This window comes from Vibrio sp. 10N.222.55.C7, assembly GCF_041473335.1.
GTDB lineage: Bacteria > Pseudomonadota > Gammaproteobacteria > Enterobacterales > Vibrionaceae > Vibrio > Vibrio crassostreae_C.
This window is the reverse complement of record NZ_JBFRSC010000019.1, coordinates 57,672-115,342: the sequence shown is the minus strand read 5'-3', so window position 1 is coordinate 115,342 and position 57,671 is coordinate 57,672. Positions and strand designations below refer to the sequence as shown.

The following is a 57,671-nucleotide window of genomic DNA, read 5'->3' as shown; positions in this document are numbered from 1 at the left end:
GGCGACAAATGGGTCACCGATGTTCATCATCGCGATTGTGTTTAGTGGTTCGCTGGCTTGGGTCTCTATGGGGTTAGGTTCAGTGGTTGAGGGGCGCCAGTTGTCCATAGCTTTTTGGCCGAGTTTGTTCTCACTGCTTGGTGGCTTTCTGTTTGGTATTGGCGCGGCAATCAACAGTGGTTGTGGGGTTTCTACAGTGAGTAGGTTAGCTCGCGGCGAAGTGGTTATGTTGGCGACTATATTCGGTTGGTTTGTTGCTTGGTTGGTGTTTGCTCCAGTTTTGCCTTCGGAGTTGAAAGGAGCTAGGTTGGTACTGTCCGACTTTTCTAGATACGTATTCCTTGGAAGTATCTCGTTCACAATTGTGGTGAGTTGTTATTTCATGAATGCGGTAAATCGTAAGTTATGGTTATCAATGCTGGGGATTGGGTTAACGGCAGGCTTTGTATTCCTTTATGAGCCACACTGGACGCCAAGTGGGTTGTTGAAATCTATGGGGACTTCTCTTTGGCACGGTAAAGCTGAAGATTGGCCAAGCAGCGAGCGTTTTATCTTGATGATCTCGCTGTTAGCTGGAATGGTTAGCGCCGCGTTATTTACTGGGTCGTTTTCACTGAGGTTAAGCCCTATACGTCGATTGGGTAAACATTTGGTTGCGGGTGTGCTTATGGGGCTTGGTGCTGTGATGGCTGGTGGAGGAAACGATACTCAACTGTTAGTGGCGATGCCTGTACTTTCTCTGGCTGGCGTTTGTTCTGTGTTGAGTATCATTGTTGGCATATATACCGGAGTTAAGTTGATTCAAAGCCGATAGTTAGCGACAGTACAAGCTAGTGTAAGTTTGCAATTTGAGAACATAATGAAATACATCGGAATTGATGGCTGCAAGTCGGGTTGGATCGCTTGGATTGTCTCTGACAATGAGATACCTGCGTTTAAAGTGGTAAACACCCTCGATGAGCTAGCGAGTGATCTTATCGGTTCAACGGCGCTTATCGATATGCCTATTGGTTTTAGTGATGCACAAACTCCAGATCGCTTGTGTGACAAAGCAGCAAGGCGTTTTCTAACCAGCAAACGTGGTTCTTCGGTGTTTCCGGTTCCGTGTCGTGAGGCGGTTTACCAAACCGATTACATTGCGGCGTGCAGTGCCAATGTGGAGCAGCTTGATAAGAAGTTTTCTAAACAGACTTGGGGAATTGTGCCCAAGATTCGCGAGCTTGATGAGCTCATTGAAACTCATCCCAATCTTTCTATCAGGGAATCACATCCTGAAGTGGTGTTTGCAGCATTGAAAGACGAACCGCTGACGTTTTCAAAACGAACGCAAGAAGGCAAAGAGGAACGGCTTTCTATTATTCAGCAGCTATCCCCTCAATGGTGTGACCGCTTGTCGTTGGCCATTTCAAATACCAAACGTAAAGACGCCGCGATAGACGATATTTACGATGCGTTCGTACTTATGTTAGTTGCCTATTACGCACCGCAATTATCGACCTTACCTGAACTTTCTGATGTTGGTGGAGAAGCTGACAAGGATCAGAACGGACGAGTTAGAGAGATTGTTTACTGGAACAAAACACGCTAACAAAGCGTGCGCTCAACTTGGCTTAATATGCTATTTTCCAACTTCTGCTACTTTTCACTCTTACTATTTTGAGTTTTTGATATGAAACGTTTTATTGTCGGCTGTCTGGCCACTGTGCTCAGTGCAGTGAGTTATGCCCAAGTCGCTCCTATATCTCAATGGCAATGCGACATGATGAAAAAGAACAATGTCTTGAGTAGTGGTGCGCCCGTTGGTTGTGAGCGACTATCCAAAGTGGATTTCGATTTCATTAGTTTCAAAGGGGAAACGCAACAGGGCAATATGATCGTGCTTGATGTTATTGCGCCTGCTGTTGAACAAATCTTTTCAGAGCTCAAACAGCGCAATTTTCCTCTTCATTCCGCTCGCCTAATGCGTGAATTCAGAGGTGATGATAGCGCCTCAATGGATGCGAACAACAGCAGCGCCTTTAACGCTCGTCCTATTACAGGCGGAGGAGGTTGGTCGAAACATGCCTATGGTGTGGCAATCGACATCAACCCAGTTCAAAACCCTTTCTTAGAGTTTGATAGCAACGGAAGAATCACGGTAAAGCCTTCACAATCTGCGACTCGTTATGTGAACCGTACTCGTTTTCGTGCTCGTGATGAAATTGAACGCCGCGGCATGGCTGAAGATGTGGTGGAGCTGTTTGCCCATCACGGATTTATGATCTGGGGAGGGGATTGGAATAGCCCAATCGATACTCAGCATTTTGAGGTTGGATCAAGAAAGTTCGTTAACCAACTGCTCTCTAAACCACAACCTGAAGCCGAGGTGTTATTTGAGCGCTACGTCAAATCTTATCGACAGTGCTATCTCAAAAATAAAGGTGAGGACGCAGAAAAAGCTCGCGCTATCTGTGCAAAGAAAACAGTCGGGACTTTTTAGTGCTATGTTTATCTAGAACCGTTTGTGTTTTAGCAAGTTAAACTCGCTTCAGGTGTGTTTTGAATAGCTAAGGTCAGCGCTCGTCGTTGGCCTTTTTTGTATTCATTTCTTCAATAGAACACCGAGCATTGAAAAGGTTATTGGGTATCCATTAGTCAATAATCGATAAGCGAATGCAGCGCAAAGTCATCGGTTTGTCATTTAAAAACTCATAGCGTTAACGTTATGTGAGAACCATTGCTGGTGGGGGAATTCTTCGCGCAAACGCCAGTATTATTAGTGAACTGATCACAACGGACCAACTAATGAAAAAGATACCTTTGGCTCTAACTCTTTTAAGCACTCTACTTTTTTCACAATACACTTTGGCTACTGACACTTCACCTACCACTCAAAATCCCACTTACGAACTCGATGGTAAGTCGGTATTAGGTCGCACTGAGAACGTGTACCTATCTAGCGTTCAAGGGCTAAAAGACGTTCCTTTCATTGGTAAAATTGATACCGGTGCGGAAACCACTTCTATGCATGCTGAAGACATTCATGTGAAGAGCTCTAATCCCGATTACCAAAATCTCAAAGACCAAGAGTTGATGGCGGCGTTAACCGAAGACCTGTTGAACAATTCCGATGTTGATTACGATGATTGGGATGGCAGTACCTTTGCGAAATATGAAGCTGTGGTGTCCTTCAAGGTTCAAAACCCACGCACCGGAGACATGGTATTAATCGAAGCGCCTTTAGAGCGTGTCAGCATGATACGCAGCCGCACTAGCAGCACGCCTTTACTTCGTCCTACCGTAAAAATGTCGCTCACCATTGCGGAGCAAGAATTAAAAACCGATGTTAACCTGACCGACAGAAGTCACTTCTCTGCGCCAGTATTGATCGGCAAAACCTTCCTTGCGGATAACGCGCTGGTGTTTGCAGGTTACGACTATTTACAAGAGCAAGAGAACGCAACGGTGGTTGGCCGTAAAGAGGTGGTGTCTATCTCGGGAATGGCGATGAATGCGACCTTCTCTTTAAAGAATCGCTACAGCATTTTGCATGCAAAAGACATCGACATAGACAAAAAGAACAAACAAGTGACGTTTGATATGTTCGACAACGACGGCAAGCAAAAAGAGATGACATTGCCGTTGGTTCGTATGTTAAGCGTGAGCGGTAAGAAGAGACCTTTGGTGTATGTGCCTGTTCAACTCGATGAAAACACAACTAAAGACGTTCTGGTGTACCTACGTGAGCGCTCGAGTAGTGAGTCGCAATTGAGATTTGGAACCAGCACCGCCAGCGAACTCTTCATGATCGACACCAGTGCTGAGAATATTTTATCAGAAGGTTCAGAGAACTTTAGTGATGTAGCTGAGTCTGGTGAGCCTATGATTATCTCGCCGGAAGAGGACATCACCCTAGATGACTTCCCGCTTAAGGCTGTGGCTTCTTTCACTGTCAATACACCTTTGCTGAAGGTCGACAGTTTTGAAATGACAGGTAAAGGCAAAGATGCTTCCGTTGAATTTTATCTTACGGATGTAAATGGTGAGAAGCAGAAGGTGACCAAGCCAATTATTAAGAAGCTTAAAGTCGGGGATGATACTCGCCCTGTTGTAAGTGGTGAGTTTGCGGTGTCTGGAAAAGTGCGTACGCAAGAGTTCGCCATCGACGTGCTCAATACAAATGAGAAAGAAGCGTACTTTATTTTAGGCAAGAAGATGGCAAAAGAGGGCGTTTACGTTAATACGCGTTCTGATTACCTTCTGAAAGCCGAACCACTGTTTAAAGTTGGGCATATTGAAGTAGTAGAAGTGAACGGCATGAAGTTCCCGGCCAAGCTCGACACTGGTGCGGATGTAAGCTCAATGAACGCAGTCAACATCAAACGATTTAAGAAAGATGGCCAAGACATGGTGAGCTTTACCTATCAAAACAACCAAGGCGATAAGCAAGATTTCACCAAGCCAGTGATTGATGTAATGCGTATCAAAGCCAAGAAAGGCGAGAAGGTGAACATTCGCCCTGTGGTAGAAATGAAGGTTAAGCTCGGAGACCTAGAGAAAGAGGTGAGGGTAAACCTTCAAGACCGTTCTCGCTTCGAATACAGCATGATCCTAGGTAAGAACTTCTTGAAGCACGGCGCAGTAGTGAGCAGCGATGAAGATTACTTGTTAGGTGATATGGAGTAACCCCTAAACTTATCTAAGTTCGTATCAGAACAGCTCTAAACAGCCACACATTTCAGTAATGGGATGTGTGGCTTTTTGTTGATTGTTAATTGATGATTGTTGCCGTGACAATATTTCAAGTAATCGTTTGTTTTTACTCAAGAGACAGATCGACTAGACTACAATGAAGTGGAATTCACTTTAATTTTTAAAACATCGTATTCGGCAGGCGAGTAAATCGTGCTGTCGGATCGAGAGAGAGAGCATGTCAAAAGCAGAAAAATCTTCGCGTAAGCTTAGTTTAATTATTATTTCGGTTATTTTAGTAGTGTGGCTTTACAGTTTGTGGGCCGACCGCGTCACACCAATGACGGGGATCGCCCGTGTTCACTCTTATATTGTGCGTATTGCTCCTGAAGTTTCTGGCAATATCACGTCTGTGCAAACTGAAAATAATCAGGTCGTTGAAACGAACCAAGTGTTGTTTGAAATTGATGCTCGAAACTATCAGATCAGTTTGCGTTCCGCTGAAGCGAATCTTGCTCAAGTAGGCCAAAATATTGGCGCAAGCACAGCGGCGGTTAACGTTGCACAAGCGAAAGTGACCGAGGCGGTTGCGGCTCGGGATAATTCTCGAGAGCAAGCGAGTCGAGTGAGTGAACTCGCCAGTAAAGGGCTGGTTAGCCGCTCTGAATTAGACAACGCCATAGAGAATCGTGATCGTGCTGAAGCGTCATTGAAAGCCGCAGAAGCCTCTTTGGTTCAGGCAAAACAAGCGTTAGGGCCAGAAGGGAGTGATAATCCACAAGTGTTGGCGGCGATTGCAGCCCTTGAGCAGGCTCAGCTCAACTTACAGAAAACCCAAGTGATGGCTCCTTCTCATGGCGTGGTGAGTAACCTACAACTGACGGTAGGCCAGCGAGCAACCGCAGGCTCACCTGTTTTGACCTTTGTTGATCCGCGAGAGGTGTGGATATCTGCGTTATACAGAGAAAACTCGCTAGAGCATATACAAGTCGGGCAAAGAGTTGAGATCGTATTGGATGCGTTACCGGGGCGAGTGCTATACGGCACGGTTGATAGCATTGGTTGGGGAACGGGTGGCAGCAATAGCACTGACCAAGAGACTGGCTTTTTAAATTCAGACACCAATTCTATTGCCGCGCAGCGCTACCCAGTCAATATTGTGTTTGATCATGGTGAGGTTCCAAGCAACATTCGTTTTGGTTCACAAGCCACAGTGGCTGTCATGACAGAGCAAAGTACCCCAGGTGAGTGGCTTGCTCAGCTTTGGATGAGAATTCTAAGCGTGTGGACTTATGTTTCATAGCTCAGCTAACTCCATTATTCGATTGGTGTTACTGCCGCTTTCGCTATTGTTCTACCATCAACAAAGTGGGCAGATGCTCGCTGTTTTGTCGCCCATATTTGTTGTGATGTTCATGACATTGATGCCATCCAAATCACCGATTAATTTAATATTAAAGGTGATTGTTGCATTAATCTTAATCAGCTTTGGTGTGGTGTTTTTTGGTAGTGTATTGGTCGACTCGCCAACCGGTTTTGTCCTCTATTGCTGGCTATTGCTGTTCTGGAGTTATCAGCGTAGCCATCAGAATACAAAAGATATCATCGCGACACTGACCATTATCGTGGTCATCGTGATGGTGGTGGTCAACAAGCAGATGCATCTCCCAATGGCGGGATTGCCCCTATTGTTCTTTGAAAAGCTGGTGATAGCTTTGATCGTCACTTACTTGGGGTTCTGGTTGTTCCCGGGGGATGAAGTGAATGTCCTTCCGACTGCGGCCGTTTCCGATGCGCCCACTACTGGTGACTATATCATGGTTGCATTTAAAGCGACCGCGGTTGTGGTTGTGCTGGCGATTTTGGTAGGAAATTCGGTGTCACAAACGATGTTGATTGCGATTACGCTTGGCAGTATGTTGAAAAGCCCATCGAATCACGACCACCGTACATTCAGCCGAAACAAGCTTGTCACCACTGGCGTTGGCATTCTGTTTACGTTACCTGTGATGATCATGATGGTGTCAGGCGCTCCAATCTTGGTTATTTATGGCGTGAGTTTGGTGTGTGGTTTGCAACTTGCGTGTTTTGCTATCAGGCGGCAGGCGAATCTGACGATTTATCAGCTCTTGTTTACTAATTTTACGACCTTGGCTTATCAGATCATCAGCCACCCAGGATCTGCGTCCCTCTCGGCACAAATGACACGTCTATTTGCCATTGTTTGTGCAGTCATGGTTGGCGCAGTGGTACTGGGCTTTCTCAGCAGTAATACTAATCATAGTCATACCGATCACAGTAAGTGATTAATATTTATAAGTAATAATAAGGGGATAGCTCTGCCGAGTTATCCCCTTTTCACAATATGGGTTAACGACTCAAATGCCATCAGTAAAGAGCCATTTGATGAAGTGACGTGTTACTTCAATAGTCTGACTAACAAAGCGCCCGGTTCACGCATCGGATCTTGATTGACACTGAGTACATAGCCATCAGCAGGGGCGTAATAACGTTGTTTCTCAGAACCAAAACTATCATATTGAATTGAAATCAATTGTTTTGATTGTACTGATTCACTGACCTTAACTTGAGGGAGAGCGAAACCACCGACATTGGCTCTAATGGTCACCGTTTCTTTGCCTTCAAAGCAGGCATAGTGAGGCTGATCTATCTTTGTAGAGATGATATTTTCCGAGTGCAGGATATTCATCACGCCATTCACTGAACGCTCAATGAGGTCGGGTTGTAAAACCTTTCCAGAACCAACCTCGACGGTGATAGCGGGCGTACCACTTTTATTGAGCTGCGTTTCTAAAACGCCATCATCACCTGGATCATCAAAAATACAGTCAGGATTGATCAATCGAGCCATTTTGATTGCTGCGGGGATTCGATAATCGGCAAAGACATACAAAGGATACTCTGCTCCGCGAGTTTGGGTATGCAGATCGATAGCAAGATCCGCATTATGGCTGAGTAGGTTCTGCCAAATTGAATGTGTAAAACGTTGTGAGGCATCACCGTTCGGGTTTCCAGGGAATATACGGTTAAGGTTTGCTGGGGATGCATCCGGATCCGATGAAATAAAATCTCGGCTGTGCATCAACATACCTGACACATTAATCATCGGAATAATGATGACTGTGCCGTGTATCTCCTCGTTTACGAGCTTTTGAATGACCTTCTGTGCGGTAATAACTCCATTTAATTCATCACCATGAACGCCTGCCGTTACCATTATTTTGCGAGCATTTTGACTTTGCTCACCGCGATAGACGACCACAGGTAAATGATGATTTTGACCAACACCGTTAGTTTGTGCCTCAAACCAGAAACGATGGCATCCCATCGGTAAGTCATCAACATTGAGTTGAGATATTACAGGGTGTCCATTTAGAACATCATTGGTATAAGTAGTTTTTCTCACACTAGTTTCCTTTGTCTCTGGTTCACAATCTATTCTGAGTCTGTGTTGGATGATTGTTATTGAAAGCTGTGATTAAAAATGGGCAGTAAACTGCCCATTGAGATACACGTAAATATTGAAAGGCGCTGTTATGCAAAACCCAGCAGGTGAGCCGCAACAATAATAACGCTCGACAAGCAGAATAGCAGCACGATAAAGCGCCAGCAGAATTTTGCCCAATCACCCCAGTCAATGCGGCATACACCTAGTGTTGCCATCAAAGAAGCTGATGTTGGGACGATGATATTGGTAAAGCCATCACCTAGTTGGAATGCTAAAACCGCGACTTGACGAGTCACACCTGCTAAATCGGCGAGTGGCGCCATTAATGGCATCGTTAGAGCTGCCTGCCCTGATCCTGACGTTACAAAGAAGTTGAAAATAGCTTGGAAGGCGAACATCAGCCAAGCAGCCATCGCTTCTGGCAATGCACTAATCACACCGCCCGCACTGCTTAAGATTGAATTCAGTACGCTTGGCTCGGTTGCATCGCTGCCGCCGCCTAAAATCAGCAAGATACCTTTAGCACTACCCACAAGAATAGCGGGCGCTAGCATCACACTTGCGCCTTCCTTAAATGAATCGGCCATGTCGTTGATGGTCATATCATTTAATCGGAAAATAACACCGATTAAGCCAGCAACAAATCCCATAGTGAAAAACTGAGAGGCAATTTCAGGAATGTACCATGCGTGAACCACTACACCCCAAATAACCCAGGTCATGCTCGCTATCACGGTGAGAATCACCAACGTATCGCCGATATTCCAACGTGATTGAGTCAAGTCTCCTTGTTGCTTCTTGAAGTAAACATCACCAGCTTTACTGTAAGATTTCGAAGGGTCTTTCTTTACCGAATTCGCATACCACATCGTAAAAGCGATGCCGAGCGCGGTGAAGAAAACCCATAGAGCGATACGCACCGATGCCCCAGATAAGACAGGTACACCAGCAATGCCTTGGGCAACAGCAACAGAAAATGGGTTCATCCAAGAAGCAGCAAAACCAATCTGAGTCGCTACGTACGTCACCATTACCGTAGTAATACCATCATAGCCAATACGTACCATTAGCGGCGCGATAATAATGGCAAAGGCGACGGCTTCTTCACCCATACCAAATACAGCCCCACCGAGCGAGAACAGTGCAAATAATACTGGAATGAAAAGCGATTGACTGCCCTTGGTTTTGTCTATGAGACGCAAGATACCGTTATCAATAGTACCTGTGCGCATCACAATGCCGAAAGCACCGCCAATCACAAGCATAAACATGATAACGCCGATTGCTGAACCCCACTTAGATCCAGACACTAAACCTTCAAATACGAAGTTCATTAAGCCGATATCACCACCGCTGGCGAATAGTCCGACAGTATTGTAAATCGGGTTGCCTTGGGGGTCGGTGTGATAGGCAAATGAAGCTGGATCTAGAACGGTACGAGTTTTCTCTGCACCATCAGAAACATAGCTGATGTCTTGTGTTTCAAACATGCCTGCAGGTATGACATATGTCATTGCTGTCGCAAGCAACGCGATAAAGAAAATTAGCACCAGAGTATCTGGCATTTTCCATGTCTTATTTTGGATGGTATTCGATGTTGTGGTTGTCGTGCTCATTGTCAGTTTTTAGCTATAATTAAGATTGGCATAAAATATCACTAATTAAGCATATAATGTCAATTTTAAGTTGGTTTTTGGCTTGTTTGGTGGTGTTATGTTCTTGTTTTTGCGTGGCATGATGGTTTTTATTTTTAACTTGTTATTGCCTGGTTTTATTTAGAGGTAAAAAGTCCTAGCTCAGGTGCTTTTTAAGCAGTGCGGTAAGTTTCATAGAGCGACTCTGGATATAAAAAACTATACCTTATGAGACTGTATCTAAGGTTGTCTCAAAAGTTTTCGCTTCTTCCTTTTTTCTTTCTTGGAGTTTGTGAGCTTTGGGATCTATACGTTGTGCTACAAGCTCTCTGAGTTCCTGTACTAGAATCCTTTCGGTTGCGAGCGTCGTAGTTGGATAGGTTCCTAAGGAAATACTAGCGCGCTTTCTTGAAGCTGGATTGGTATAAACGTACCGCCATGATTTAGTTCCATTTGGCAATACTCTGATCTGTAACCCATTCCCATCAGAAAGAACTTGCTCTTTGTCTGTTGCTCGAGTGTTTTTAACTTTAGCGTCAGTTAGAGGCGGAACTCGTCTTGGCATTTAGTTTCCCTTAGTACCCAATTTAAGTGGTGATTTGAGTATAAGGTAAATAGTTGGGTACTAAAAACGTGGGATAGTATGAAGCATCATGAGGCAGAATAGGTGGTGTTTTATAAGTAAGTACATGTAATTAAATACAAAAAAGGCCACCCGAAGGTGGCCTTTTCCAAACGTTTGGTGGAGCTGGCGGGAGTTGAACCCGCGTCCAAAAATCATTCATCATTGGTACTACATGCTTAGTCGATCTTTAATTTCACCAGCAACCTGCGAACCGACACGCTAGTTAAAGGCTAACCTGAATTATAATTCGCGCTTTTCCTCTCAGGTGGGAGAAGCCACGCTAGCTAGTTTGGGTTTGATCTCTTATTGGTCCCCGTCTTACGAGCGGAAGCTAGGGTAAGAGAGCTCTGAGCAGGTTATTAAGCTGCTAGTGCGTAGTTTTCGTCGTTTGCGACTATTTTTTTGCGGCTTTTAACGTGGCCAACCGCCCCACGGCATGCACCTCAGACTTCAAAATTCCTGTCGAATCCTAAATCAGCCCCAAGTGTTATTTGCATAGTACCAGAAAAGCTTACCCTGTCTAGCACTGTGCGTTTAAGTGCTTAAAATTAACGCAAATTACTCTTCATAATTCGTGCTTTATCTCTCGCCCAATCTTTTTCTTTCATATCAGTACGTTTATCGTGCAGCTTTTTACCTTTCGCTACGCCAACTTTAATCTTCGCCCAAGAGCGAGACCAGTAAAGTGCGGTTGCGACAAGCGTCATGCCTTCACGGTTAATACGACCGATAAGGTTGTCGAGTTCTTTTCTCGACATTAATAGTTTACGGATACGTGTTGGGTTCGCCACGATATGAGTACTCGCTTGAGTTAGCGGAGTAATCGTCATACCACTGATGAATGCTTCGCCATCTCGGATGTATACGTAGCTTTCTGCGATATTGGTTTTGCCTTCACGTAGGGATTTTACTTCCCAGCCTTGTAGCTCAAGCCCCGCTTCTATCTCATCATCGATGAAATATTCGTGGCGAGCTTTCTTATTAAGCGCAATGGTATTACTACCGGCTTTTGATTTTGATTTATTCTTTGCCATAATGGCCTCATTATACGGAATGCGCCCTAGATGGGGAATCCTTTTTATTTGCGCTCTGGCCCAATACAATTAAAATTGCAGTTTGTGTTAATGTAACGCTGTCTTTAACAGGAGTCTATATGCCAAAGGTTACTCGTTCAGCATTAGTGTCTTTTAGTGCCGACCAGATGTTCAGCTTGGTCAATGATGTTGCTCGTTATCCTGAGTTTTTGCCAGGATGTTCTGGTTCTCGTGTGATCGAATCTTCAGATTCCGCGATGGTGGCTTCGGTTGATGTCTCTAAAGCTGGTATCAGTAAAACATTCACTACGTCGAATCGAATGGCGGATGGTGCTGAAATTTTAATGGAGCTGGTAGATGGCCCGTTTAAGAAGCTGGAGGGGGGCTGGTATTTCACTCCTCTAGACGACCAAGCATGTAAGGTTGAACTTAAACTAGAGTTTGAATTTTCTAGTCGAATGATTGAAATGGCATTTGGCAAGATTTTCAATGAACTGACAAGCAATATGGTCAGTGCTTTTACTCAACGAGCGAAACAGGTTTACTAAGCCATGACTATTGAATCAGATATGATCCACGTAGAAGTTGTGTTTGCGCTTCCGCACGAACAGCGTGTGTTTACCTTGGTGGTGAACAAAAACGCGACCGTTGAAGAGATTATTGCGCAGTCTGGTGTTTTAGAGTTGTATCCAGAAATCGACTTGGCGAAAAATAAAGTTGGCGTATACAGCCGCAACGTTAAGTTAGATGCAACCGTTCGAGATAAAGATCGTATCGAAATTTATCGAGCACTGTTAGCCGATCCAAAAGAAATTCGCCGTAAGCGTGCTGAACAAGCAAAAGCGGCCGCAGCTAAATCGTAATGCTAAACAAGTTTGACTAAGAAGAGAGCTCGCTATATTGGCGAGCTTTTTTGTGCCTGTTGGTTAGACAACGCAGCTAATTTGTTAGCAGATATTAAAAAGCCTGCTCATGTGAGCAGGCTTTTGCGATTCTTGCTTTGTCGACGGATAGTTTTGTCGACTGATAGCTTTATCGGCCGAGAGCTTTGTTGACTGGAAAGCTAGCGAAGGCTTTCGAAGAATTCATCACTGGCTTCAAAATCACCATTGATCGTCACTAAGGTGCCCGTTGCATCAAAGTTAACAACAAGATTTTTTTGAATCGAGTCTTCATGGCCTTTTGTGTGGTGGTAAATGTAGTACCACGTATCTGGGTAGCCATTTTCGATAAGCATAGGTGAGCCCATAACGTAACGAACTTGTGTTTTTGTCATGCCAAACTTGAGCTGATCGACAGCTTCCTGTTCAACATAGTTACCCTGATTGATGTCAATTCGATAAACCAACTTCTCTAATAGAGAGCAACCGGTCAACATTGTTAGTGCAAGTGGAACTGCAACTAACCACTTTTTAATTCGCATAGTTTGAGATCTTTCTTCGCTAAAATACTGCCTGATAATAAACAAGCTCCAGCAAGAAGTAAAAAGCTCCTTGCGCTTTGAGCTTGTTATGACTGGCAATTTTGAATTAAGTTGCAAAATTGCCAAGAATTTTCGGTAAATTATCAGAAAGTTGCTGAATATGTAACCTATGCTGCGATTAATAACTCTTTTGCATTGGCAAGCGTCGATTCGGTAATCTGGCTGCCACCAAGCAGTCGAGCAAGCTCTGAAACGCGTTGTTGCTCATCAAGCGTGTGCATTTGAGTCTCGGTTTTACCTGATTTCGTGTTCTTCGCTACAAAAAGTTGTTGGTGACCGCAACCGGCAACTTGAGGTAAGTGAGTCACGCACATAACTTGTGTCGATTCGCCCAGCTTACGTAGCATTTTTCCGACAACCGCAGCGGTTGGTCCACTGATACCCACATCGACTTCATCGAAAATCAGGCTTGGTGTATCCACTTTTTGCGCTGTGATCACCTGAATCGCCAGTGAGATTCGTGATAACTCACCACCAGAGGCCACTTTCGCAATCGGCTGCATCGGTTGGCCTGGGTTGGTCGAAACAATGAAGGTCACGTTATCCATACCCAATGGAGAAGGGTGTGTGTTGGTGTTGTTCACTTCAATGGCAAACTGCGCTTTTTCCATGCTCAGTTCGTGCATGCTTTGCGTGATCAGCTTGTTGAGCTCTTTTGCGTAACGAGTTCGAGATTTATGAAGCTTCTCTGATTTAGCAACGAACGATTGGTATTGGTTTTCCACCTCGTTTGCCAGTTCTTCTAATTTTTCATCAGAGCAATCAAGCGCTTCAACTTGTTGTAGTAAGTCTTGATGGTGCTTATACAGCTCTTCAGGTAACACGTGGTGTTTACGAGACATCGACATCACTTTAGAGAAACGCTCCTCAACGTAAGCCATACGACCGGGATCAACATCAATGCTGTCTAGGTAGGTTCTTAACTCGTTGTTGGTCTCTTCGATCTGAATAATGGCTTCAGAAAGCAAGTTCGGTAACTCGGCCAATCTTTCATCTAGCTCAGCTAGCTGAATTAAGGAGTTATTGGCCGATTGCAGAATACCAAGCGCATTAACTTCTTCGCCTTCATAAATAAGCTCGATAGCTTGCTGACAGGTTGTGGCCAGTTCTCCGCTATTGGAGAGGCGCTTATGCTCTTGTTCGAGGTCTTCATATTCTTCCTCCCCAATAGACAGCTCATTTAACTCTTTGATTTGGTATTCAAGAAGTTGTTTTTGAGCTTGGTTTTGCTGGCTATTTTCACGTAACTCTTTTAAGTGGTTATCCGCTTGTCGCCAGGCTTGATAAGCATTACGTGTCGATTTCAATAGGTTCAAGTGGCCTGCGTATTGATCAAGCATGGCCATTTGGTAATCGCTTTTCATCAACTGGTGATGCGCGTGTTGACCATGGATGTTGATCAGCAGTTGTCCTAGCGATTTCAATTGCGAAAGAGGGACAGGGCTACCGTTGATGAATGCACGAGAACGACCTTCTTTTGAGATGGTTCTGCGCAGGATGCACTCACTGCCATCAAGCAATTCGTTGTCTTCTAACCAGCGGGTAGCATGCAGATTGTTCTCAAGTAAAAAAGCGGCACTGACTTCGGTTTTTTCTTCACCTTGTCGAACCATTCCTGCATCTGATCGTCCTCCAAGACATAAGCCTAAAGCGTCGATAGCGATAGATTTACCCGCACCAGTTTCCCCGGTGATTGTTGTCATGCCTTTAGATAGTTCTAGCTGTAAAGACTTAACAATAGCGAAATTATTAACACTTAAATGAGCCAGCATTTTTATTTACCTGTATAACTGAACAATACTGTATATAAGTTCAGTATATACTGTTTCTTTATACAGTAAAGTCGACAGGTGAAAATTTTTTGCGACCGTTATCAGAATTGAGGTTGTTCGTAGATCACTGAAACCGCTATAGATTCCCAACTCAGTCGTTCCTCCCTCTTGGGAGTGGAGGTATAAGGAACTGCAGAGAAGCTAGAGCCGACGGGCTTTTACTGGCAATAAAAAGGCTGACGAATGTCGTCAGCCTTTCAAATTTTCGGTTACCACTGGAGCGTTTATTCTTTTAGAACAGCTTACTCGACCAACCTAGTTTGTTACGTAGAACATGGTAGTAGTTGTAGTCTTTAGGATGGATCAACTTAAGTACATTCGGGCTTTGGTAAATGTGGATCTCATCGCCAGGAGAAACAGGCAGTGAGATTTGACCATCGCAGCTCACCTCCTGAGTTCCACGGTTATCAGGCGATACGATAAGCTTAATACGACGCTTGCCATCCACCACTAATGGGCGGCTTGAAAGGGTATGCGGGAACATTGGCACGAGTGAGATAGCATTTAGGCTTGATGACAGGATAGGGCCGCCGCCGGAAAGCGAGTAGGCGGTAGAACCTGTCGGTGTTGAGACGATTAAGCCATCAGAGCGCTGTGAGAAGGCGAAGCTATCATCGATATACACTTCGAACTCGATCATGTGCGCCACTTGTCCGGGGTGCAGTACTGCCTCATTAAGTGCCGCATTGTGGCTTTTTATCTGGCCGTGACGATGAATTTCCGTTTCAAGTAAGAAGCGCTCTTCTTCCATGAACTCGCCTTTGAGAACATCAGTCAACGCGCTCTGGAAGTTTTCAGGGTTGAGATCGGTTAGGAAACCAAGGTTGCCTCGGTTAACACCAATCACTGAAATGTCGAAACGTGACAAGATTCTAGCGGCACCGAGCATATTTCCGTCACCACCGACCACAATGGCGAGATCGGCGCGTTTACCTAATTCAATCAGGCTAGAGAAATGTTCTTTTGGGATGTCGTCTAAAATAGTGGCGAGTCTGTCATCAACAAACACTTGATAACCCTCAGCACTTAACCACTGATAGAGCTCTCTATGAGTCTGAATTGCTTGCTGATCTCGAGGTTTACCGATAATGGCGATGACTTCAAATGGCTTTTTCATAACGTTTCCAAACGAATTAGGCTTGAATCAAAATTCTTCATCCCCATAATAAAGGCAAGTTGAACGTCTATGCGAGTGTTTTATATCAATTTGGGGCGCAAACACGCCTGTCACTTGCATTGAAAACGAATTCTGGAGATATCATGAGCAACGAAGAAAACAAAGTAACCGAAGAAGAACTAGATCAGATCATTGCTGAAGCTGAGAAAGTTGAAGAAGCTGAACTGAATGAAGACGCTGCTGATGAGCAGGAAGCAAAAATCGCTCAACTGGAAGCTGCACTGCTTTCTAGCGAATCTAAAGTGAAAGAGCAGCAAGATTCTGTTCTTCGCGCGAAAGCTGAAGTTGAAAACATGCGTCGCCGTAGCGAACAAGAAATTGATAAAGCGCGTAAATTCGCTTTGAACAAGTTTGCTGAAGGTCTGCTTCCTGTAATCGACAACCTAGAGCGTGCAATGCAAGCGGCAGACGCTGAAAACGAAGTGGTTAAGCCACTGTATGAAGGTGTTGAGCTAACGCACAAAACGTTCGTAGACACAGTTGCTAAGTTTGGTCTTAAAGAGATCAACCCTGAAGGTGAAGCGTTCAACCCTGAATTCCACCAAGCGATGTCTATTCAAGAAAGCCCAGATCACGAATCAAACACGGTTATGTTTGTGATGCAAAAAGGCTACGAACTAAACGGTCGTGTGGTTCGCCCAGCGATGGTTATGGTTGCTAAGTAATGACGTATTACGTTACCAAGTGGTTGACTGGCGCATTGACTGAATTAGTAGCAGCGACAAAATAAATCACTGGTTTACGTAAAATAAAAAGAGAGGCATAGGCCTCTCTTTTTTTGTGCCTATAACTTGAGAGTCCACGTAAATAAGCATCAAAACCGCATTAAGAATGTCGTTCTTTTTATTTCATTCAGATCAGCGATTTAGAGTTTTGTGTTATGAAACTTGTTGTGAATGAGTAAATGTTTTGATGTCACATTTGTGATGTTTTTGTAAATAAACACTTTTAATTGTTATCTTTATATGTAAAATCCACTGCCATATAGCGATTTTTGTCGCATATATAACTATAAAAGTGCAAATTTTAAACACAACAAACTGGAGAAGAACGATGGATAAATCGCTCTCAAGTAAAATTTTTGTAGGCTTGTTCGCCGGTCTACTTATTGGTACTGCTATTCAGTACCTATTCAGCGGTATTGCTATTTTTGATACGTATCTACTTGGCGCTGCCGAAGGTGCTGGTGGTATGTTTGTATCACTTATCAAATTGCTTGTAGTTCCTCTTGTATACGTATCTATTGTTTGCGGTATTGTTGAGCTAAAAGATATTCGTTCATTTGGTCGTCTTGGTGGTAAAACCTTTGGTCTTTACATTATTAACACCATCATCGCGATTTCAGCAGCGCTAACGATTGGTCTTATTTTCCAACCAGGTGCAGGTGCGAACCTTGCGGGTACGGTTTCTGAGACAATTGCGCTTACAACAACTGAAACACCAGATATCTTCTCTCTTGTTGTTAATATCGTTCCTAGCAACCCTGTAGAAGCATTTGCAAGTGGAGACATGCTGCAAATCATCTTCATGGCTATTCTGACTGGTCTTGCTATCCAAGCTCTTGATTCTCGTGGTGGCCCAGCTATCAAGACATTCAAGATGGCTAACGAGATCATGATGAAGCTTATCGGCCTAGTAATGAGCCTTGCGCCATACGGTGTATTTGCTCTGATGATTCAACTAGGTGCAACACTTGATGCAAACACGTTAATGTCAGTTGCTGGCTATGTAGCGCTTGTTGTAGCGATGCTTGTGTTCTGGATCTTCTTCTTCTACCCAATGATGGTTGGTTCATTCACTGGTATTTCTCCAAAGCAGTTCCTACGTGCAACGCGTGAGCAAGTTCTATTCTCACTATCTACAGCAAGTTCGAATGCAACAATCCCAGTAACTATGCGTACTCTTACTGACAAACTAAACGTATCTAAGTCAGTAGCAGGTTTCGGTGTACCACTAGGTGCAACAATGAACATGTCTGGTGTATCTATCTACATCGCACTGGCAACTATGTTCGTAGCAAACGCATTTGGTCAGCCAATCAACACTGCTGATATCTTCACTCTAGGTCTAACTATCCTGCTTCTTTCTATCGGTGCTGGTGGTGTTCCAGGTGGCGGTGTAGTAATGGTAGGTGTTCTATTGCACCAACTAGGTCTACCACCAGAAGGTCTAGCGATTGTTGCTGCTGTTGACCGTATCTGTGACATGTTCTGTACTTCTTCAAACGTAGTGGGTGACACAGCGGTGAACACTATTGTTGCTAAATCTGAAAACGAAATTGGCGTTGAAGCTAACGAAGAAGCTGAGCTGCAAAAAGCAGAAGCTTAATTCTTAATTAAGACTCAATAACTGCGAAGCCCCGCTCAACCAGAGCGGGGCTTTTTTATTTCTGCTGTTGGGTACTTTGGGCTGTCTGCTGCTGAGTTAAAAGAGGGGGCTATGTTGGTGCGAAGTCTCATTTTTTCTTTTTACTCGCGCTGAATGGGTCATCAGTTTTCAATCTTTAATATAGATCACATATAATAATACAATATTATTATATTGTTCTGACAACCTACATTATGACGACATAAAGGAAACCCAATAATGAAGCTGTCTTACCTTAGCCTACTGACTGCCAGCCTTTTAGCCGCTCCCGCTCTTGCTTCTAATCACGATATTGGTCAACAGTTCAATCTTGACCCTGCAAAAGCACCAGCACAAAACTTCGATTTATCTAAATGGAAAATTAACTTACCGGAGCTGACGACTGAAGGGTCTAGAAAAGGTAAAACGCTGGAGATTGGTAAAAAGGAACTGTCGAATGTAGACACGCCTTACGTTCACCCTAAATGGTTCTACACGGATGCCGAGTCTGGTGCGATGGTGTTTGTGGCTCCGAATACAGCTCCAACGACGCCAAACAGTAAAAACACGCGTAGTGAGCTAAGAGCGATGCTAGCGGATAGCTACTCTGCGCCGAGCAACAACTTCGCGATTTCAAGCCATAAGAACGCGGAAGAGTTTGGCTCTATCGGTGGCCAGATGACGGCAACACTTTCTGTTGATCAGGTGAGCACCAGCGGTAACTATAAGAAAACCGGTGCATTCTCTGTGGTTATTGGTCAAATCCATGGGTCGGATAATGAACCTCTGAAAATTGTTTACCGCAAGTTGCCAGAACATGAGCATGGTTCGTTAACGTGGAACTATGAGTTAAACCCGCCGACAGAGATGAAAAACGCGAAGGATGAAAACGGAAAGAAACTTCGTAAAGACATTCGCCATGATGTATTTGGTCAATACAATCTGAAAAAAGGCAGCTCGGACCCTGCTGATGGCATCAAGCTAGGTGAAGTGTTCTCATACGATGTGAATATCAAAGATAACATCATGCACTTAACCTTTACTAAGAATCCAAACTCAGCCGATCCTATTGTGAAGACGTATGATGTTGATTTGGCTAAGGGTAAGTATCAGGGGCATGATATCGACCTTGGTTATGGACAGGACTGGATGTACTTCAAGGCGGGCGCATACAATCAATGCAACACTAAGAAGTCGAGCTCAGCCTGTGAATGGCGTGGTATGGAAGCGGGTGATTACACTCAAGCGAGCTTCTACCAGTTAGTGCTCAACCAATAATATGGCTGAATCAGTCACCATTTGAACAATATTTAACTGATTAATATCTATTTGAAAAAGACCTTCCACATGAAGGTCTTTTTTTATGGCATCTGGAATAGGGTTGAGGTTTCAATGTGGCGACAAATGCGAGAGTTTCTCAACATTGGAGCCTTAATTGGCAAGGGATCGGTCACTTTTTACCTTTATGTAAAAAGATACGGGAAAAAATAGATTTTTTTTACTTATTCCCTTGAAAACCAGTTTACAGCCCTTATCTATGGTGCATACGAAAGCAAATTACATTTGCACTTTAATTTTGTGTATTAGGGTTGATTCCCTGATTACCACCCCCACATATGTGGGTATAGCAAAAACTTAATAGAAAATATTTCGGAGATGGCCTGATGGGTAAAATCATTGGTATTGATTTAGGTACTACTAACTCTTGTGTTGCTGTTCTTGACGGCGACAAACCACGCGTAATTGAAAATGCTGAAGGCGAACGCACAACAGCATCAGTAATCGCATACACAGAAGGCGAAACGCTAGTTGGTCAACCTGCAAAACGTCAAGCTGTTACTAACCCTCAAAACACACTGTTCGCTATCAAGCGTCTAATCGGTCGTCGTTTTGAAGATGAAGAAGTTCAACGCGATATCGAAATCATGCCTTTCAACATTGTTAAGGCTGACAACGGTGATGCATGGGTTGAAGCGCAAGGCCAAAAAATGGCTGCTCCTCAAGTATCTGCTGAAGTTCTTAAGAAAATGAAGAAAACAGCTGAAGACTTCCTAGGCGAAGAAGTAACTGGCGCAGTAGTAACTGTTCCTGCTTACTTCAACGATGCTCAACGTCAAGCAACGAAAGATGCTGGCCGTATCGCTGGTCTAGATGTTAAACGTATCATCAACGAACCAACTGCTGCTGCTCTAGCTTACGGCCTAGACAAGCAAGGTGGTGATCGCACTATCGCTGTATACGACCTTGGTGGTGGTACATTCGATATCTCTATCATCGAAATCGATGAAGTAGAAGGCGAGAAGACTTTCGAAGTTCTTTCAACTAACGGTGACACTCACCTTGGTGGTGAAGATTTCGATAACCGCATGATCAACTACCTAGTAGATGAGTTCAAGAAAGAGCAAGGTATCGACCTTAAAGCTGATCCACTAGCAATGCAGCGTGTTAAAGAAGCAGCAGAAAAAGCGAAAATCGAGCTTTCTTCTACTACTCAAACTGACGTAAACCTACCTTACGTTACTGCTGATGCGACTGGTCCTAAGCACATGAACATCAAAGTGACTCGTGCGAAGCTTGAGTCTCTAGTTGAAGACCTAGTTCAACGTTCTCTTGAGCCACTAAAAGTTGCTCTAGCGGATGCTGACCTATCTGTAGGCGAAATCACTGACGTTATCCTAGTTGGTGGTCAAACTCGTATGCCTATGGTTCAAGCTAAAGTAACTGAATTCTTCGGTAAAGAGCCACGTAAAGACGTGAACCCTGACGAAGCTGTTGCAATGGGTGCTGCTGTTCAAGGTGGTGTACTAGCGGGTGACGTTAAAGACGTTCTACTACTAGACGTTACTCCTCTATCTTTCGGTATCGAAACGATGGGCGGCGTGATGACTAAGCTTATCGAGAAAAACACAACTATCCCTACTAAAGCGGATCAAGTGTTCTCTACAGCTGAAGACAACCAAAACGCAGTAACTATCCACGTTCTTCAAGGTGAGCGTAAGCAAGCGACTTACAACAAGTCTCTTGGTCAGTTCAACCTAGAAGGTATCCAACCAGCACCACGTGGCATGCCACAAATCGAAGTAACATTCGACCTAGATGCTGATGGTATCCTGAACGTATCTGCTAAAGATAAAGCAACAGGTAAAGAGCAGAAGATCACTATCCAAGCATCAGGCGGCCTGTCTGAGGAAGAGATCGAAGCAATGGTACAAGAAGCAGAAGCTAACAAAGAAGCGGACAAAAAGTTCGAAGAGCTAGTAACTGCACGTAACCAAGCTGACCAAATGATTCACGGCACTAAGAAGCAAGTAGAAGAAGCTGGTGAAGCTTTACCTGCAGACGAGAAAGCTAAAATCGAAGCGGCTATCACTGCACTAGAAGAAGTTAAGTCTGGTAACGATAAAGAAGCTATCGACGCTAAAGTTCAAGAACTTATGCAAGCAGCTCAAAAGCTAATGGAAATTGCTCAACAGAAAGCTCAAGCTGAACAAGCTGGTGCTGACGCTGGTGAACAACCTAAGCAAGACGACGATGTTGTAGACGCTGAGTTTGAAGAAGTTAAAGAAGACAAAAAATAATTTCGTCGCAGAGTAGCCTGATTTCGTTATCGGAAGTGTCCACCTACTAACGTAGGCTCCGCGCTTCCACTTAGGACTCAAGCTATCTGCTTAGAAATTTGTCTCAAAGACTTATTATTGCGGGCGTCAGAGGTAACTCTCACGCCCGTAAATTTGTATTTAGACTTGTCGATCTAGATAATAGCTTTATTCGGCATTTCAGCCGGCAGAACTTTTATCTAGATTGATACACAGACTACTGAAGTGATCATTCGGTAGTAGCAATTATTTTGGTGACCTAGAACATGTCAAAACGTGATTTTTACGAAGTATTAGGCGTAAGCCGCGATGCATCAGAGCGCGATATTAAAAAAGCGTACAAACGCTTAGCGATGAAATTCCACCCGGACCGTAACCAGGGTGATGAGACCGCAGCAGATAAGTTTAAAGAAGTAAAAGTAGCGTACGAGATCCTAACCGATTCTCAAAAGAAAGCAGCTTACGACCAATACGGTCATGCAGCCTTTGAACAAGGTGGCATGGGCGGCGGCGGTGGTTTCGGCGGCGGTGGCCAAGGTGACTTCGGCGATATCTTCGGTGACGTATTTGGCGACATCTTCGGCGGCGGTCGTCGTGGTGGCGGTCAACAGCGTGCACAACGTGGTTCAGATCTACGTTACAACATGGAACTTTCTCTAGAAGAAGCGGTTCGTGGTGTTTCTAAAGAAATCGAAGTACCAACACTTGTAGAGTGTGATACTTGTGACGGCAGCGGCGCGAAAGCGGGTTCTTCTGCACAAACGTGTGGCACTTGTCATGGCCACGGCCAAGTACAAATGCGCCAAGGTTTCTTTGCGGTTCAACAGACTTGTCCTACTTGTAACGGTAAAGGCAAGATCATCAAAGACCCATGTAACTCATGTCATGGTCAAGGTCGCAAACAGAAGACGAAAACACTTAACGTTAAGATCCCTGCTGGTGTTGATACTGGCGATCGTATTCGTCTATCTGGCGAAGGCGAAGCAGGGGAGCACGGCGCTCCAGCTGGCGACTTGTACGTACAAGTACACGTAAAAGAGCACAATATCTTTGAGCGTGACGGCAACAACCTTTACTGTGAAGTGCCAGTAAGCTTCTCTATGGCTGCTTTAGGCGGTGAAGTTGAAGTTCCAACACTAGATGGTCGTGTAAACCTTAAAGTGCCAGAAGAAACACAAACGGGCCGTATGTTCCGTATGCGTGGCAAAGGTGTGAAAGGCGTTCGTGGCGGCGGTGTGGGTGACCTAATCGTTAAACTAGTGGTTGAAACACCGGTTAAGCTAAGCTCTCGTCAAAAAGAACTACTGCGTGAATTCGAAGAAACATGTTGTGGTGAAGCGGCAAGCAAGCACAAGCCAAAGTCTGAAGGTTTCTTCAGCGGCGTGAAAAACTTCTTCGATGACCTAACTAAGTAATTGATAGTGATTTGAAACTTTTAAAGCCTGCCAGTGTGCAGGCTTTTTTGTATCTGTAGATCAAAGAAAGAAGCTCAGAGAAGAAAGAGTCTAGATTTCTCAGGTAGATTATCGAGCCCTTTGGTGGTTGCTCTTGTTACTTCCAACACGCTTCTGGCTCTGAAACACCCGAGTGGTGCAATTCCAATATATCGGTAATTGAATTTAAACATTCATCATTCACTTGCTGTGAAAGTGGTTCTGCTTGAATGGCATAGGTTGTACTACTCGCCGAAATCGCTAACGTGTATCGGCTGGTGTCGGTATCGCAAAACAAACATGTCCCTCCGGAAATAATATTCTCCGCTGCGGATGCATAGTTCCCCGTGTACAGCGTCTCTATTTCCAATTGTATCTTTGTCATATCAGCTATCGCTGTGACTCGATGCGCTTTGATTACATGGTTTGTATAACTTGGATAGGCAATGGCGCCGAGTATCCCCACGATGGCGACAGCGATCAATAATTCGATCAATGTCATCCCTCTAATGCTTAAGTTGTTGTTGTTGCATATATTTCTTCGAATCATCGCGAGTAGTTTCCTTTAATATCTCTGCCTATTTTTCTCCGGTGGTAGCATCGGCGCAAGATTAAATACGGTTACGAGCGGTATTACATAGGAAATTGGGAAATGACTCGCGGGTTTACTTTATTAGAGCTTTTAATCACGGTGTCGGTGTTATCGATACTGATAGCGACGGCTGCCCCGAGTTTTAGTTCTGTCCTAGCTTCAACTAAAATCAAAAGGCTTGCTCCTGAAGTGCATGGATTTTTAATTGCCGCTAGGTCAGAAGCTATAGCTCAGAATCAAGACCTCTATCTGTTCTTTTTGGTATCTGGTAGTTCTGGGGCTATTAATAACTCTGATGGCGATTGGGATATGGTTTTAAGTAGCTCTGCATCTTTTGACCCTAGAAATGTTCTTATGCAGTTAGACGGTTCTTCCTATCGAGACATAAACATTGCCTTTAATTTCTCAGGTCATAATTCAATATCAGTTGATGGTACTAGGGGGCGATTTGGTAATGGAAATATAACAATGGCTCCGGTAAACGCATTATCTGAACAGTTATCTGTAATAGCGTCTATTACAACCGGGAGAATTCGAATCTGTAGCAGTGATCCAAATCAAAATGGACGCAATAACATAGGCCACCATGGTTATGAGATTTGTTAGTACGCATATCAAGGGAAGTACATTAGTTGAGATGATGGTGGCTTCGGTCATTGGAGTAGTTGCCATTGGAATCATAGGTTCAGTCTTCATTACTAACCAGCGTGTTGCTTCAAAAAATAGTTTAGAGCTTCTGCTATCACAAAACTTATTTTCCACTACTCAAATGATGAAAGAAGAAATTTGGCGAGCTGGTTATGACTCAGATTCGGGAATATCGGTAAAGTTATCGGGTGCCATAAATACAATTTACACCAATCAGGTAAGCGCTGATGAGGCGTATATTGGTTTTGCTTATTTGCAGGATAGTGTCTCGTCGGCATATAGGAACATTGTCTATCAATTCAAAGAAAACAAGCTCAATTACTGCGTGGGAGAGTCCAGTGACCTTTTGGCTATTAATGAAAAACCTATAGGGATACTTAATGGTGAGGTAACAATGACATGTCAAAGCTTATTTTTTGAGCGTCAAATTCAAGTTGATGCTTTATTTGTTGAAGCTGAAGAGCTTTCAACAGGATCTTCGGCTTCTCAAAAAGTAGACATTGAGTTAAAGGCGTCTTTAGTAAATGCAGATGTTAGTCATGAAGTGAGAACTTCCGTTGTTCAGAGGAATTGGCAATGAAGCGATGTAAGCAAGGAGGATTTATCACTCTGTTGTTGGTTAGTGTTCTTCTTGTTGGAACATTAATCGCTTCTTTCGGGAATTTTAAGGTTCTTTTCTATCAAATCAAGCGAGCACAAAATGAAGTTCAGGCACGCAAAGCCCACTGGTTAGCAGAAGGTGGTTTAGAGTGTGGCTTCACTTACATCGCTGAAAATGATCTGACAGCTATTCCCAATGATTTAATGGATTATTGTCAGCAGTCGAAAGTCGTTACGTTGGGATCAGAAGCACTCACGCCAAATATATTGGTGTCGAGTTCTGAGTCTTTATCGCTGAACAAAGAGATTAGTTTTGTAGACGCTTCGGGATTAGGAGTAATGCAAACCAATTCGAGTTTAGAATTTATTTCTGATCACAATATCGATATTAATCCTGATATTGCTCTTACTGCTGTTGATGGTATTAACGAGTGTGTATCGGTTCGATTTTTAGATAGTGTTATCTATAAGCAAAAGGGAGGAGGACGTTTGAAGACCATTACTCCAGAGTCACCTCCTTTTTCTACGTTTGAGTCTTGCCAACAAACCACCAATATTAGCAATGATGCAACCATCGACTCCGTTGGGGCGCTGCCTTCAAACTCTTTTCAATCAGATTTCAAATTCGATCCGGATATCGATACGTTCTCTAATTATTTTGGCGTGCCAAAGACGTCAGAGAACATTGACCAGATTAAGCTTGATTATCATGTTATAGACCTTATTGATCGGACAGTTGTCCCCTCTAAGCATATTGATTTGGTTGATGGTGAATATGAAGGAAATAAGTGTAGCAAAGCCATTAATGATGCCTTTTCAAGTGGGGAGAATAAGGTATGGGTTATAGGTGATTGCGTCGTTTATTCACCTGCGATTAATGTAGTTGAACCTATCCCAGGGGTTATTACGCCTCGCTCTTTAGTGATTCAGAACGGCATCGTTGCGAATGGTAACGCGAGCGTATTTGACGGGGCTTTTTATCATCTAAATGATATGACCGTATTCGATAACACTAACTCTCCCGATACTGATACCGACCTACTGAGTGGTTTGTGGGCTAAAGTTCCAGATACAATTCCTATTACTGATTTAGTACAGAGTAATTCGGTTTATATTGGATTTGCTTCTTTTTTCCCTAAAGGAGGGATGTTCTTTGATTCCGTTGGTGGGTTATCGACAATTCAGGGTTCAATCAATTTGGATTATACCGGTGAATACAACCCTCATAGCACTCCTTTAAAAGCGAAGTGGAAGCGAGGATCATGGAATGATTTCTAAGAACTCAGGTTTTAGCTTGATAGAGGTTCTTATCTCTTTTCTGTTGATTGGCGTTGCCTCACTAGGGCTGGTTAAATTACAGGTCTACGCTGAACAAAAATCGGATTTTGCGCTCCACAGCGTAGAGGCGCTGCATTTTGCTGAAAGGCAGATGGAGTATTATCGAACTCGGGCGTCTAATGCGAGTGGGGCGGTAGGTTTAATTCCTTTTTCAGAACTAAATCAGGCGAGTCATTGTCTCAACACAGCAAGTTCAGATCCTTTATCCGGTTTGTCGGGGTCTGCCTATGCCATGACCTGTGAAGTGACTAATGCAAACGGTGCTCTGTCTAGCGCATTAAAAAGCATTACTGTCACAATTGCATGGCAAGATCGTATGAACCACGCACAAAGTATTTACCTCGAAACTATGCTCTCCAAATACAGTGAGTTTGATTGACCCTCAAGCAAACGTTTACTGCATGCCAAGGCTCATGCTACCCCTTTTACTGATAATTTTCACTCCTCGGACATTGTTTACGTGCTAGTTAAAACTCTGTATATGGAATGGTGTTTTTTGTGTTTTTATATTGTTGTGGTTGTATGGTATTTTTGCAAAATATGTCTCCATTTATGGAAAATTAGGTGGAATCTTGTGCTTTTTAACAACGACTTTAATAGAATATGTGCTGTACCAATAGGCCGTGGTCAAAACTTATATTAGGCCTAAACAAAACAACATCACATATGGAGTTACAATGAGTAACCAAGCCGTAAAAAAAGCACCATCGACTGAGAAGATCAGTGGTATGGACCGCTTTCTAAACTTCATTGAACGCGCCGGCAACAAAATTCCAGATCCAGCAATCCTGTTCTTCTGGGCTCTAGTTATTGTATGGGTAGCATCTGCACTTTTGTCGAACCTTTCATTCGACCTTATCAACCCTCAAACGGGTGCTGCTCTAGAAGTAAACAACCTACTAACTGGTGAAGCGCTTGCTAGCTTCCTAGCGAATATGGTTACCACGTTCACAGGCTTCGCACCTCTAGGCATCGTACTTGTTGCTATGCTAGGTGTTGGCGTTGCAGATTCTTCAGGCTTCATTACGACTGGCCTTAAGAAGATGCTTAACTTCACGCCAGCTAAGCTACTAACGCCAATGCTAATTCTTGTTGCTATCGTGTCTCACACAGCAGCTGATGCAGGTTACGTTCTAGTAATCCCTCTTGGCGGTATCATCTTCCACGCTGCGGGTCGTCACCCTCTAGCGGGTATTGCAGCAGCATTTGCTGGTGTATCAGGTGGTTTCTCTGCGAACTTCATTCCTTCAGGTATCGACCCGCTACTAGCTGGCTTCACGCAAACAGCGGCAAACGTTCTTGACCCTGAATACGTGATTAACCCTCTAGCGAACATCTTCTTTACTGGCCTATCTTCAGTTCTTATTGTTGCTATCGGTTGGTACGTAACTGAGAAGATCATCGAACCTCGCCTAGCGAACACGCCAGTTGATGAAGATGCTGAAGAAGCACCTGATCTAGGTACGTTCACTGCAATCGAATCAAAAGCATTCAAATTCGCTGGTTGGGCAATGGTTGCCGGTATTGGTCTGCTTATCGCGGCTCTAATGCCTGAAAACTCAGCACTTCGTTCACCTGAAGGCGAATTAACGGCGTTCTCAGCACCAGTAATGAAGTCTATCGTTCCTCTGATCTTCATCCTGTTTATTATTCCGGGTATCGTCTACGGCCGTGTAGCGGGTACATTCAAGAATAGTAATGATGTTATCAAAGCAATGTCTGAGACGATGGCAACGATGGGCGCATACATTGTAATGTCGTTCTTCTGTGCTCAGTTCCTATCTGCATTCGCTCAATCAAACATCGGTACTATGCTGGCACTTTACGGTGCTGAAGGCTTGAAAGCGATGGACCTTCCAGGTGAAGCAACGGTTGTTGGTATGATTCTACTAACGGCTGCAGTTAACCTTCTTGTTGGTTCTGCTTCAGCTAAGTGGGCACTGATTGGTCCTATCCTAGTTCCAATGCTAATGGTTGTGGGTATCTCTCCTGAGCTATCTCAAGCGGCTTACCGTGTAGGTGACTCAGTGTCTAACATCATCTCTCCACTAATGGTGTTCTTCCCACTGGTTGTTGTTTACTGTCAGCGCTACGTTAAGTCGACAGGTATCGGTACTCTAGCTTCTCTAATGATGCCATTCTCGATTGCGATGTTAATCGGTTGGTCTATCTTCTTGCTAGCTTACTGGGCTCTTGGTATCCCACTAGGTATCCAAGCACCTTATACTTACACAATGTAAGATTGAACTAAGCAAAACTAAGCTTTATTCATTGCTAAGCCCGCACCGAAATGTGCGGGCTTTTTTTCGCTATTTTTTCCGTTTTTTATATCCAAGGTTTTTATATCCAAAACTTTTTATATTCAAAATAAAGGCACTCAGCTTATACTCCGGATTACGGCTAATTGTTGGCCGGTAAATTTAGGAAATCCAAGCCACATGAAAATTCTGCTTTTAGTAGGGTTAATTGTTTTAAATGGTCTGTTTGCCATGTCTGAGATTGCATTGGTAGCAGCAAAAAATAGTCGGCTGAAACGCTTAGCCGAAAAACACCGCTCCGCTCAGGTTGCTCTTGATCTCAAAGAAAACCCAACCCGCTTCCTCTCTACAATCCAAATCGGTATCACGGTAATCGGCCTACTCAGCGGGATTGTGGGTGAGGCGACGCTATCGGCTCCACTAGCCGTTCAACTTGAACTGTGGGGACTAGACCCAACACAAGCGAACATCTTGTCTACTGCGGTTGTGGTGGTAGGTATTACTTATTTCGCTATCGTTGTCGGTGAGTTGGTACCAAAGCGTTTTGCTCAGTCTCAAGCTGAAAACATTGCTGTGTTAGTCGCGCTGCCAATCTTCTGGTTATCTAAAATCGCGACGCCGTTTGTGTTTGCGTTGTCGGCTTCAACGGAAGGTATTCTTAAGTTGATGGGCCGAGGCGGTGAAGAAGATAGCGTTACCGAAGATGATATCCATGCACTTGTGAAAGAGGGCTCAGAATCGGGTGTGATTGAACGCGGCGAACAAGAGATGATTCGTAATATCTTGCAGCTTGATGATCGTCTTGTGAGCTCATTGATGACTCCGCGTCGAGACATCGAGTTTCTGGATGTCGACCAACCCGTTGAGCAGATATTAAAGAAACTGCGTTCATCAAAACACAGTGTGTTTCCATTGTGCCAAGATCACCTCAATAAAGTGGTGGGTACAGTGTCAGCCAAAGCCTTGCTGAATCAGGCGGGCAATCTAAGCATTCAAGTGATCATGGGGCTGTCTCGCTCGCCGATCTATGTTCCAGAATCGATGAAAGCTCTGCGTCTACTTGGCTACTTTAAAGAGTCGGGCACCGAGATGGCATTCATTGTCGACGAGTATGGCGATGTTCAAGGTCTTGTGACTCATTACGATATTCTTGAGGCGATTGCTGGCGAGCTATCGAATAATCCGAACGATCTTTGGACCGAGCAAGTGGAAGACGGTTTGTTGGTGGATGGCTTGATTCCTATCAGTGAACTGAAAAACCGTTTAGAGCTATCGGATTTTGAGGGCGAAAGCGAGAGCTTCCAAACGCTGAATGGCCTTGTGACATGGTTAATAGGGCGCTTACCGGATGCAGGCGAAGTTGTTCAATACCAGCAGTGGCAGTTTGAAATTATCTCTGTTGAGAACAATCGCATTGTGAGTATCAAAGCGACGCCAATAGCCGATGACATAGAAGACGCTAATAGCTAACAGTTCGACCAACCAGCAAGCGGCAATGGTTCATTGTCTGTTGTTGTCTATTACCTCTTTATTGTTCATTATCTCTAAGATTAGGTATGCTTCACCGCATACCTATTTTCGTTTTTATCCTTTGTTTCTGGAGTTCCCTTTGTCAGACCATCAATTCACCCCTCAAGATGAAATCTTCATGCGACGCGCCATCGAGGTGGCTACGCAAGCAGAGAGCGAGGGAGAGGTTCCTGTTGGTGCAGTATTAGTAAAAGATGGGGAGATTATCTCTGAAGGATGGAACCGTTCGATTGGCAGCCACGATGCTACGGCACACGCAGAAATTGAAACCTTGCGTAAAGCCGGTCAAACCTTAGAAAACTATCGGCTACTCGATACCACTTTATACGTTACGCTAGAGCCTTGCCCAATGTGCGCAGGTGCCTTGCTACACAGCCGAGTAAAGCGCATTGTGTTTGGTGCTCCAGACTTAAAAGCAGGCGCTGCAGGTACAGTGTTGAATTTGTTTGAAAGCCAGGCCTCATACCACTATGCCGACGTTGAACATGGTTTGTTAGAGGAAGAGTGCCGTGAGCAATTACAAGCGTTTTTCAAGCGTCGTAGAAAAGAGATAAAAGAGAAGCGAAAGCAAGAACGTCTGTTGGAAGAGCAGCGTTTAGAAGCAGAGATGAAGGCTGGCAATAAGAAATAGCAGCGTACTTTCGGCACTCTCTATCGCAAGAGTGCCAAGCAAACTGACTGAGTAACTACATTTACTCAGCAATCATCTGCATGAAAGCGCGATTGCGCCAAATGATCTTCTTCTTATTATTTGAAAGCATACGCTTACGACGGTTTGCAGCAACGGTCTTATCAAGGCGTTTCGATTTCAGTTTCTTCATCATTTCAATGATTTCCTATTTGTCGTCTGACTTTTTAGTTTGGACTAACGATTTAATTATAGTGTTATTCGTTTATTTGGCCTGTCGCGCGCTTGGCTTAAATAGAAGAGCAGTTCTAGTCTAAAGCCAGCATTGCAGTGCAACAGAGCATAATCTTGATTGTGGTGTGCCGTTATAAGGTTCGATTGTTACTGCAATATGACACTCTAGATCTCATCATCATTTTCTTGCCTGCTTCCCTTATCCCTTAGTGACGAAAGAAGAGTCGAAAAAAGACAATAAAAAAGAGCAATGCTAGATGGCATTGCTCTTTTGGGTTTTACTGTGAAGGCTCAGAACTGCTTACTGTCGACTGAGCTGCGCTGATACTCGATTCAGCACCTGAGGTTTCTAAAGGTGGGATCACCACCAAACCTTCAAGGGTCGCTTCTTGTTCTTTATTGCGCTTATTTACATGGCCAATAATGCTTTGGTAATAACGGCGAATGTTTTCAACGTAGTTTCTCGCTTCATCACCACGCGCATACCCATATCGAGTTTGGCTGTAGTACTTCTTCTGTCTTAACAGAGGCAATCTGTCTTTCACATCGCCCCAAGCATCAGGATCTCCTCCTTGTGCCTTCGTGAGGCGACGCGCGTCCATCATGTGCCCGTAACCGACATTGTATGAAGCAAGTGCAAACCAGATCTTTTCGTGTTGAGTGATTGAATCTGGTACTCGGTTCACGATACGACGCAGGTACTCAACACCGCCTTGTACCGACTGGTTCGGGTCGAGACGGTTGGTTACCCCAACACTCTTCGCGGTGGGCAGTGTCAACATCATCATGCCACGAACACCCGTTGGTGAGCGCGCAACAGGGTTCCAGTGTGATTCTTGGTAGGCCAAAGCGGCAATCAAGCGCCAATCAAATTCTTGAGAGTACCTTTGAAATAGCGGCGACCATTTTGGCAACTTGCTGTCCAGTGCGCGGATAAAGGCACGAGTATCAACGTAGTCAAAAGTGCCGATGTGGCCGATGTATTTCTCTTCTAGTGAAGCCAGTTCACCAGACTGTTTTAGGTTACCGAAGAACTCAATCAGCAAAGCATACAGGCTTTCATCTTCCGATCTATTTAGGTACCAAGAGATAGGTTGGTCTTCTGTCAGCTCAAATGCCAAGGCAACATCTGGGTACAAACGTTGCGCCAGTGATAGCTCGATAGAGTCGGCCACTGTGAATAAACGTTCGCCTGTTGATACTTCTTTTAGCAGGTCATTGATGTCTGCATTGCCAACCGCGTCATAGATGAAGTCATCGTGCGTTTTCTGCAGCAGTTTGAGTGTTGGTTCAAAGTGCGAGTCTTTCACCACAACCAAAGAGGGCGTCAGCGTCTCGCTTGATACCGCAGCTTCTGATTCAGCTTGTGCTTTTACAAACTCAGCCTGACGCTCATTCTCAAAATTGATCAATTGCTCAAGGTTTCTTGGGCGCCATTGGCCCTTTTTGTACACGACCTGTTGGCTTACATAGTAATAAGCAGGCGCGGCGCGGTAAGCGCGTGTCAGTTTGTTATTTTGCGTTAAGCCGGTCGCGATAAGGTCGATCTCGCCTTTCTTCAACGCAGGGAATAAGCCTGACAAACGGTAAGCGGGTTTAACCTCAAGCTTTACACCAAGCTCCTGCGCAAATTCACGAGCTAATTCGTAATCCAAGCCTGCAGGGCCATCAGGACCAATGTAATAAGAGAGTTGGTTATTTAGGGTGCCGACACGAAGAACACCGCGATCTCGTATTTGCTCAAGGACACTTTTAGGTTCAGATTCAATCTGGCATCCCGCGAGCCCAACCAGAGCGATAACGAGCAGAATGAATTTAGACGAAAAGATGAGCGTAAATTTAGGCATCAAAATGAAATCTCGAAAAGTGGAAGTCCCTTTATACCAAACCCCGCAAGGCTGGCAAAGCAGGTTTAATTAAACAGTTGTAAAAGTGGTGATAAATGCAGCAAAAGTACCATTTACGCAGAAAGATAAAAAAAATCACGCAAACGGTTGCTTTTGGTGTTACGTCACAAAAAGAAATGCTTTATAATGCGCTCGCATTGAAGAGGTGGGATCGGCATAGGTTTTTAAACCTTCGGGAATAGCTTCGAAGAAAACAGTTAGGTTTTTCCTTTAACCCACTGAATTTATTCCAATACTACCTTAATCAACTGCATAAGAGACGTAAGCACATGAGAATTTTGCGTGGCTCCCCAGCTCTATCTGAGTTTCGTGTTAACAAGCTTTTAGAGCTTTGTCGTGAATTAAGCTTACCTGTAACAGGTATTTACGCTGAGTTTGCCCACTTTGCTGATCTAACGGCAGACCTAGATGAGTCTGAAGTTGAGAAGCTAGAAAAGCTACTGACTTACGGTCCAACGATTGAAGAGCATGAACCTGAAGGTTTACTGCTGCTTGCAACGCCACGCCCTGGCACTATCTCGCCTTGGTCTTCAAAATCAACAGATATCGCACACAACTGCGGACTGGCTAAAGTGTCACGTCTAGAGCGCGGTACTGCTTTCTACATTGAAACCTCTGCTGAACTTTCTGAACTTCAACTTGTTGAGCTGAAAGCAATCCTGCACGACCGTATGATGGAAGTGGTTTTCACTGACTTCGAATCAGCGGCGGCACTATTTACCGTTGCTGAGCCTGCTCCTTATGCGGAAGTTGACCTACTAACTGGTGGACGTAAAGCGCTTGAAAAAGCAAACGTTACCCTAGGTCTTGCACTTGCAGAAGATGAGATTGATTACCTTCTTGAAAGCTTCACTGAGAAGCTAGGTCGTAACCCGACGGACATCGAGCTAATGATGTTTGCACAAGCGAACTCAGAGCACTGTCGTCATAAGATCTTTAACGCTGATTGGACTATCGATGGCGTTAAGCAAGAAAAATCATTGTTCAAGATGATTAAGAACACCTTTGAAACGACACCAGAACATGTTCTGTCTGCTTATAAAGATAACGCAGCGGTAATGACAGGTTCTGAAGTTGGTCGTTTCTTCCCAGATCCAGAAACTCGCCAGTACAGCTACCACCAAGAAAAAACACACATCTTGATGAAAGTTGAAACGCACAACCACCCAACGGCAATCTCACCGTGGCCAGGCGCATCGACAGGTTCAGGCGGTGAAATCCGTGATGAAGGCGCAACCGGTATTGGTGGTAAGCCAAAAGCGGGTCTTGTTGCTTTCTCTGTATCTAATCTTAAGATCCCGAACTTCGTTCAACCTTGGGAAACTGACTTTGGTAAGCCAAGCCGTATCGTTACTGCTCTGGATATCATGCTTGAAGGTCCTCTTGGTGGCGCGGCATTCAACAACGAATTTGGTCGTCCAAACCTACTTGGCTACTTCCGTACTTACGAAGAGAAAGTAAACTCTCACGCAGGTGAAGAAGTGCGTGGTTACCACAAACCAATCATGCTAGCTGGTGGTCTTGGCAACATCCGTGATGAGCACGTTCAGAAGAAAGAGATCCCGGTAGGTGCAAGCCTAATCGTTCTAGGTGGTCCTGCGATGAACATCGGCCTTGGCGGCGGTGCGGCATCTTCAATGGATTCTGGTTCTTCTTCTGAAGATCTTGATTTCGCTTCTGTACAACGTGAAAACCCAGAGATGGAGCGTCGTTGTCAGGAAGTTATCGACCGTTGTTGGCAGCTTGGTGATGCGAACCCAATCGCATTTATCCACGATGTGGGCGCGGGCGGTATCTCGAATGCTCTTCCTGAGCTAGTCGACGATGGCGAGCGTGGCGGTATCTTTAATCTACGTGACGTGCCAAACGATGAGCCGGGCATGAGCCCACTTGAGATCTGGTGTAACGAATCTCAAGAGCGTTATGTAATGGCGGTTGCTGATAAAGACATGGCAACGTTCGACGCGATTTGTAAGCGTGAACGTGCACCGTACGCAGTGGTTGGTAAAGCAACTGAAGAACGTGATCTGAAATTAGAAGATTCACACTTCGACAACACGCCAATCGACATGCCAATGGACATCCTATTAGGTAAAACACCTAAGATGCACCGTGACGCGAAAACGCTAAAAGCTAACAACCCTGCGATTGACCGTTCTGGCATCGAGATGAACGAAGCGGTTGACCGTGTTCTTCGCTTGCCAACAGTCGCTGAGAAAACATTCCTTATCACCATCGGTGACCGCTCGGTAACAGGCCTTGTAGCTCGTGACCAAATGGTTGGTCCATGGCAGGTTCCTGTTGCTAACTGCGCAGTAACAGCGGCAAGCTACGACTCTTACCACGGTGAGGCTATGTCTCTTGGTGAGCGTACGCCAGTGGCACTTCTAGACTTCGGCGCATCGGCTCGTCTAGCGGTTGGTGAAGCAATTACTAACATCGCAGCGACCAACATCGGCGATATCAAACACATTAAACTGTCGGCTAACTGGATGTCTCCAGCAGGTCACCCAGGTGAAGATGCAGGTCTTTACGAAGCGGTTAAAGCGGTTGGTGAAGAACTATGTCCAGCTCTGGGTCTAACTATCCCAGTGGGTAAAGACTCAATGTCGATGAAGACTAAGTGGGAAGAGAATGGCGAGCAGAAAGAAGTAACGTCTCCGCTATCTCTTGTTATCACTGCGTTTGCACGTGTTGAAGATGTTCGTAAGACGATTACTCCTCAGCTTCGCACTGACAAAGGTAATACAAGCCTAGTTCTTATCGACCTAGGTAACGGCAAAAACCGTATGGGTGCAACAGCACTTGCACAGGTTTACAAGCAGCTTGGTGACAAGCCAGCAGACGTAGACAACGCAGCGCAACTAAAAGGTTTCTACGAAGGCGTTCAAGCACTTGTAGCGAACGACCAAGTTGTCGCTTACCACGATAAAGGCGATGGTGGTCTATTCGTAACGCTAGCAGAAATGGCATTCGCAGGTCACTGTGGTGTTAATGCAAACATTGAAGCGTTAGGTGAAGACACGCTAGCAGCACTGTTCAACGAAGAGCTAGGTGCAGTAATCCAAGTCCGTAACGACGACCTAGACGCAGTACTTTCTACTCTTGCAGCTAACGGTCTAGAAGCATGTTCTCATGTGATTGGCAGCGTTGTTGGTGAAGGGGAAGCATCAGATGAACTAGTGATTAAGTCTGGCGAGTCTGTAGTGATTGAACGTAACCGTACTGAACTACGTACTATCTGGGCTGAGACAACGCACAAGATGCAAGGTCTGCGTGATAACCCAGTATGTGCTGACCAAGAACATGAAGCGAAGAAAGACAACTCGGACCCAGGTCTGAACGTGAAACTGAGCTTTGACGTAAACGAAGACATCGCAGCACCGTTCATCAACACAGGTGCTAAGCCTAAGATGGCGATTCTACGTGAGCAGGGTGTTAACTCTCACGTTGAGATGGCAGCAGCATTCGACCGTGCAGGCTTCGAAGCAACTGATATTCACATGAGCGACATCCTAACAGGTCAAGCGGTACTAGAAGAATACAACGGCCTTGTGGCATGTGGTGGCTTCTCTTACGGTGATGTACTAGGTGCTGGTGAAGGTTGGGCGAAGTCGGTTTTGTTTAATGACTCTACTCGTGACCAGTTTGAAAACTTCTTCAAGCGTGAAGATACCTTCTCTCTAGGTGTGTGTAACGGTTGTCAGATGCTGTCGAATCTACGTGAACTTATCCCAGGTGCGGAGTACTGGCCACGTTTCGTTCGCAACGAATCTGAGCGCTTTGAAGCACGTTTCAGCCTAGTAGAAGTTCAGAAGTCAGATTCTGTATTCTTCAACGGCATGGAAGGTTCTCGTATGCCAATCGCTGTTTCTCACGGTGAAGGCCGCGTAGAAGTACGTGATAACGACCACCTAAACGCGATTGAAAACTCAGGTACGGTTGCTCTACGTTACGTTGATAACAACGGTAACCAAACGCAGCAATACCCGAATAACCCGAATGGTTCGCCAAACGCTATCACAGGTTTAACAACGACTGACGGCCGCGTGACAATTATGATGCCTCACCCAGAGCGTGTATTCCGTACGGTTGCAAACTCTTGGTCTCCGGAAGGTTGGGGCGAGAATGGCGCTTGGATGCGTATGTTCCAAAACGCACGTAAGAACGTGGGTTAATTGAAAACGATTTAAACAGTGTTATCGGGACAATAACCACAAGCGCAGATCGAAAGGTCTGCGCTTTTTTTGGTGGTGAGTGTGGTGTAGGGATCACCGTATAGTGGATGTGTGTATAACAAACTTTTGGACAAAAATGAGTTTTGGAAAATCAAACATTAGCAAATGACTAATAACTTCAGGTATGACAAATAACTAAACCTGATAGAAAAACTGCCACCAAAGAGCAAAAGACAAGACCTGACCCTATTGTTTTTTGTACGCAAAAAAACAGCAGTCAGTGATAGGGTTTAATCGCCAAATAAATTCTACGCAAACTACCATTTTCATGCCGGGCTAAATGACATGGTTCAGCATGCACTCCCAAGTTCCTCAAAGGGAAGATTGAGCACCTTCTGCCCATTTGGTCAGCTTTAAATCGTCCAAAATAAGCAGCACGCAAGGCACAACAATTGACGCTAGTAACGTAGCCGAGACTAAGCCAAACGCAATACTGGCAATTAACGGGATCAGAAATTGCGCTTGCGTACTGGTTTCGATTAACAGTGGAAGCAATCCTGCAAATGTGGTTAACGAGGTGATAAATATCGCTCTAAATCGGTCACGTACCGCCTCTCGACAAGCGTCTATCAAGCGCTCGCCTTGGGCGATATTCTTCTTAATAAAATTGACCAACAGAATGTTATCGTTAACGACGATACCCGCTAAGGTAGCAAAGCCAACCAAGCTTGGAATAGTCAAATCGAACCCCATGCCCAAGTGCCCCCATACCACACCAATCCAGCCCATAGGGATTGCCAGCAGCACAGCAATCGGTTGAGTGTAGCTTTGTAACAGGAACACTAAAATAAGATAAATCCCCACCACGCCAAGAGCAAAGAAGGTCGCCAGCGAGGAGCCCGTATCTGAGCTTTCTTTATCCTGACCTTGCGAGGTGAAGGTGATGTCTGGGAATTTGTGTTGAGTTTGCGAGACAAATTCGCTATTGAACTGCAGCATGATTTCACGCGCATTGGCAACCCGCGTATCGATATTGCCTTGCACAACCACAGTGTTCATCCCATTAATGCGGTGAATTCGCGAGAAGGCTTGTTTTCTGTCAAACGTCGCAACACTTGATAATGGAACTAGGGTTCCATTGCCTGCCGTCACCATCAAGTTATTCAACTCATCCAGTCTCACACTAATATCCACCAGCTCGCCTTGTTGGAAAACCGTCAGATCAGTACTGCCTTTTACCGCGCTGCGCAGCGTTTGAGCAATGTTGGAAGCATTAACTCCCATCACGCCAGCTTCATCTTTAAGGTTAACGTGAAATTCGGTTCTGCCCTCACGCAGATCGGTGGAGAGGTTATAGACACCGTTAAATCCCTTCAACCATTTCACCAGCGAGCGGCTGACTTGATTGAGCTCTTGTAACGACTCACCCTGAACCCGAATATCAATGCCATTGCCAGCAATGCCCCGTTCTTTATCGGTAAACTTGAGTGAAACCACATCCGCCGTAGGGCCTACTTTTTGTTTCCAATCTTGGATCAGATCTTTAATGCTCTGCTGCCTAAATTGCGCTGGCAATAGATCGGCACTGACGGTTGCCATATGCGGCCCCGACTCATTAGCATCAGCATTTGAGTTGAACATGATCGTGGTGCTCGCGACCAAAGGTTTTGAGCTTGGGTATTTCTCTGCGTATTCTTGGTTGAGTTCATCAAGCGCGTTTGAAACCTTCTCCACCACCGCCTCTGTCTGGCTCAGTAAACTGCCTTGAGGGAGCAAGATACGCGCCTGCAGCACATCACTTTCCAAGGCAGGCATGGCTTTGAATTTCAGCCAACCTGACGAAATGGAAGCGGTTGAAATCATCACCACCATCACCAATATCCCTACTGAAAGATAAGGTGCATTCATCGCCTTGACACTCACTGGCACAAAGAATCTGTCTCTGATGTTTTCAAAACCGGCAATGAACTTGTCCCGTATAGGATTAGAGCGAGATTCAGTATGGCTATGTGCCAAATGAGACGGCAAGATCAAGAAAGCTTCTATCAGACTAACAAGCAAGGTAATCAATAACACGATGGGAATATAGCGTAGTACTTCGCCCATCTTGCCTGTGAGAAACATCAGCGGCCCTATCACCATGATGGTGGTAGCAAACGATGCAATCACACCTGGGAAGACTTGTTTGGTACCTTCAACTGCAGCGTCAAACGCGGGTAGCCCTTGTTGCCTCTTGGCAGCGATGTTTTCTGCAATGATCAACGAGTCGTCCATTAGCAGACCAATCGCGACAATCAGCCCGACCAGCGTCATCATATTCAGGGTATAACCGAGAAGTTGTATCGCAAAAATGGCGCCAAGGAATGAAACCGGCAGCCCCATGGTGACCCAAAAGCTAAAGCGAATATTAAAAAACGCCCACAACATCAAAAATGCCAGTGCTAATCCCTGTGCGCCATTGCTGGTGAGGATTCTCAGACGCTCAATAATATTGGTGCTGGAATCTTGGGTGATGGTTAAAGCGACGCCTTCAGGGGCTCTCGCCTGTTCTTTTTCAACGATGCTGACGATCGCATCTTTGACCGTTAAGGTATCTTGAAATTGCGTTTTGGACACCTGAAGCAAAGCGGCACGCTGACCATTGAACAGGATTTGATTTTCATCGCTAGTGAACTTCTGCTGAATAACGGCAACATCACCGAGGCGAACCTGAGTCCCCGTCTCACTGGATTTAATCACGATATTTTCGAAGTCTCTGACGTTGCTGCCTAAGTGGTCGAAGCGGACGCTGATCTCTTCCAAGTCATTACTAAATACGCCAGCAGGAGTGCTGATACTTTGCTGTTGTACTAGATTGGACAAGTCGGACACACTCAGGCCGTACTGCTGCAACTTCCACTGCGATACGCGAATTTCTATTTCTTGATCCGCAAAACCGCTCACGGTCACCTGAGCGATCAATGGGCTCTCTTTTAACTTGTGCTTAATTTGTTGGGCATAGAGATATAAGTCCCTATCTGACATATTGCCGGTAATCGCGACACTGGCCACCGTTGCCACTCGGTCCAGTTTCGACACCGTGATCTGCTCAACTCGATCCGGAAAATCACTGATGGCGTTAACCTGCTGTTGAATATCGCTGGTTAAAGTGTCAATGTCTTCATCATCGCCGATTTCCACATTGGCGATGACCAAACTCTCTCGGGCATCACAGCTTAACTCTTTAATTCCACTCAGCTTATCGAGAGAATCTTCCAACGGGTAACACACTTCTTCCATCATCTCAAAAGGTGACGCGCCCGGATAAACGATCCGAACCTCAATATTTTTGGTCGGCGTCAACGGAAAAGTGTCTTTCTGCAGTTTGGGCAAGGCAAAAGCCCCTAACAGCAGTACCGCCATCATCAGGACATTGGCGCCAGTGGTGTGCCGAGCAAAAAAAGCGATCATAATTTGCCCTCTTTCTGAATCGCGTTTAGGGCTTTAAATCCGCTCTGCGTATCCAACCAAAGGCCGATTTTCTCATCCGGTTGCGGTTGTAAAGCCATCCCCTCAACGGCGGGTGAAAGTTTACTTAGCACAACCACATCACCGAATTCCACGCCAGATTTGATCACCGCAACCTGCCCTTGGACGAAATCTATCCTGACAGGTTTGCTTTTCAGTTTACCTTCAGAGACAGTGTAAACTTTACCATCATGGATGGCGTTTATCGGTAGCAAGACTTGTTGCTCCATCATTGGTGCTTTAATCGTGACTTTAACGAAAGTCCCACGAATAAGTGGTGGCTTCTCCCCGGGAATGGCTTGCTGATAGGGCTGATTTACTTGTGCAACCAGGCTTTGGCTTTGAGTCTGAGCATCGATTTCACCGCCGGAGCGGCTGATCTCGGCAGGCCAAGTAATTACTTTATCGCCTGCTTGGAGCTCGACTGTCGCGCTCAAGTTGCTATGAACATCTTCGTCAAGCGAGTCAAAGCGATTGGAATTTCTTAGCGGACGCATTTTACCAAGCGGAAACTGCGCGCGAACCTCAACGGCATCGATGTCATCCGCTTTGAGCAGCAATTCCCCCTTGTTGACATACTCGGCGAGTCCAACCAAGGTTTCGACAATGCGAATATCAAATGGGGCTTTAATTACGGTTTGTTCGAGATCTCGGTTTGCAAGTGCTAGTTCCGTTTGCAAAACCTTTTGCTGCGCTTGATTAATTGCCAGTTGGTTTTTCTGTGTCTGGAGCTGTTGCTGGCTGCTGAGCAAGTCTTTGGTCGCGCGGTCTTTCTCTGTTTTGGAGATATGCCCGGTTTCACTCAATTTGATTGAGCGGGCATATTCTGACTGTTGTACCTCAAACTCTTTCTCTGCAATCTTGAGCGAATCGATAATGGTCTGATTCGTTAGCATTAGCACTTCAAGCTCAGCTTGCAAACGGGCAATAGTAAGTTGATAAGCGGTGGGGTCAATTCTAAGGAGTTCGCTGTCTTTGCGGATAATAGCGCCCGTTTTGTATTGCTCAGAAACCCACACAACCGCGCCGTCAAGTTCAGACTGTGCCTGCCAGTCTTGAACAGACTCGGTATGTCCATATCCGATGGCAGAAGGTTGGATATTTCGCGGCTCGACTTTCAACACCCGAACCACCTTTTTAGCAGTCGTATTACTCGCATTAGGCGGTTCAGCCTTCATCCCTGGTGCGATCACCAATAACGCGATGCCCAACAAAACAGGAGGAACAAACAGAGCCCTTTGTAACCAGCTATACCTAGTCATAGCGATTCCCTTACTATATATTAGCTTTTCCTTAAGCAAAAGGTAGCACACCAACATAAGCGGATTTGCTTCCTTGATCTCAAAATAAGTCAGGCCTCACAAATGGAGGCCTGATTGAATTGAGCTACTGATTGTTTTTGCCTTTGCCCATGGTATTTTTGGGGTTCACCATGCCTTGATGAGCATTAAACTCTTGTTGAGAGATAGCGCGATCCGCGTTGCTATCTAACGAAGCAAAACTGTGGCTTTGATTGATATTTTTCAACGTACGTCCCTCTTCTGCTCGCTGGGCAATACGTTCTGAGCGTGCTTGATTGAACTCGGCTTCGGTTATCTTGCCATCACCATCGAGATCAAACTGTGAAAATACTGGGCGTGACATATTGTTATTCATGCCTTTATTCATTCCACCAGCCATTGCTCCGAAGGCAATAACGATACCGAGTAACGCGATTATCGTGCTTTTGATTTTCATGACGTTTTCCTTCTCTTTGTTTCACTACTTAAGAATATACTAATGTAAGTAAGATAACGTCATGTGATGTAAAGGTATGTAAAGATGGCTAAGTAGATATCGATTTATGTTCTTATCGGTTTGTAAGCGCAGCGCAACAGAAATTATGAAACTTCTGCCGCTAGTACTATGGTAAGAGTACAGGCATAGCTATGTCCAAATGGTTTTCAAATTATCCCAAACTTTCAGCCACCGAAACCGAAACCGAAAAGCCAATGATATAAAATCCCTAGTTTCGAAAAATATGGCGATTTTTAGACATTCAGAGTGTTTTCGAACTTTTGCCCAGCAGTTTGCCTTGCAAATATCCAACAGACAAGGGATTACTTTTAGTAGGGCAAATGCATGTTAACATTCTGTTAACTCTGACTGGTAGTGGGGCAATAATGATTCCCAGAACATACAAAAAAGCCGCTGGATTGAACCCCAGCGGCTTATTATTTTCTAGCATCTAGCATCTAGCATCTAGCATCTAGCATCTAGCATCTAGCGCTTAGATTAGTTGTTGCTGTGTAGTTCGCTGTTTAGCTCAACAGCAGACTTGTTCGCAAGACATTCAATTTGGCCAGTGATTGAGTTACGACGGAACAGAAGATCAGAAACGCCAGCTAGATCGCGAGCTTTAATGATCTCTACTTCGTTGCCTTCTTTATCTAACATGCGAACCTTAGTACCCGCAGTCACGTAAAGACCAGACTCAACCGTACAACGGTCGCCCATAGGGAAGCCAAGACCAGCGTTTGCGCCTAGTAGGCAGTTTTCGCCGATAGAGATAACCATAGTACCGCCACCAGACAGAGTACCCATGATAGAAGCGCCGCCGCCGATGTCTGAACCGTTACCTACAACAACACCCGCAGAGATACGACCTTCAACCATGCTCACGCCAGTTGTACCAGCATTGAAGTTGATGAAACCTTCGTGCATTACTGTTGTGCCTTCGCCTACGTGTGCGCCAAGACGAACACGAGAAGTGTCAGCAATACGAATACCTGTTGGTACTACGTAGTCCACCATTTTAGGGAACTTGTCTACGCAATCTACAGACAGAGCACGACCTGCAAGGCGAGCTTCGATTTGACGCTCAGCCAGCTCAGGTAGGTCGATAGGGCCTTCGTTTGTCCATGCGATGTTGTGCAGTAGACCGAAGATGCCGTCCAGTACCGTACCGTGTGGTTGTACTAGGCGGTTAGAGATAAGTTGTAGCTTTAGGAAGCCTTCAGCAACTGATGCTGGCTTCTCGTCAGTAGCAAGAACAACAAGAACAAGTGGCTGTTCAGACGCTGCCGCTTTTTCTGCGAAAGATGCGTTAGCTGCATCATCGTTTGCTGCGAATGCTTTCGCCAGTTCTACGCTTTGTGCAGCAGAGATTTCGATAGCTTGGTTGCCTTCAGCGTAACCTGACACTTCAGCTACAGCTGCTACAAGAGCGTCGCTTGGGTTTAGAAGCGGGTTAGGGAAGAACGCTTCAATGATTTTATTGTCGCGATTTTTGGTTGCCGTACCGAAGGCTAGTGAAAAATAAGCCATGTTGAATCTCCATGTGTTGAGTCTTGATTTTGCTATTCCAAAACAACGGCTCGAATAACAAGCGCTGCCGTTAGCAAAGTTAATTTAATTGCGTTCATCATAAAGAGAGCGCCCTCGTTATGAAAGGGCGTATCGGGATAAAGTCTGTAAAATGATATTGCTTGTCTTTTGAGAGATAGTTTTCTGCAATGAGAAAACACTGCAGATCAACACAAATTGATTGGTGCGTTAATCAACATTCTCCTGTGAATCCCCTCTTTAGATAAACAGTGCCTTATAAGCTTGCTCAATCCCTTCAATCAACATCTGCATACCGATTACCGCGAGTATCAACCCCATCATTCGAGTAATCACGTTCAGTGCGCTTGGTCCAACGGCTTTAACGAAGCGCTCGCCAAATACAAACAATACGTAGGTTAAGGCGCATAGTAGGCCAAAGGCGACGATGGTTTCGTAGATGCCTTCGGTGCTGGCAAAGTTCATCGCGGTGGCAATGGTGCCCGGTCCGGCTAATATTGGCATTGCCAGTGGCGAGACGGCGATACTGAGCGCCGCATCTTGTTGAGCGTCTGAGTTGACCTTCTCTTTTGCTTTAGAGTGTGTTGAGTCACCTTGCAGCATATGAAAGCCAATCAAGAACACGAGGATCCCGCCGGTGATACGAAGCGCGTAAAGCGTGATACCAAAGAGGTCGAAGATGAGTTTACCCGAGACAGCAAAGGTGCTGACGATGATGAAGGCGATGAACACTGAGCGGAAAGCGATGGACTTGACCGTTTCCCTATCATTATCACCTGTTAATCAAAGAAAGATCGGTGTGTTGGCGATAGGGTTCATGATGGCAAAAAAGCCCATGAACACGGTAATGGTATGAATGATGAGCTCTTTCATATTATTCCTTTGAAAATATGTAGTTAAATACGACAGCAGAATGTATTTAATCTTAGATACAAATAATTATTAGAAATAGATAGTAGAGCAAGTGTGAATAAAAAACAGCCAGCATAAGGCTGGCTGTTTGGTTTTAGTGATAGGTGTAGAGTTTTAGTCGTCCGTTATTGCTTGATTCTCAACTAACAGACTCTACATAACAGGCAGATTGTGGGACTCACTTTGTCGTTATGCGTGTTGAGATTCACTCACTGCCACAGCCAATGCAACCGTCGCTCCGACCATTGGGTTGTTGCCCATGCCGATGAAGCCCATCATCGCCACGTGAGCAGGAACTGAAGAGCTACCTGCGAACTGAGCATCAGCGTGCATTCTGCCCATGGTATCGGTCATGCCGTAAGACGCTGGGCCTGCTGCTACGTTATCTGGGTGCAATGTTCGACCTGTACCGCCACCTGAAGCAACTGAGAAGTATGGCAAACCTTGGCGAGTGCGTTCTGCTTTGTAGATACCAGCAACAGGGTGTTGGAAGCGTGTTGGGTTGGTTGAGTTACCCGTGATACTCACATCCACTTCTTCTCTGTGCATGATCGCTACACCTTCACGTACATCATCAGCGCCGTAACACAAGATCTCGCCACGAGGGCCTTGTGAGAAGCGGCGACGTTCTGTTTCAACTAGCTCACCCGTTTGGTAATCAAATTGAGTGCGAACATAAGTAAAGCCATTGATGCGAGAGATTAGGTAAGCGGCATCTTTACCTAGACCGTTCAAGATAACTTTCAATGGTGTTTTCCGTGATTTGTTCACGTTCAGTGCAATCTTGATCGCACCTTCTGCAGCAGCAAAAGACTCATGGCCTGCAAGGAAAGCAAAGCAGTGGCTCTCTTCATTGAGAAGGCGAGCAGCCAGTGCGCCATGGCCGATACCGACTTGGCGTTGCTCCGCAACACTGCCGGGTTTTGTGAATGCTTGAAGGCCTTCACCAATGATATTCGCTGCTTGTTCTGCGTTGTTCGCTTTACGGAACAGAGCCAATGCTGCACCAAGAGTGTAAGCGTCAGCTGCGCTTTTAAATGCGATAGGTTGAGTGTCCATCACTAATGCTTTTGGGTCGACATTATGTGATAAACAGTATTGGTTTGCTTGCTCCAACGAGTCGAAGTTCATTTCTGCCAATACGCGAGTTACTGATTCATTAAATTGAGTGTTCATCATATCTTTCCTCTTTTATTGGCAAAAATTATTGTTGGCGTGGGTTAATGGTGGTCACGGCTTCGTCGAAGCGACCATAAGTCCCTGTCGCAAGGTCAGCAGCTTCATTCGCTGGTACGCCTTGGTTAATCGCCTTCATCATTGTGCCGAGGTTGAGATATTCATAGCCAATCACTTCGCTGTGATCATCAAGTGCAAGCTTAGTTACGTAACCTTCTGCAAGTTCTAGGTAACGAACGCCTTTCGCTGAGGTTGAATAACTGGTGCCGACTTGGCTACGCTGTGTTTGACCTAAGTCTTCCAATGCTGCGCCGATCTCTAGGCCACCTTCAGAGAAAGCAGACTGAGTTCGACCGTAAACAAACTGCAGGAAGATTTCGCGCATCGCGACGTTAATCGCGTCACATACCAAGTCAGTATTCAGCGCTTCTAGAATGGTTTTTCCGGTGAGGATTTCCGCAGCCATCGCGGCAGATTGAGTCATACCTGAACAACCAATCGTTTCGATTAATGCTTCTTCGATGATGCCGTTTTTTACGTTAAGAGTCAGTTTTGCAGCACCTTGTTGTGGTGCACAAGTGCCAACACCGTGGCTTAAGCCAGAAATAGCGATGACATCTTTTGGGCTAACCATTGCGCCTTCAACTGGAATTGGAGCTGAATTGTGAAGATCACCCCTTTGAATAGGGCACATTGATTGAATTTCTGAAGAGTAGTGCATAATGTTTTCTCACTTATAGAGCCATTTAAGGCCTAGGGCGTTGAGAAAACAGGACGTGTTGGAAGAGGTGCGGCTAATTCACTACAGATCTTGAGTATCGATAATCCAAAGGTGTCATGGAACTTGGTCTTAATAGACTAAGTCCATTTCAAAATGGAGGAATAGCGATACGTCCAACAGTATTACCTGTTTTCGATTCTGTAGGAGTCATTAGCACTGTTCGGAAAGAACGGGCGGTTGAAGCAAAAGCTTAGGTGGAACCCCATCACCTGATGGCTATAGATTAGATCTTCCTCACACTTTCATGCAAGCGAATGTTTAGAGCGATTTCGACTATAAACAAGCTTCATTATATTTCGATAAGTATAAAAAAACGCCAATAACGAACTCTGATTAGAGGCGTCATTGACGTTTTTTAGAAAGGTATCAGCTAGTTAAGCTGCATCTTCTTCTGCGTCTTCAACAGCTTCAAGCTTCTTAGCTTTTTTCGGAGCTGGCTTACGCTTAGCACCTAATGCGTAAAGAACTTCTTCTTTGTTCTTCGCTAGGTACATTGCAAGTTCTTCTTGCTTGCCTTCATCTTCAACTAAATCGCTTTTGCCTAACAGTTCAAAAAGCTCATCAGCCATATCCAGCATTTTGTCGTATGCGTCAGCTTCGGCTTTAGAGGTAAAAGTCATTTTCTCTTCTCCGTTGCGTTCCACCACGTACTTGACGATAACAGCCATGGTTAATCCTCTAAGTTTGATAAATTTTACTGGCTTTTTATACAGTTTCTGATGTTAAAAGTCCAGTTGGAGCCCGTACTATGCGGCCTCAATCTTGATGTGCCGCCCAGTCTTCACAATAACTCATGAAAGATTTCAGCAGTGGGCTTTGATATTTGTCTTTATGGACCAGCATCCAGAATCGGCGTTTCATATCAAGTGGCACATTAAGCGCTTTTACTCGGCCTGAATCGATCGCTCGCTGAGCAGCTAAACGAGACAAACAGGCAAAGCCAAGACCGGCAGAAACAGAGTTGATGATTGCTTCTGTGGTGTTGAGTTCAAAAGATTCATACCAATGTTCGATGCGCGGTGCGACGGTACGAAGGAAAAACTCGCGAGTCCCTGAGCCTGATTCACGTAAAATCCAATGGCTGTCTTCTAAATCGCTTAAAATCACTTTTTCTTTGGCAACGAGAGGATGTTGATTACTAACAATAATGCACATTTCATCGCTGCTAAACTGACTCGAAATGAGTTCAGGGTGTAATGTTTTTCCTTCAATTAGCGCGATATCCAGTTCATAATCCACCAACTTTTGGCAGATCAGTGCACTGTTTGAAATGAACAAGCTTTGATCCTGATGTTGAGTTCGTTCGCGAAAGCCTGACAAAATAAACGGTGCGACCTGATTACCAATCGTGTCACTCGCGCCGACCTTTAGATTGCCACTTAAAGGCTGATCATCACGGAACAAAACATCAATACCAGCAGCACGATGTAATATTTCATCCGCCAATGGAAGTAACTTATGTCCCTCTTGGTTGAGAATTAATCGGTTGTTGACCCGGTCAAATAGAGAGTGGCCGAGTTGTTTCTCCATTTCGCCTAGTGCCATGCTGACCGCAGCTTTAGACAGAAACAGAGCCTCAGAGGCAGCAGTCAATGTCGAGTGCTGAGTAATAGTGACGAACACTTTGAGCTGTTTTATTGAAATATTAGCCATCAGATTCCTAGTTTTACTCTGCTGGTGAAAATGGATTCTGTTCAGTATTGATGAACACTTGTTATATATAATTGGATATTGTTTAACGAAGCGCAAGCGTATTATGGCTTCAACAAGCTGATGAGTTCACAAGTTTTGTGAATTAAGTTCAAGAGAGGCTGACATGATTCAACGTATTAAATATAGATTAACAGGAGCTCCAACACCCATGGCAGGGTTAGCACTAGCAATCGCAAGCTTAGGCTGGTGCTGGGATGGCGTTTTAGTCGCACAAGGTATTTTACACACTCCTGGTTTAGTGCAGTGGATCAGTGCGGGTATCGCGGCGATATTACTTCTTGTTTTAGCTGTGAAATTTTTGATTTATGGCCATTTATTGCGTGAAGATCTTGCTCACCCTGTAGTGGGGAGTGTGGTACCAACATTTGCGATGGGCTGCATGGTGGTGTCAGCATCTTTAGCGCCGATTTCTCAATTTTTACAAGAAGCGATGTGGCTTGCAGCGGTTGCTCTACACGTTGTGTTCTTAGTGAGCTTTTTGTACCACAGAGCTAAAAACTTTGAGATTCACCACATGGTGCCAAGCTGGTTCGTACCGCCAATCGGTATCATTGTGGCAGACGTTTCTTTTTCTGGTAATCCAGTTTTAGAGCCTGTAGCGAACGCTACTTTGGTATTCGGCTTATTGGTTTACGCAGTAATGCTACCAATCATGGTTTACCGTTTGATCTTCTCTCACGAAGTGCCAGATGCTGCAAAACCAACGATTGCGATTATGGCAGCACCGGCAAGCCTATCTTTGGCGGGTTACTTAACCGTTACTGCTAACCCTTCACCTGTGATCATTGGTTTACTATTTGGTATTGCAGTGTTGATGACGTTCATTATCTATATGGCGTTTTTCAAACTACTTCGTCTTCCATTTAGCCCTGGTTATGCAGCGTTTACCTTCCCAATCGTGATTGGTGCAACAGCCTTGTTCAAACTGGCTGCGTGGATGCAAGCACAAGGTATTGAAGCGCATTACATTAATCAAGTGTTTGGCCTAGCGTATCTAGAATTGATTGTGGCAACGTTTGTAGTAGGTTATGTGGCGGTTCGTTACTACATGAACTACAAACCTCACCGTGTTCTAAGCGCGGTAGGCAGTAGATTGTAAGAAGCAATAGTTCAAAAGATAAACGGAGCTTAAGTTTTCAGTATTTCATAAGCTTATATTCCTAATCCAAACTCAGCACTTATGCTAATCTGGCTTTATATTGTGGCAAGATTAGCGTGAGTGCACTTTGTTTACTGTTTACCATTCCAATAAAGTTGATACTTTAAAAATCCTCCTCGTTCACTTAATTAAAAGTGACCCTTTAGCCAATCCTTTCGAAAAAGAGCAGATCTTGGTTCAGAGCCCAGGCATGTCTCAATGGCTTAAGATGGAACTCGCCAAAGAGTTTGGTGTAGCAGCAAATATCGATTTTCCTCTTCCAGCAACTTTCATTTGGGATATGTTCACCCAAGTGCTTCCTGACGTACCGAAACGCAGTGCTTTTAATAAAGAAGCGATGACGTGGAAGTTGATGAGTTTGCTACCCGCTAAGCTTGACCACCCTGATTTCTTACCGCTGCAACGCTATCTTGAAAACGACGAAGATGATTCGAAGCTGTATCAATTGGCAGAGAAAATTGCCGATATCTTCGATGGATACTTAGTGTATCGACCGGAGTGGATGGCGATGTGGGAAGCGGGAGAGCCCGTTGCTGAATTGGTCGATGATGAAGGGCAGCAAGAGCACCCTTGGCAGCCAATTTTGTGGAAGGCACTCTACGAGCAAACCCTGTCTCAAGGCCAATCGAAATATCACCGTGGTAACCTGTACCACGACTTCATTGAAGCGCTAGCCAACCAACAAGGTCAGCTACAACGCTTGCCGAAACGTCTGTTTGTGTTTGGTATATCGTCGCTGCCTCCTCGTTACATGGATGCCTTGAAAGCGCTGGGTGAGCAGATTGATGTTCACCTGATGTTTACCAACCCTTGCCAACATTACTGGGGCGATATTCGTGACCGTAAATACTTGGCTAGAGTGGAAGCGCAACGTCGTAAGCAGTTTGCTCTGATTGATGGCTTGCCTCAGCTAGAAGGCGAAGTCTCACCATTAAAAGATGGCATTGAAGCCAATATTGAAGACGAACTGCATACCAGCCAAGCGGTAGGCAATAGCTTACTCGCATCTATGGGTAAGTTAGGTAGAGATAACCTGTTCTTGCTATCTCAATCAGACAGCGAAGAGCATGAGTTCTTTATTGATGTAGAGAGAGATAACCTGCTGCATCAACTGCAAGCCGACATTCTCCAGTTAGAAGAACACCAAGATGATCACATCTTAGACTCCAGCAACCACAAACAAGTGGTTGAGCTGGGCGATCGTTCGTTGACGGTACACGCTTGTCACAGCCCAATGCGCGAGGTGGAGGTTCTCCATGACCAGTTGTTAGCGATGTTTGATGCTGATCCAAGCTTAAAACCACGCGATATCATTGTGATGGTGGCAGACATTAATGCTTATAGCCCAGCGATTCAGGCGGTATTTGGTAATGCTCCGGGTGAGCGTTATATCCCTTACTCGATCTCGGATCGAACGGCAGACCAAGAGAGCCCGATTCTGACCGCGTTCATGCAGTTGGTCGCGCTACCGAATACGCGTTGTTTAGCGTCTGAGTTGTTAGAGCTACTAGAAATCCCAGCGATGATGGCACGCTTTGGCATTGATGAATTTCAATTCGAGCAAGCTAAGCAGTGGGTTGAAGAAGCAGGCATCCGTTGGGGTGTCGATTCGTCTACCGCAACTGAGTTTGATTTGCCTGCCACCGAGCAAAATACCTGGCTATTTGGTATCCAGCGAATGTTATTGGGTTATGCGATGTCGGATTCTGCGGGTCTGTTTGAAACCGAACACTCTCCAATTGCAGCTTATAACGAAGTTCAGGGCATTAACGCTGAACTTGCAGGTAAGTTAGCGCACTTTATTGACCGTATTGCCCATTACCGTCAACGCCTTACTGAGACGCAATCCATCGATATGTGGCGTGAAACCTTGCTGCAAATGATTGACGATTTCTTTGCCGTTGAGCTAGAAGGCGAGGTGGTGCTTAAGTCGATTCGTGATGCACTTTCTCAACTGAATGAACAGCTTGATGATGCCTTGTACGAACAAGAGCTATCGCCAAGCATCATTTATCAGTACTTAAACAATAAACTGTCGGGCGCGCGTATCAGTCAGCGTTTCTTAGCGGGGCAAGTGAACTTTTGTACCCTGATGCCGATGCGTTCTATCCCGTTCAAAACTGTTTGTCTATTAGGCATGAATGACGGTGTTTACCCACGCTCAATGCCGCCGGAAGGTTTTGATTTGATGAACGGACGCACTCGTCCGGGAGATCGTTCTCGTCGTGATGATGACCGTTATCTATTCCTAGAAGCAATGCTGTCAGCACAAGAGTGTTTATACATCAGCTATGTCGGCCGTTCGATTCAAGATAATACTGAGCGAGTACCGTCGGTGTTGGTTTCTGAGTTGATTGAGTACTGCCACCAGAACTACTGCCTAAGTGCAGATCAAGCGTTACCAAGTGATGATTCTGGTATCAAACTGACTCAAGCAATCAGCTTTGAACACACCATGACACCATTTAGCCCAGCAGCCTTTACGCAAGGTGATGCAGGTCATGTATTGAGCTACGCCAAAGAATGGCTTCCTGCGGCAAATCGTTCTGGTGAGCGCAGTGGTGAATTCAATCGCGCTTTGGATGACTATTTGCTTGGTGCGAGCTATCCGTTAGAACTCGATTTGGTTGAGCTACAGCGTTTCTGGCGTTTGCCGGTGCAATACTTCTTTAATCGCCGTCTAAAAGTCGTGTTTGAGCCACCGCTTCCGGTAATGGAAGACGACGAGCCGTTCGTGCTTAATGGCTTAGAAAGCTTCCAGCTTAAAGATGCGCTGCTGCAAGTGTTGCTGGACCACCCAGAAGGTGCAGACGAAGCGGTGCGACTGTTTGTCTCTGAGCAAAAAGCCCAAGGTCGATTACCGGTCGGCGCCTTTGGTGACATCGAATTTGAAACCAATCGTGTTCAAGCGGAAGATTTAGCCAAAGAGATTAGATTTGTGAGCGGATCACCGCAGCAAGATCTCGAAGTGAATATCGAGTTTGACGTGTTAGGCGAAGGCAAGCCTGTTCGCTTGATGGGGTGGTTAACTCAAAACTATCAATCAGGTCTAGTGCGTTTCCGTAGCGGCAAAATACGCTCTCAAGATTACTTGGCTGCGTGGATTGATCATCTATCCTGCGCTGTTATGGGACACGGAAAAACGACCCATATTATTGGCTATGACAGAAAAGAGGGCGTGGTTCACCAAACGCTACAACCTATCGGCGATGCGCAGCAAGCGAAGAGTATATTAGCTGAGTTAGTACGACTGTTTTATCAAGGTATGACTGCACCATTGCCATACTTCCCGAAAACGGCATTAGCTGGTGTTGAAGCGGGCTTTAGCCGTGGTAAGTGGGTCGATGATGAAGAAAAGTCACTCAAGAAAATGGCCGATACCTTTAATGACAGCTTCGCCTTCACGGGCGAGGGTAGAGATACCTACATCTCACGAATCTGGCCTAAATGGGACGATGAGCTGGCTGCTCAATCACGTATGTATTCAACGCTTGTGCTACAGGCGGCAAGGTTGGCTGCTGCCGATCTGGAAGATCAGGAGTAGGTGGCTGTGATCGACAAGATCAATAGCGAGTGCGCTGAATTAATGAAAGACAAAAGAGAGTCGCTGGTAAGCGTTTGGTACGCTTGCTTTCAAGATGAAGGGAATCAAGGTGAATAGAAGCAAGGTACAGGAAATAAAGTGGCCGCCAGTAAATCATTATTAGTGTAGGGCGTTCGCTGTACGGCCACAGGTCAGAGGGACCATTATTCTGTGGTTCAAAGTAACGCCGTAAAGTACAAAACTCGTACGCGCTCCTGAAGTCGTGGGCGCATAGTAGCGAGGCGATCCGAATTGATCCGTGAGAGAGATCGCACTAACTATTAACAAATCAGCGTAGGACGTAAATTGAATGACGTTTTCCACGCTAGGTCACATTTGTAACAACATATTTATCAGAAGGCAGTAAGGCATGACGACCACAAGCAGTGTTCAGGTAATTGCTCCACAGACACTCAATACCATGACGTTTCCACTTCATGGCGCGCGTTTAATTGAAGCATCGGCGGGTACTGGTAAAACATTTACTATCGCTGGCTTGTACTTACGCTTACTGCTCGGACACGGCACGGCAGCACCAACAGGAGAGCTTACAGAAGCTACCCGACATCATGAGCCACTTACCGTAGATCAAATTCTGGTCGTGACTTTTACCGAAGCGGCAACCGCAGAGCTGCGAGATCGTATCCGTGCACGAATCCATGATGCACGCATTGCGTTTGCTCGCGGGCAAAGTGATGACCCAGTGATTGCGCCTCTGTTGCAAGAGATCGAAGACCACGCAGGCGCTGCGAAAACACTGCTCAATGCCGAAAGGCAAATGGATGAAGCGGCGGTCTACACCATTCACGGCTTCTGTCAGCGTATGTTGACTCAAAATGCCTTCGAGTCTGGAAGCCGCTTTGATAATGAATTTGTGACCGATGAAAGTCACCTAAAAGCGCAAGTGGTTGCTGACTACTGGCGTAAGCAGTTTTACCCGCTGCCGACTCAACTGGCTGGTGAGGTTCGTAATATTTGGGGTTCACCGGCTGCGTTATTAGCAGACGTAAATCGTTATCTGACAGGATCTCCGCTGAAATTGACGGTAGATGCGATGTCGGGCGACCTGCAAACTCTGCACAACCAAAACCTAGATAAAGTGAAGCAACTTAAAGCGCTATGGTGTGAATCCGAAGCGGACTTTTTGGCTTTGATCTCTGCTTCGGATGTGAACAAACGTAGCTACACCAAGAAGTCTCTGCCGACATGGTTAGAAGCGGTGACAGCATGGGCGCAGAGCGACACTCATGATTATCAATATCCAGATAAGTTAGAGAAGTTCTCGCAAGCCACTCTCATTGAAAAAACACCGAAAGGCACTGCACCTCAGCATGCAGTTTTCGGAGCGATTGAGGATTTCTTAAATCACCCAGCTGATTTGAAAGCTCCGTTATTGGCGCATGCGATTACTCATTGTCGAACTATGCTCGCCAAGGCGAAACAGCAAAAGCAGTGGTTGTCGTTTGATGACCTACTGACCCAGTTATCTGCGTCGATCGATGTCGATGAGCAGTCACTGCTGGTGGAAAGGATTCGCACGCTCTACCCGGTGGCGATGATCGATGAATTTCAGGATACCGACCCACTGCAATACAGTATTTTTAGCCGAATCTATCTTGATAATCCGCAGTGCGGCTTGTTTATGATCGGTGACCCGAAGCAGGCTATCTATGGTTTCCGCGGTGCAGATATCTTTACCTATATCAAGGCAAGAAACCAAGTTAGTGCTCACTATACGTTAGGCACTAACTGGCGTTCGAGTGCTGATATGGTCAGCGCGGTAAACCAAGTGTTTATGAATTCGGATAGCCCGTTTATCTACGACCAAGACATTCCATTTCTGCCCGTCGCTGCCAGTCCATCGGCTGACAACCGCCAATGGGTGATGAACGGAGAAACTCAACACGCACTGACCTTTTGGTTACAAGAAGCAGAAGATAAGCCACTACCTAAAGGCGAATATCACAAAGCCATGGCCGAGGCGACGGCGAGTCAAATTCAAACCATTCTGACCGCTTCTCAAAATCAACAAGCCTATTTTGATAACGGCAAAAAACAACATGCCGTGAATGCGGGTGATATTGCTGTTTTGGTTCGAACCGGTAGTGAAGGTCGCCTGATCAAAAATGCGCTGTCTGAACAAGGCATTGCGAGTGTGTATTTGTCGAACCGAGACAGTGTGTTTACCAGCTTAGTCGCACAAGATATTCAACGCTTGCTACAAGCTGTGCTGACACCTGAAAACGATCGAGCATTACGCGCCAGTTTAGCGTCGGAGTTGTTTGCTCTGGATGCCGCATCATTGGATGAACTCAACAACGATGAAGTGGTGTGGGAAAACGTCGTTAACGAGTTTAGAGAATATCGTAAGTTGTGGCTTCAGCGCGGCGTGTTGCCAATGCTTCGCAGCGTGATCAGTAAACGACATCTCGCGGAACGCTTACTGGAAGAAGAAAATGGTGAGCGCTCACTCACTGATTTAATGCACATTGGCGAATTGTTGCAACAAGCTAGGCAGGAGCTCGACAGTGACTATGGCTTGTTGCGTTGGTTGGCAGAAGCGATATCAGATGCACAAAATGGTTTAGGCGGCAGTGAAGATGACATTCAACGTCTTGAGTCAGAGAGAAACTTGGTTCAAATCGTTACTATTCACAAATCGAAAGGTTTGGAATATGACCTTGTATTCCTCCCATTTGTCGCGAGTTACCGAGAAGCGAGCGAAGGCAAATTCTACGACCATGATTCAGACACCACAGTACTCGATATTACTGGCAGCGACAGTGCCTTAGCGCAAGCCGATAAAGAACGACTAGCGGAAGATTTGCGCCTGGTTTATGTAGCGCTGACTCGTGCGGTTTATGGCTGTTTTATTGGTATAGCGCCACTGCGTAAAGGGCGTTCAACCAAAGAACCGACAGGCGTGCATTTGAGTGCGATGGGCTACTTGGTTCAAAACGGACAAGAGCAAGGCATCGCCGAGTTGCATCAAGCTCTATCGGCTATTGAGGGTAAGAATTCCAGTGTGCTGTTAGCCGAAACACCTACCGCTCACGAACAAATTTTTGTGCAAACAGAGCAAGTGAGTGACGACTTACAGGCCAGTGAACTTAAGGCTTCAATTGACCGAGCTTGGCGTATCACCAGTTACTCGGGGCTTGTCAAACAGGGCAGTCACGGTGCGAGTCATGACGCGACCATTGAGGTGTCTGGTTTTGATATTGACTCGGCTGATGAGCAGGATGAGTCTGAGTTGATTGAGCCTGAACGCTCTATCTTTACGTTCCCTCGTGGTGCTCGCCCAGGTACTTTCTTACACACCTTGTTTGAGGAGGTTGAATTTACCGAGCCAGCAACCAGTGAACATAACACGCAAGTAATCACTCACTTATTAGAATCAGAGCAATATGAATTAGAGTGGCTACCTGTGCTTCAGCAACTGGTCGATACAGTGCTGAACACCGCATTAGACGGCAAGAACTTAAAGCTAAGCGAGAAAGACTCGACGCAACGTTTAGTTGAGATGGAATTCTTACTGCCGATCGAAGTATTGGCTGCATCTGAACTGAATCAAACCATTCAATATCACGATCCATTGTCAGCCAAAGCGGGCGATCTAGGTTTCCAAACCGTGCAAGGTATGTTGAAAGGCTTCATCGATTTGGTGTTTGAGCACCAAGGTAAATACTATGTACTCGACTGGAAATCGAATCACTTAGGAGATGATGTTGCTGTCTACCATGGCGAGGCATTGAAATCGGCGATGGCCGACCATCGCTATGATTTGCAATATCAAATCTATGCATTGGCGTTGCACCGTTTCTTACGCAGCCGCGTTGCCAATTACAGCTACGAACAACATTTTGGTGGCGTGTACTACTTGTTCTTACGAGGAATGGACGGCCAATCTCAGCAAGGTATTTTCTCGGCGAAACCAACACTGGCTTTACTTGATGAAATGGATCAATTGATTGACGGTAAAGTGATAGACAGACGTTCGGCACAATTGAATGACGATGAAACTGGACAGATGGGGCTTTTATAATGACAACAACGACCACTAATACCGGCATAGATACTGCGAACACAGCAAAGCCAGTTTCACTTATTCCTGAGCAACTGATGGATGTACTCCAGTTTCTTGCGGATAAGGGTTCTATTCGTCAGTTGGATTATCAATTTGCCCGTTTTCTTGATCAGCAAGCCACGAGCTACCCTCAAGAGATCGGCTTTCTCGCGGGGGTAGTGAGCCATGAATTAGGCAAAGGACACATTTGTACTCAGCTTATACAGCAGCATACGA

Annotated in this window: 42 protein-coding genes, 1 other RNA gene, 2 pseudogenes and 1 riboswitch (1 of these 46 only partly in view); of the genes and pseudogenes, 25 read left to right on the top strand and 20 right to left on the bottom strand. The window is 45.2% G+C overall.

Annotated elements, in window-relative coordinates:
• The first annotated feature begins 19 nt into the window (after positions 1-19).
• The 6 genes from AB4482_RS06935 to AB4482_RS06910 all read left to right on the top strand — a co-directional run bounded on the left by AB4482_RS06935 (position 20) and on the right by AB4482_RS06910 (position 6,977).
• The gene (locus tag AB4482_RS06935; protein ID WP_372168856.1) at positions 20-814 is read left to right on the top strand and encodes a YeeE/YedE thiosulfate transporter family protein; all 795 of its coding nucleotides are present in this window, start codon (positions 20-22) and stop codon (positions 812-814) included.
• Between the two features lie 45 nt (positions 815-859).
• Complete coding sequence (locus AB4482_RS06930) at positions 860-1,588, top strand: DUF429 domain-containing protein (RefSeq protein ID WP_017062812.1); 729 nt, start codon at positions 860-862, stop codon at positions 1,586-1,588.
• 81 nt (positions 1,589-1,669) lie between these two features.
• Positions 1,670-2,479, top strand: coding sequence for a M15 family metallopeptidase (locus AB4482_RS06925; protein ID WP_029235636.1), 810 nt, complete (start codon positions 1,670-1,672; stop codon positions 2,477-2,479).
• A 305-nt stretch (positions 2,480-2,784) separates the two neighbouring features.
• Positions 2,785-4,665: an ATP-dependent zinc protease gene (locus AB4482_RS06920; protein WP_372180734.1), complete on the top strand. Its 1,881-nt coding sequence runs from the start codon at positions 2,785-2,787 to the stop codon at positions 4,663-4,665.
• 244 nt (positions 4,666-4,909) lie between these two features.
• The gene (locus AB4482_RS06915) at positions 4,910-5,974 is read left to right on the top strand and encodes an HlyD family secretion protein (protein WP_017059741.1); all 1,065 of its coding nucleotides are present in this window, start codon (positions 4,910-4,912) and stop codon (positions 5,972-5,974) included.
• Positions 5,964-6,977, top strand: coding sequence for a multidrug DMT transporter permease (locus tag AB4482_RS06910; RefSeq protein ID WP_372180733.1), 1,014 nt, complete (start codon positions 5,964-5,966; stop codon positions 6,975-6,977). The genes AB4482_RS06915 and AB4482_RS06910 overlap by 11 nt, the downstream gene beginning before the upstream one ends.
• Positions 6,978-7,090: 113 nt before the next feature.
• Here the strand turns inward: AB4482_RS06910 and AB4482_RS06905 are convergent, their stop codons facing one another.
• From AB4482_RS06905 to smpB, 5 genes are all read right to left on the bottom strand, one after another.
• Positions 7,091-8,098 carry a succinylglutamate desuccinylase/aspartoacylase family protein gene (locus AB4482_RS06905; protein ID WP_017059743.1) on the bottom strand — a complete coding sequence of 336 codons (1,008 nt, stop codon included), beginning with the start codon at positions 8,096-8,098 and terminating at the stop codon, positions 7,091-7,093.
• Between the two features lie 128 nt (positions 8,099-8,226).
• The gene (gene yfcC, locus AB4482_RS06900) at positions 8,227-9,705 is read right to left on the bottom strand and encodes a putative basic amino acid antiporter YfcC (protein WP_017059744.1); all 1,479 of its coding nucleotides are present in this window, start codon (positions 9,703-9,705) and stop codon (positions 8,227-8,229) included.
• A 295-nt stretch (positions 9,706-10,000) separates the two neighbouring features.
• Positions 10,001-10,339, bottom strand: coding sequence for an Arm DNA-binding domain-containing protein (locus AB4482_RS06895; protein ID WP_137001232.1), 339 nt, complete (start codon positions 10,337-10,339; stop codon positions 10,001-10,003).
• Between the two features lie 175 nt (positions 10,340-10,514).
• Positions 10,515-10,881, bottom strand: a transfer-messenger RNA (tmRNA) gene (ssrA, locus tag AB4482_RS06890).
• Between the two features lie 66 nt (positions 10,882-10,947).
• Positions 10,948-11,433, bottom strand: a complete 486-nt coding sequence (gene smpB / locus AB4482_RS06885; protein ID WP_004735156.1) for an SsrA-binding protein SmpB — start codon at positions 11,431-11,433, stop codon at positions 10,948-10,950.
• Positions 11,434-11,552: 119 nt separating this feature from the next.
• On the opposite strand from smpB, the gene AB4482_RS06880 reads away from it, so the two are divergent.
• The gene (locus AB4482_RS06880) at positions 11,553-11,981 is read left to right on the top strand and encodes an SRPBCC family protein (protein ID WP_010438915.1); all 429 of its coding nucleotides are present in this window, start codon (positions 11,553-11,555) and stop codon (positions 11,979-11,981) included.
• Between the two features lie 3 nt (positions 11,982-11,984).
• Entirely contained in the window at positions 11,985-12,296 is a 312-nt protein-coding gene (locus AB4482_RS06875; protein ID WP_010438916.1) for an RnfH family protein, read from the top strand.
• Positions 12,297-12,496: 200 nt separating this feature from the next.
• Here AB4482_RS06875 and bamE read toward each other — a convergent pair whose 3' ends face one another.
• The 3 genes from bamE to nadK all read right to left on the bottom strand — a co-directional run bounded on the left by bamE (position 12,497) and on the right by nadK (position 15,865).
• Positions 12,497-12,856 carry an outer membrane protein assembly factor BamE gene (gene bamE / locus AB4482_RS06870; RefSeq protein WP_010438918.1) on the bottom strand — a complete coding sequence of 120 codons (360 nt, stop codon included), beginning with the start codon at positions 12,854-12,856 and terminating at the stop codon, positions 12,497-12,499.
• A 167-nt stretch (positions 12,857-13,023) separates the two neighbouring features.
• On the bottom strand, positions 13,024-14,688 hold the full coding sequence (gene recN / locus AB4482_RS06865) for a DNA repair protein RecN (protein WP_017059862.1): 1,665 nt from the start codon (positions 14,686-14,688) through the stop codon (positions 13,024-13,026).
• Positions 14,689-14,980: 292 nt separating this feature from the next.
• Positions 14,981-15,865 (bottom strand): NAD(+) kinase, encoded by an 885-nt coding sequence (gene nadK / locus AB4482_RS06860; RefSeq protein WP_017066747.1) that lies wholly within the window; start codon positions 15,863-15,865, stop codon positions 14,981-14,983.
• A gap of 143 nt (positions 15,866-16,008) precedes the next feature.
• Between nadK and grpE the strand changes: the two genes are divergently transcribed.
• The 5 genes from grpE to dnaJ all read left to right on the top strand — a co-directional run bounded on the left by grpE (position 16,009) and on the right by dnaJ (position 23,282).
• Positions 16,009-16,590, top strand: a complete 582-nt coding sequence (gene grpE / locus AB4482_RS06855) for a nucleotide exchange factor GrpE (protein WP_102393637.1) — start codon at positions 16,009-16,011, stop codon at positions 16,588-16,590.
• A 388-nt stretch (positions 16,591-16,978) separates the two neighbouring features.
• Complete coding sequence (locus AB4482_RS06850; protein WP_372098242.1) at positions 16,979-18,253, top strand: dicarboxylate/amino acid:cation symporter; 1,275 nt, start codon at positions 16,979-16,981, stop codon at positions 18,251-18,253.
• Positions 18,254-18,511: 258 nt separating this feature from the next.
• Complete coding sequence (locus AB4482_RS06845; RefSeq protein WP_017059866.1) at positions 18,512-19,549, top strand: polysaccharide lyase family 7 protein; 1,038 nt, start codon at positions 18,512-18,514, stop codon at positions 19,547-19,549.
• 386 nt (positions 19,550-19,935) lie between these two features.
• Entirely contained in the window at positions 19,936-21,849 is a 1,914-nt protein-coding gene (dnaK, locus tag AB4482_RS06840) for a molecular chaperone DnaK (RefSeq protein WP_017067645.1), read from the top strand.
• Between the two features lie 284 nt (positions 21,850-22,133).
• Entirely contained in the window at positions 22,134-23,282 is a 1,149-nt protein-coding gene (gene dnaJ / locus AB4482_RS06835; RefSeq protein WP_136975828.1) for a molecular chaperone DnaJ, read from the top strand.
• A 136-nt stretch (positions 23,283-23,418) separates the two neighbouring features.
• On the opposite strand, the gene AB4482_RS06830 is transcribed toward dnaJ, so the two are convergent.
• Positions 23,419-23,850, bottom strand: coding sequence for a type IV pilin protein (locus tag AB4482_RS06830; RefSeq protein WP_102482342.1), 432 nt, complete (start codon positions 23,848-23,850; stop codon positions 23,419-23,421).
• 102 nt (positions 23,851-23,952) lie between these two features.
• Between AB4482_RS06830 and AB4482_RS06825 the strand changes: the two genes are divergently transcribed.
• The 7 genes and pseudogenes from AB4482_RS06825 (at position 23,953) to tadA (ending at position 30,897) form a co-directional block, all read left to right on the top strand.
• Entirely contained in the window at positions 23,953-24,498 is a 546-nt protein-coding gene (locus AB4482_RS06825) for a GspH/FimT family pseudopilin (protein WP_102482341.1), read from the top strand.
• Positions 24,479-25,120, top strand: coding sequence for a PilW family protein (locus AB4482_RS06820; protein WP_372098241.1), 642 nt, complete (start codon positions 24,479-24,481; stop codon positions 25,118-25,120). Before AB4482_RS06825 ends, AB4482_RS06820 begins: the two co-directional genes overlap by 20 nt.
• Positions 25,117-26,418 (top strand): hypothetical protein, encoded by a 1,302-nt coding sequence (locus AB4482_RS06815; protein WP_372098240.1) that lies wholly within the window; start codon positions 25,117-25,119, stop codon positions 26,416-26,418. The genes AB4482_RS06820 and AB4482_RS06815 overlap by 4 nt, the downstream gene beginning before the upstream one ends.
• Positions 26,408-26,857 carry a prepilin-type N-terminal cleavage/methylation domain-containing protein gene (locus tag AB4482_RS06810; RefSeq protein WP_017062783.1) on the top strand — a complete coding sequence of 150 codons (450 nt, stop codon included), beginning with the start codon at positions 26,408-26,410 and terminating at the stop codon, positions 26,855-26,857. The genes AB4482_RS06815 and AB4482_RS06810 overlap by 11 nt, the downstream gene beginning before the upstream one ends.
• 298 nt (positions 26,858-27,155) lie before the next feature.
• Positions 27,156-28,718, top strand: a complete 1,563-nt coding sequence (locus AB4482_RS06805; RefSeq protein ID WP_372098239.1) for an AbgT family transporter — start codon at positions 27,156-27,158, stop codon at positions 28,716-28,718.
• 198 nt (positions 28,719-28,916) lie between these two features.
• Positions 28,917-30,206: a hemolysin family protein gene (locus tag AB4482_RS06800; RefSeq protein WP_372180731.1), complete on the top strand. Its 1,290-nt coding sequence runs from the start codon at positions 28,917-28,919 to the stop codon at positions 30,204-30,206.
• Between the two features lie 86 nt (positions 30,207-30,292).
• Positions 30,293-30,897, top strand: a pseudogene (tadA, locus tag AB4482_RS06795) (tRNA adenosine(34) deaminase TadA).
• A 61-nt stretch (positions 30,898-30,958) separates the two neighbouring features.
• On the opposite strand, the gene AB4482_RS06790 reads toward tadA, so the two are convergent.
• Both AB4482_RS06790 and mltF read right to left on the bottom strand, forming a co-directional pair.
• Positions 30,959-31,090: a hypothetical protein gene (locus AB4482_RS06790; protein WP_017059878.1), complete on the bottom strand. Its 132-nt coding sequence runs from the start codon at positions 31,088-31,090 to the stop codon at positions 30,959-30,961.
• A 316-nt stretch (positions 31,091-31,406) separates the two neighbouring features.
• Positions 31,407-32,975: a membrane-bound lytic murein transglycosylase MltF gene (gene mltF, locus AB4482_RS06785; RefSeq protein WP_372164925.1), complete on the bottom strand. Its 1,569-nt coding sequence runs from the start codon at positions 32,973-32,975 to the stop codon at positions 31,407-31,409.
• A gap of 329 nt (positions 32,976-33,304) precedes the next feature.
• Here mltF and purL point away from each other — a divergent pair, with 329 nt between their 5' ends.
• Complete coding sequence (purL, locus tag AB4482_RS06780; RefSeq protein ID WP_017068539.1) at positions 33,305-37,213, top strand: phosphoribosylformylglycinamidine synthase; 3,909 nt, start codon at positions 33,305-33,307, stop codon at positions 37,211-37,213.
• Positions 37,214-37,585: 372 nt separating this feature from the next.
• Here purL and AB4482_RS06775 read toward each other — a convergent pair whose 3' ends face one another.
• From AB4482_RS06775 to AB4482_RS06735, 9 genes and pseudogenes are all read right to left on the bottom strand, one after another.
• Positions 37,586-40,663 carry an efflux RND transporter permease subunit gene (locus AB4482_RS06775; protein ID WP_372180730.1) on the bottom strand — a complete coding sequence of 1,026 codons (3,078 nt, stop codon included), beginning with the start codon at positions 40,661-40,663 and terminating at the stop codon, positions 37,586-37,588.
• A complete protein-coding gene (locus AB4482_RS06770; protein ID WP_372126761.1) occupies positions 40,660-41,982 on the bottom strand; it encodes an efflux RND transporter periplasmic adaptor subunit in 1,323 nt (440 codons plus the stop codon). Before AB4482_RS06770 ends, AB4482_RS06775 begins: the two co-directional genes overlap by 4 nt.
• A 124-nt stretch (positions 41,983-42,106) precedes the next feature.
• On the bottom strand, positions 42,107-42,457 hold the full coding sequence (locus tag AB4482_RS06765; protein ID WP_017059884.1) for an EF-hand domain-containing protein: 351 nt from the start codon (positions 42,455-42,457) through the stop codon (positions 42,107-42,109).
• A gap of 537 nt (positions 42,458-42,994) precedes the next feature.
• Positions 42,995-44,026, bottom strand: a complete 1,032-nt coding sequence (dapD, locus tag AB4482_RS06760) for a 2,3,4,5-tetrahydropyridine-2,6-dicarboxylate N-succinyltransferase (RefSeq protein WP_372180729.1) — start codon at positions 44,024-44,026, stop codon at positions 42,995-42,997.
• A 258-nt stretch (positions 44,027-44,284) separates the two neighbouring features.
• Positions 44,285-44,917 (bottom strand): annotated as a pseudogene (locus AB4482_RS06755) (MarC family protein).
• A gap of 228 nt (positions 44,918-45,145) precedes the next feature.
• Positions 45,146-46,135 carry a GGGtGRT protein gene (locus AB4482_RS06750; protein WP_017071045.1) on the bottom strand — a complete coding sequence of 330 codons (990 nt, stop codon included), beginning with the start codon at positions 46,133-46,135 and terminating at the stop codon, positions 45,146-45,148.
• A 25-nt stretch (positions 46,136-46,160) separates the two neighbouring features.
• Entirely contained in the window at positions 46,161-46,853 is a 693-nt protein-coding gene (locus tag AB4482_RS06745) for an iron-sulfur cluster assembly scaffold protein (RefSeq protein WP_372180728.1), read from the bottom strand.
• A gap of 194 nt (positions 46,854-47,047) precedes the next feature.
• Positions 47,048-47,132, bottom strand: a riboswitch (Fluoride riboswitch).
• Positions 47,133-47,287: 155 nt separating this feature from the next.
• Complete coding sequence (locus tag AB4482_RS06740) at positions 47,288-47,581, bottom strand: YebG family protein (protein ID WP_008223840.1); 294 nt, start codon at positions 47,579-47,581, stop codon at positions 47,288-47,290.
• A gap of 88 nt (positions 47,582-47,669) precedes the next feature.
• A complete protein-coding gene (locus tag AB4482_RS06735; protein WP_372180727.1) occupies positions 47,670-48,566 on the bottom strand; it encodes a LysR family transcriptional regulator in 897 nt (298 codons plus the stop codon).
• A gap of 208 nt (positions 48,567-48,774) precedes the next feature.
• On the opposite strand from AB4482_RS06735, the gene AB4482_RS06730 reads away from it, so the two are divergent.
• From AB4482_RS06730 to recD, 4 genes are all read left to right on the top strand, one after another.
• A complete protein-coding gene (locus AB4482_RS06730) occupies positions 48,775-49,725 on the top strand; it encodes a TDT family transporter (RefSeq protein ID WP_372180726.1) in 951 nt (316 codons plus the stop codon).
• 127 nt (positions 49,726-49,852) lie between these two features.
• A complete protein-coding gene (recC, locus tag AB4482_RS06725) occupies positions 49,853-53,329 on the top strand; it encodes an exodeoxyribonuclease V subunit gamma (protein ID WP_372180725.1) in 3,477 nt (1,158 codons plus the stop codon).
• A gap of 409 nt (positions 53,330-53,738) precedes the next feature.
• Positions 53,739-57,413, top strand: coding sequence for an exodeoxyribonuclease V subunit beta (gene recB, locus AB4482_RS06720; protein WP_372180723.1), 3,675 nt, complete (start codon positions 53,739-53,741; stop codon positions 57,411-57,413).
• Positions 57,413-57,671, top strand: the 5' end (the start) of a protein-coding gene (gene recD, locus AB4482_RS06715) for an exodeoxyribonuclease V subunit alpha (RefSeq protein WP_372180722.1). Its footprint extends 1,952 nt past the window's final position; 259 of the gene's 2,211 nt are visible here — the first part of the coding sequence; the start codon lies at positions 57,413-57,415; its stop codon lies beyond the right edge, outside the window. The genes recB and recD overlap by 1 nt, the downstream gene beginning before the upstream one ends.

Coding starts and splice junctions, on each gene's coding strand:
- AB4482_RS06935 (WP_372168856.1), top strand. CDS start 20: ATGTTCATCATCGCGATTGTGTTTAGTGGTTCGCTGGCTTGGGTCTCT.
- AB4482_RS06930 (WP_017062812.1), top strand. CDS start 860: ATGAAATACATCGGAATTGATGGCTGCAAGTCGGGTTGGATCGCTTGG.
- AB4482_RS06925 (WP_029235636.1), top strand. CDS start 1,670: ATGAAACGTTTTATTGTCGGCTGTCTGGCCACTGTGCTCAGTGCAGTG.
- AB4482_RS06920 (WP_372180734.1), top strand. CDS start 2,785: ATGAAAAAGATACCTTTGGCTCTAACTCTTTTAAGCACTCTACTTTTT.
- AB4482_RS06915 (WP_017059741.1), top strand. CDS start 4,910: ATGTCAAAAGCAGAAAAATCTTCGCGTAAGCTTAGTTTAATTATTATT.
- AB4482_RS06910 (WP_372180733.1), top strand. CDS start 5,964: ATGTTTCATAGCTCAGCTAACTCCATTATTCGATTGGTGTTACTGCCG.
- yfcC (WP_017059744.1), bottom strand. CDS start 9,705: ATGCCAGATACTCTGGTGCTAATTTTCTTTATCGCGTTGCTTGCGACA.
- AB4482_RS06895 (WP_137001232.1), bottom strand. CDS start 10,339: ATGCCAAGACGAGTTCCGCCTCTAACTGACGCTAAAGTTAAAAACACT.
- smpB (WP_004735156.1), bottom strand. CDS start 11,433: ATGGCAAAGAATAAATCAAAATCAAAAGCCGGTAGTAATACCATTGCG.
- AB4482_RS06880 (WP_010438915.1), top strand. CDS start 11,553: ATGCCAAAGGTTACTCGTTCAGCATTAGTGTCTTTTAGTGCCGACCAG.
- AB4482_RS06875 (WP_010438916.1), top strand. CDS start 11,985: ATGACTATTGAATCAGATATGATCCACGTAGAAGTTGTGTTTGCGCTT.
- bamE (WP_010438918.1), bottom strand. CDS start 12,856: ATGCGAATTAAAAAGTGGTTAGTTGCAGTTCCACTTGCACTAACAATG.
- recN (WP_017059862.1), bottom strand. CDS start 14,688: ATGCTGGCTCATTTAAGTGTTAATAATTTCGCTATTGTTAAGTCTTTA.
- nadK (WP_017066747.1), bottom strand. CDS start 15,865: ATGAAAAAGCCATTTGAAGTCATCGCCATTATCGGTAAACCTCGAGAT.
- grpE (WP_102393637.1), top strand. CDS start 16,009: ATGAGCAACGAAGAAAACAAAGTAACCGAAGAAGAACTAGATCAGATC.
- AB4482_RS06850 (WP_372098242.1), top strand. CDS start 16,979: ATGGATAAATCGCTCTCAAGTAAAATTTTTGTAGGCTTGTTCGCCGGT.
- AB4482_RS06845 (WP_017059866.1), top strand. CDS start 18,512: ATGAAGCTGTCTTACCTTAGCCTACTGACTGCCAGCCTTTTAGCCGCT.
- dnaK (WP_017067645.1), top strand. CDS start 19,936: ATGGGTAAAATCATTGGTATTGATTTAGGTACTACTAACTCTTGTGTT.
- dnaJ (WP_136975828.1), top strand. CDS start 22,134: ATGTCAAAACGTGATTTTTACGAAGTATTAGGCGTAAGCCGCGATGCA.
- AB4482_RS06830 (WP_102482342.1), bottom strand. CDS start 23,850: ATGATTCGAAGAAATATATGCAACAACAACAACTTAAGCATTAGAGGG.
- AB4482_RS06825 (WP_102482341.1), top strand. CDS start 23,953: ATGACTCGCGGGTTTACTTTATTAGAGCTTTTAATCACGGTGTCGGTG.
- AB4482_RS06820 (WP_372098241.1), top strand. CDS start 24,479: ATGGTTATGAGATTTGTTAGTACGCATATCAAGGGAAGTACATTAGTT.
- AB4482_RS06815 (WP_372098240.1), top strand. CDS start 25,117: ATGAAGCGATGTAAGCAAGGAGGATTTATCACTCTGTTGTTGGTTAGT.
- AB4482_RS06810 (WP_017062783.1), top strand. CDS start 26,408: ATGATTTCTAAGAACTCAGGTTTTAGCTTGATAGAGGTTCTTATCTCT.
- AB4482_RS06805 (WP_372098239.1), top strand. CDS start 27,156: ATGAGTAACCAAGCCGTAAAAAAAGCACCATCGACTGAGAAGATCAGT.
- AB4482_RS06800 (WP_372180731.1), top strand. CDS start 28,917: ATGAAAATTCTGCTTTTAGTAGGGTTAATTGTTTTAAATGGTCTGTTT.
- AB4482_RS06790 (WP_017059878.1), bottom strand. CDS start 31,090: ATGATGAAGAAACTGAAATCGAAACGCCTTGATAAGACCGTTGCTGCA.
- mltF (WP_372164925.1), bottom strand. CDS start 32,975: ATGCCTAAATTTACGCTCATCTTTTCGTCTAAATTCATTCTGCTCGTT.
- purL (WP_017068539.1), top strand. CDS start 33,305: ATGAGAATTTTGCGTGGCTCCCCAGCTCTATCTGAGTTTCGTGTTAAC.
- AB4482_RS06775 (WP_372180730.1), bottom strand. CDS start 40,663: ATGATCGCTTTTTTTGCTCGGCACACCACTGGCGCCAATGTCCTGATG.
- AB4482_RS06770 (WP_372126761.1), bottom strand. CDS start 41,982: ATGACTAGGTATAGCTGGTTACAAAGGGCTCTGTTTGTTCCTCCTGTT.
- AB4482_RS06765 (WP_017059884.1), bottom strand. CDS start 42,457: ATGAAAATCAAAAGCACGATAATCGCGTTACTCGGTATCGTTATTGCC.
- dapD (WP_372180729.1), bottom strand. CDS start 44,026: ATGGCTTATTTTTCACTAGCCTTCGGTACGGCAACCAAAAATCGCGAC.
- AB4482_RS06750 (WP_017071045.1), bottom strand. CDS start 46,135: ATGATGAACACTCAATTTAATGAATCAGTAACTCGCGTATTGGCAGAA.
- AB4482_RS06745 (WP_372180728.1), bottom strand. CDS start 46,853: ATGCACTACTCTTCAGAAATTCAATCAATGTGCCCTATTCAAAGGGGT.
- AB4482_RS06740 (WP_008223840.1), bottom strand. CDS start 47,581: ATGGCTGTTATCGTCAAGTACGTGGTGGAACGCAACGGAGAAGAGAAA.
- AB4482_RS06735 (WP_372180727.1), bottom strand. CDS start 48,566: ATGGCTAATATTTCAATAAAACAGCTCAAAGTGTTCGTCACTATTACT.
- AB4482_RS06730 (WP_372180726.1), top strand. CDS start 48,775: ATGGCAGGGTTAGCACTAGCAATCGCAAGCTTAGGCTGGTGCTGGGAT.
- recB (WP_372180723.1), top strand. CDS start 53,739: ATGACGACCACAAGCAGTGTTCAGGTAATTGCTCCACAGACACTCAAT.